Here is a 54,506-nt window from a genome sequence, read left to right on the forward strand (position 1 = left end):
CCTTAGACCGATTTTCCGGCCCCGTCATCCCGCTTATTCGTCCCCGCGTGGTTTGGGCAGCAGCAAGGCCAGCAGGATGGCGCGACATTCGCCGCAAATGACTCCGTCGATCAGTTCCGGCCGGAAACGGCGCTGGAACGCGACCACCGCCGCCTTGGGATCGGCAATATCATAGCCGAACCGTTCGAGCGCCAGCATGAAGCCGCTGTCGGTCCATTGCGGGTCCATCAGATTCTTGGTCGGGCGTGGCAGTGCCAGCCGCAGTCGCGCCAATTGCGCCCAGGGAAACAGTTCGCCCGGATCCTGCTTGCGCGCCGGCGCGATATCGCTGTGGCCCACGATATTGCCGCGGGTGATCTTGTGCCGCTGGACGATGGTGTGGACCAACGGGATCAGCGATCCCATCTGCGTCTCCGGGAACGGGCGATAACCCCATTCATGGCCGGGATTGACGATCTCTATGCCGATGCTGGCAGAATTGATGTCATCGACGCCGCGCCAGTGCGATCGGCCCGCATGCCAGGCGCGCTTGGCCTCATCGACCATGCGGATGACCTGCCCGTCCTCCGTCACGACATAATGGGCCGACACCTTCGATTCCGGGTTCGCCAGCCAGTTGATGGCGCTCGCCGCGTCGGGCATGCCGGTATAGTGCAGCACCAGCATCGTGATCGGCAGGCTGCGGTCGTCATAATTGGGCGACGGCGTATCGATCATGGGCATGTCGGTCATCGGAAAAGGCCAGTCACTTGCAGCGGCTCGGTCATCGCACCCTTCCGGCCCGCCCCTCTGGCGGCCTGTGCAGGACCATGGCCGAGACGCGCGCAGCAATCAAGCAGGGTTAATGCTGAAGAAGGCGCTTCATCCGGCCCGCCGTATCGACCCACCGGCATGATGGGGCGCCAGTGCCAGCGCCTTGGGCGCATAGCCGCCACGAAAATCGGGATGGGGCAGGAAATCGTCGCCCTGCCCGATCACCGTCTCACCCGCGCCCAGCAGCAGCACCGATCCGGCATGGCTGTGCCGGGCCAGCAGTCGCAGCACCTCTCCACGCCGCGCGGGCGTGAAATAGAGCAGCACGTTGCGGCATAGCAGCAGATCATATGCACCCGATGGCGCGCGCGGATCGAACAGATTGTCGCGGCGGAAATCGATCATCCGGCGCAATTCGGGATTCGCGCGCCAATCCTCGCCATGCGGCTCGAACCATTTGATGAGGTCGCCCACGCCCAGACCGCGCTGCACATCCATTTGCGAAAATATGCCCGAACGCGCCTGCTCGATCGCGGCGGTGGAAATGTCGCTCGCCAATATCTCGATGCGCCATCCCTGCCAGCGTTCGGCATCGTTGCGCAGGCGGATCGCCAGCGAATAGGCCTCCTGCCCAGTCGAGCAGCCCGCGCTCCAGATGCGCAGCGTGCGATCCTGCCGCTCCTCCCGGATGCGCGGCAGGATCTGGCGATGGATCATGTCGAAAATTTGGAGATCGCGAAAGAAGCTGCTTTCATTGTTGAGCAGCGCGTTGACGACATCCTCGTCCAGTCGCGGATCATGTTTTCGCAGCAACCGCGCGGCCAGATCGTCGATTGTCTGTAACCCGTGCGTGCGCAGCACGGGGCGCAACGCGGTTTCCATCCGCCAGGCGCGGCCTTCCGACAGCACCTGTCCGGTGCGCGCTTCCAGCAATCCGGACAGGATCCGTGCGGCACCCTGAAAAGCGGTGGTTTCGGCGGGCGGCAGCGGCATCAGGCGGAAACCTTTCCACGACGCGCGACGAAATTCATGATCGCCAGCGGCTCCATCACGGCGCAGGTCAGTCCCGCGCCGGCGACCGATCCCGGCATGCCCCACACAACGCTGCTCGCCTCGTCCTGCGCCACGATCCAGCCCCCCGCCGCTACGATCTCGCGCGCGCCCAGCGTGCCGTCGCGGCCCATGCCGGTCAGGACGATACCGGCCGCACCCGCCCCATAGACGTCCGCCATGCTGGCAAACATCGGGTCCACGCCGGGCAGGTTACCCGCCGGCGTCCGTTCGGGATTGAGCAGGATCACCACCCGGCCATGCAGGCTGCGGCGCAACTGGATATTCGCGTCGCCCGGCGCGACATAGACGGTATCGGGCGCCAGCACGTCGCCGGTTTCCGCGACCTTCACCTTCAGGCTGGTCATGCGCGACAATTGCTGCGCGAAATAGACGGTGAAGCTGGCCGGCAGATGCTGGGTCAGCAACACCGGCACGCCCAATGGCGCCGCCAGCCCTTCAAACAGCTGGCCCAGTGCATGGATGCCACCGGTCGACGCGCCGATGCCGACACAGGCAAGCTGCGCGCCGGTTTCGTTCATCGGCACGGGTTGGGGCACGCGTGGCAGCGACGGCGCCTCCGGCCAGTCGCCGAACAGGCGGTTCAGGCGCCCGATCAACGCTTCGGGGAATTGCTCGCCAAAACTGCCGCTGCCCGGTTTGGACACGATATCGCTGGCGCCCAGGGCCAGCGCCTCGATAGCCGCGGCGCTGCCCTCTTCGCACTTGCCAGACAGGATCGCGACTTTGACCTGCGGATTGGCGCGCAGAATCTGGGGCAATGCCGCCAGACCGCTTTGCCCCGGCAGTTCGATGTCCAGCAGCACCAGATCGACGACATGGTCGACCAGATAGTTCAGCGCATGTTCGGCGCTGTTCGTCTTGTGGACGACGCTATAGCCCGAATCGGCGTTGAGGATGCGTTCGATCACCGTCCGCACGACGACCGAATCGTCGACGACCAGCACGCGCACGACAGGTCGTGCGTCACCATGACTGGTCATTATCGGCATCATCGCGGTCATTTCGGGGCTTTCTGCGCGGAAGGATCAACGGAAAATCGGCGGCACTCCTGGATCGGCGGACAAGACGACCGCTAGATCACCCCGACGATCGCCAGCTTGCTTTCCAACGTTTCCCGGTCGAACGGCTTCATCACATATTCGTCGGCGCCGGCCTCGACCGCTGCCTTGATATGGCTGATCCCATTTTCGGTGGTGCAGAAGATGATCTTGGGCCGCGCCGCCATCTTGGCGGTCGACAGCGCCTGCAGAAATTCCATCCCGCTCATCACCGGCATGTTCCAGTCGAGCAGCACGACGTCGGGGGGCGATGCCTCACACTGGGTCAGTGCGTCCTGCCCGTCCACGGCCTCGCTGACGGTCAGGTCGAGCGATTCGAGGATATGGCGGGCAACCTTGCGGATGACCTTCGAGTCGTCGACGACCAAACAATTCTTCATGAAGCGTCCCTTAGATTTTTGCGTCCCGTTTCGTCGGGCTTAACCAGCAAAGGCGAGGATTTGGTAAACAAGCGTGCGTGAATCAGGCGGCCTGCGCGAGCGCCCCGCCCTCGATGAAGGCGGCGAGCGATACGAGCAGCCAAGGATGGCCTTCATGCTCGACCAGCGCGCGGGCATAGGGCGCCCACGCCGCATCGAGCTGCCCCCGCAAGGGCAAAGCCCCTTCCGGCACGCGGCAGATATCCGATACGCCATCGACCATCAGGCCGTAGCTATGGCCGCTGATATTCGCGATGATCGCCAGACTGCGCTGTTCGACCGGCGTCGCCTGCCCGCGAATCAGGGCCGCGACGTCGATGATCGTCAGCACCCGGCTGCGCAGGGCCGACAGGCCGGCGATATGCGCGCCCATGCCGGGCACGGGCGACACGTCGGTCAGGCGGACGACCGCCTCCACCTCACCGGTTTCGACGGCGATCCGCGTGCCTGCCAGCGTGGCGAGAAGATAAAGCTGATCCATAAACCCCGTCCTTATCCCCGCCGACCGGCAATCGCCGCCATCAACGCATCCTGATCATAGCGATAGATGCTGCCATCCTGCGGCCCCGTGGGCCTGGGCGACGCGCGCAGATGGACGACGCGGCATCCCATGATCTCCGCCGCCTGCGCCGCGTCCGCTTCGGTACACAGCACCACATCGTCGGGATCGACCAGCGCGTCGCCGGGCAGGCCCAGCAACACTTCATGCCCCGCCTGCCGCAGCAGTGGCGCCAATATCTCGCGCGTCCAGCCGTCATTGCTGTCGGCCAGCAGGCAGCGGCCGCGCACCCGTTCGACCATCGCCTCTTCGGGCAGAGCGGCGAACAGGGCGAAGGGGTTGATGACCTCCAGATGCTCGCCCTCGATCACGGCGACACCGCTCAGCATGCCGTGCATCGCCACCATGTCCGGCACGGCGGGCATCTGGACGATGTCCAGCACCGCCGCCACCGGATAGCAGGCCTCCCGCCGATCATCGCGCAGGCGCAACGCCGAAACCTTGTCCCGATCGAATTGCGACAAGCCATTGGCGACCGGCACCAGCCGCCCGTCCAGCCGGACGAAGGCGCGGCCGCCCGATCGGCCGAACAGGTTCGCGTCGATATCCTCGACCCGCTCGATCAGCGACAATTTCAGCAGGCGCCGCTCGCCCGACAATTCCTCGAACCGCAGCGCAGCGACCATTTCGACGCCGGTTTGCGCGTCCGCCTGCTCTTCCTGCTGCCGCGCCGCCCGATCGTCGATGATGTTGGGCAGGCGCGCCGCATTGGCCAGGCCCGCCGCGTCCAGCAGCAGCATCGGCTTGCCGTTGTCGGGCAAGGTCATGCCGGCATAGACGCCCGTGGCCATCACCAGCGGCGAAGCGGGACGGATCACCAGTTCCTCATGATTGTCGACCGCCGACACGCCCATGGCAAAGGGTACGCCGGTCGCAGAGCGCACCACCATGATGGCGCGCGGCCCCTGCTGCACCGGCTTGGCCATGCCCAGCACATCCTCCAGATCGACCATCGAATGGCGGACCGCGCGGATCGTCGCGATCTTTGCGCCGCCCACTTCGCTGACATGCAGCGTTTCATTGTTATCGTGCAGGATTTCGACCACCGCCGCGCGGGGAATCGCGAAATGCTGCCCACCGGCGCGCACGATCAGGCCGGGGATGATGGTCAGCGTCAGCGGCACGCGCAACGTGATGCACAGCCCCTGCCCCGGCTGATTGTCGAGCGCGATGACGCCGCCGATCCGCTCCACATTGGCCCGGACCACGTCCATGCCGACGCCCCGGCCGGAAATCGCCGTCACCTTGGCGGCGGTCGACAGGCCGGCGTGGAATATCAGGTCCAGCCTGTCCTGTTCGGACATGCGCGCGGCCGCATCGGGCGTCAGCCGCCCGTCAGCGATCGCCTTGTCCACCAGCCGCGCCGTGTCGATACCCGCGCCGTCGTCGGCGATGGCGATGACGATCTGGTTGCCCGACTGGCGCGCCTCCAGCCGCAGCCGGCCCGTTTCCGGCTTGCCCGCGGCGCGGCGTTTTTCCGGCGTTTCGATGCCATGGTCGATGCTGTTCCGCACGATATGGGTGAGCGGGTCGACGACCATCTCCACCATCTCGCGGTCCATCTCGACATCGCCGCCTTCCAGGCTGAGGTCGATACGCTTGCCCAGTTCCCGGCCCAGGTCGCGCACCATGCGCGGAATCGCGGCGAACAGGCGATCGACACGCTGCATCCGCGTCTTGGAAATTACGTCGCGCATATCGGCAACGCAGGTCGACAACCGCTCGAACACATTGTCCAGTTCGGGGTCGGCCGATCGCTCGCGCAGCTTGCGCGACAATTCGTTGCGGGCCAGCACCATGTCCGACACGCCGTTCATCAACTGGTCGATCAGGCTGAGCGGCAGGCGAATGGTCCGCGGCACCGACTGCGCGGCGGCGGGCCGGCCCATGCCAACGGGCGCCGCCTGAACCGCGGCCGGCTCGGCCTCGCTGCCCTGTGCGCTCAGTGCGCTGATCAGGAAATCGTCATTCTCGCTGGGCAAGGCGGCGCCGATCGCCACGGCCTCGGTCAGTTCGCCGATCCGGTCCATGATGCCCAGCACTGCGCTGACGGTCGCGGGATCGGGACGGCGATTGCCGGCGCGGATTTCCGACAGCACATCCTCGGCCGCGTGGCTCAGCCGCTCGAAGCGCGGCAGGTTGAGGAAGCCGCAGCTGCCCTTCACCGTGTGGAAGAAGCGGAAGATGGCGTCCAGCCGATCCCGGTCCGACGGATCAGCCTCCCAGGCGACGACCTCGCCGGCCAGAGCCTCCAGCGTCTCCTGAGTCTCGGATATGAATTCCTGTAGTAGTTCGTCCATGCCTCAAGGCCCCAAGATGCGCGCGGTGGCACCATTGCGGCGACGTAGTTAAGGGGCCGTTAAAGCTGCGGCCGACGATCGCTCGCGCGAAAGAAAAAGGGCGCCGCGGATATCCGCAGCGCCCTTCATGCACCTGACCGATGGCCAGTTGCTTACTTATGCTTCTCGACAGCATCCGCCGCCTTTTCGCCCGCTTCGCGGGTGGCGTCGGCCTTGTTTTCCAGCGCGTCGGCGGCATTTTCAGCCGCATTTTCCGCATTGCCCGACAGGTTGTCGGCCGCCGCTTCCATATTGTCGGCCTGGTTGTCGAGCGCGTCCGCCTGATTCTCGTAAGCGTTCTCGACCTTGTTTTCCTTGGCGGAATCGCACGCGGAAAGTGCGACAAGGCTGGCAAGGCCCAGAACTGCGACGAAAGTTTTCACGGCGTTTTCTCCTGTTGCGCCCCCTCAGGGCATACATCATTCGGCACCGGGTCGTGGCGGCATATGCCACCCCAAACCCTGACGCCGATCAACCGGCCGTACGCCTGATGGTTCCCGTCGCAGGCTCGTTTCGTCGCATAAACGATTATTTTTTGAGCGAATCCCGGATTTCGCGCAGCAGCACGATGTCTTCGGGCGTCGGTGCAGGTGCGGCCGGCGCAGGTTCCGGCTTGGCGGTCAGCTTGTTCATCGCCTTGACCAGCAGGAAGATGATGAAGGCCAGGATGATGAAGTTGACGAGCACCGTCAGGAACTGGCCCCATCCGAACATGGCGACGCCCGCCGCCTTCAGATCGGTATAGCTGGCGGGATTGCCCTTGAAGTCCGCAGGCAGATCGCCCAGCCGCACGAAATAGCCCGAAAAGTCCGCGCCGCCGAAGATGAAGCCGACGACCGGCATGATCAGGTCGTCGGTCAGCGACTTGGTGATGGTGGCAAAAGCGCCGCCGATGATCACACCGACGGCCAGGTCCATCACGTTGCCGCGATTGATGAAAGTCTTGAATTCCGAAATCAGCCCCATGGTGTAAGCCCCTTATACCATCTGCAATAATCACTGCATGGCCCGTTGCGCCGCCAGGGGCAACGTCCTATTTCAACAGCGAAACAAAGCCGAGGATGTTCCATGTCGCTGATGCGTCGTTTTTCCACCGTGCTTCTGCCGATCGTCGGCGCGCTCGCCCTGTCCGCCTGCGGCATCAACAGCGTGCCCACCGCGCAGGAAGAGGCGAAGGCCAAATGGGCCGACGTCCAGGCGCAATATCAGCGCCGGTCCAACCTGGTCGGCAACCTCGTCGCCACGGTGAAGGCGGCGGGCAAGCAGGAACAGGATACGCTGGTCAAGGTGACCGAGGCCCGCGCCAAGGCGACCTCGGTTCAGGTCAATGCGGAGGATCTGTCCGATCCCGCCAAGGTCGCCCAGTTCCAGGCGGCGCAGGCGCAGTTGAGCCAGGGGCTCGGCCGCCTGCTCGCGTCGGTCGAGGCCTATCCGGACCTCAAGACCAACGAAAATTACCTGAACCTGCAATCTCAGCTGGAAGGCACGGAAAACCGCATCGCCGTCGCCATCCGCGACTATAATGGCGCGGTGCAGGCCTATAATACCCGCATCCGCACCTTCCCCGACGCGATCGGCGCGAAGATCATCCATGGTGCCAAGCCCATGACCCCGTTCCAGGCCACCACGCCCGGCGCGGAAGAAGCGCCGAAGGTCGATTTCGGCAACTGATCGACAAGCCGGTGACGGTCCGTTCCGCCATTTTGATGGGTCTAATGCTGCTTGGCGGCTGCGGCGCCGATGCACAAGCACCGAAGGCCGCGATGGAACTGACCGGACGGGTGGTCGATCAAGCCAATTTGATCGACGATGGACTGGAGAGCCAACTGACCGCCCGCCTCCTGCGGTTGGAAAGGGAAACGGGCGTGCAGATGGTCATTGCAACCACGCCTTCTCTGGGAGGACGGACGATCAAAGCCTATGGTCTGGATTTGGCCAATGCTTGGGGCGTCGGCAGCAAGGCACGCAACGATGGCCTTGTCCTGCTGGTCGCGCCGGTCGAACGCAAAGTTCGAATTGAAGTCGGCTACGGCCTAGAGGCCGGGATGACCAACGCGCTTTGCGATGAGATTATCCAGCGCTCTATAGTGCCACATTTTCGTACAGGCGACATGCCGGGCGGAATCCTGACAGGAACCGATGCCATCATTTCAGCGATAGCCAAACAGCGCCCAGCGCAGCGGAAAGCCGCATGAAATTAATGCGCGCCCTGCTCCTGATGCTCGCGCTGCTGGCCTGCGCGCCGTCGGCCTGGGCGCAGAGCTTCCCCACATTCGACGACAAGGGCGTGGTCGATGCCGCGAACCTGCTCGACCCCGCGCAGGAACAGGCGCTCAGCGCCAAGCTGATCGCGCAGAAGCAGGCGAGCGGCCGGTCGCTGGTCGTGGCGACCATCCCCGACCTTCAGGGCTATGACATATCCGATTATGGCTATCGGTTGGGGCGAGATTGGAAGATCGGCGACAAGGACAGCAATGGCGCGCTGCTGATCATCGCCCCTGCCGAACGCAAGATCCGGATAGAGGTCGGCTATGGGCTGGAAGGCGTGCTGACCGACGCCGTCACATCCCAGATCATCCGCAACGCCATCAGCCCGCGGTTCAAGGCGGGGGACATGGTTGGTGGCATCAATGCCGGCGTGGACGAAATCACCACGCTGCTCGCCCTGCCCCCCGACCAGGCCAAGGCGCGCGTGGCGGCGGCAGAGGCGGCCACCCGCAAGCAGGATGATGGCGGCGGCGGCATCATCGCCTTCTGGATCATATTGTTCATCGTCTTCTTCGTGGCCCTCCCGCTCCTGTCGCGCGCCAAGGGCGGCACACGCTATCGCCGTGGCGGCGGCAGCGGGCCGATCATCATCTGGGGACCGGGCGCGGGTTCCGACTGGGGTGGTTCTTCCGGTTGGGGTTCTGGCGGCGGCGGTTCCAGCTGGGGCGGCGGCGATAGCGGTGGCGGCTTTTCGGGCGGCGGCAGCTTCGGCGGCGGCGGCGCATCGGGGGATTGGTGATGCAGCTTCATCTGTCGAAAGCCGACCATGACCTCGTCTCAAGCGCCGTTGGAGAGGCAGAAGCCCATACCTCCGGCGAGATCGTCACCATCGTCGCGCGGCGGTCCGACAATTATCATGATGTCGGTCTCAGCTGGGCGGCGGCGGTCGTGTTCATCGCCCTTGCCCTGATGGCCGCCTTCCCGGCGCATCTGCGCGCCTTCCTGTCCATGCTGCTGCTCGACTGGGAGCATGAACTGGCCGACTGGAAATTGCTGATGGGGCTGCTGGGCCTCCTCATCCTCAAATTCCTCCTCGTGCGCTATCTGCTGGCGATCATGCCGCTGCGCATGCTGATGACGCCGCGTGCGACCAAGGCGCGCCGGGTCCGGCGCCGCGCCATATTGCTGTTCCGCACCGCTGCCGAAGCGCGCACGCGCGGGCGCACCGGCGTCCTCATCTATCTCTCGCTCGACGAACATCGCGCCGAAATCGTCGCCGACCGCGCCATCAACGAAAAGGTCGCGGCGGAGGCATGGGGCGATGCGATGGCCGCGCTGATCGACGCCATCCGCGACGGTCGCGCGGGCGAAGGGCTTGCGGCGGCCGTGCGGCAGGTCGGCCTGGTGCTGGCCGCGCATTTCCCCCGCGCCGACGATGACATCAACGAACTTCCCGACAGGCTGATCGAATTATGACCGACCCGGACCGGACTGCCCCCGAAGAAGTGATGTGGGCCGGCCGCTTCATCACCGCCAAGCGGCGTGGCAAATGGGAATATGTCGGCCGGGCGCGCGGCATTCACGCCGCCGTCATCCTGGCGATCGACGAGGCGGAGGATGGTCGCCACGTCCTGCTGGTCGATCAATATCGCGTACCGCTCGGCCGGCGCTGCATCGAACTGCCCGCCGGGCTGGTCGGCGATGAGGAAGAGGGCGAAGACGCCAGCATCGCCGCCGCGCGCGAACTGGAGGAGGAAACCGGCTTCCTGCCCGGCCGTCTCGAATCGCTCGGTCAATATTTCAGCTCGCCCGGCATGGTGTCGGAAAGCTTCACCCTCTTCCGCGCCCATGATCTGGTGAAGACCGGCAAAGGCGGCGGCGTGGAGGGCGAGGATATAGTGGTCCATCGCGTCCCCCTCGCAACGCTGCACGAACAGATCGCCGACTGGCGCGCGCAGGGCTATGCGATGGACGTGAAGCTGCTCCTGCTGCTGGGCGCCGGCATGCTGGCCTGATCAGGCCACCCGATACCAGGTCGCCACCCGATCCAGCGCCAGCGTCAGCACCAGCTTTCCCGCCCGGCTTGGCCAACCCAAAGCCTTTTCCGCCGCGACCAGCCCTTCGCCCGCGCAGGCCACCCGCCACAATATGTCGGCCAGCCCCGGCCCGGCCGCTTTGATCGCCCCGTCGAACCGATCCCGCGCCGCCAGTTGCGCCAATGTCGGATCGCTTGGCTGCCCCGCCATACGCCCGCCGCGCGGCGCTCCGTCCCAGCGCATCGTGACCCGCGCGCGCAGCCCAGCCTTCTCCCAATCCCGGCGCAGCAGATCGCCCGCCACATAATGCCGTTCGCTCAAATGCCCGCGCGCATGCAGCCAGGCGATCGGCGATTCGCCGATATGCACCATGACCGACTGCGTCCGCCCATCGGGATCTTCGATCATTTGTTCGACATGGGTGGCGGCCATAAGCGTCTCTCCGCTGACTATATGCAGCGCAGACACTTGCCATGTGGGATAATCTGTAGGAAAGAGAAAACCAAATAGGTTCTTATTTCAGGACATGGCATGATCACGCGCATCCGCGAAGTTCGCAAGGCGAAGGGGCTGACGCTGGAGCAGGTCGGCGCACTGTGCGATCCGCCTACCACGGCGCAGACGATCGGGCGACTGGAAACCGGCACCCGTACCGTATCGGTCAAATGGCTCAATCGCATCGCGCTGGCGCTGGGCGTGACGACCGCCGAACTGGTCGCTTTGCCGGGGCAGGCCGCCGTGCCGGTCGCCGCCCTGCTCGGCCCCGACGGCGCGCGCGCGCCCACCCGCCCGCTCGCCTTCCCCCCGCCCGTCGCATCGGACGGCATGGTCGGCGTCCATGTCAACGCCAGCATCGGCGACTATCGCAGCGGCGACGCCATCTGGTGCAAGCGGATCGCGCCAGAGGAATTTGCCGGCGCGCTCAACCGCGATCTGCTCGTCCCCCGCCCCGCCGGCCGCTTCCTGTTCGGGCGGCTCATCGGCCGGGAAGGCGACCGGTTGCAACTCCTCCCCTTCGGCGCCGGTGCCCGCCAAACGGTCATCACCGACCCGCCATGGGCCGCTGTGGCGGTGCAACTCGTCCGACGCCTCTAGCCAAGTCGGCGCGGGGCTGCTTAACCATCTTCTAAAGACTATGTTGCGAAGAGAGAGGCCATGGCGCTCAACATTCTCATGCTATCGACCCTCTTTCCCGACATCAGCCGGCCCAATTTCGGCGTGTTTGTGGAACGGCAGGCGCGCGAACTGGCCAGCCGGCCCGAAGCAGACGTTACCGTACTCGCGCCGGTCGGGCTGCCGCCATGGCCGCTATCGCTGGCCAGCCGCTACGCCCCGCTGCGCGCGCTACCGCGCAAGGAACGCTGGCGCGAGCTCACAGTCTACCGCCCGACTTTCCCGATCATCCCCAAATTCGGCGGCGCCACCAATGTCGGCGCCATGACTCGCGCCATCCTGCCACTGGTCCGCCGGCTGCACGCGGAAAAGCCGTTCGACGTGATCGACGCCAGCTTCTTCTTCCCCGACGGCCCCGTGGCCCAGCGCCTGTCGAAAGCGCTCGGCATCCCCTATTCGGTCAAGGCGCGCGGCGCCGACATCCATTATTGGGGTACGCAGCGCAGCACGCGCAAGCTGGTGCTGCAAGCGGCCGAGGGGGCTTCCGGCCTGCTCGCCGTATCCGAAGCCATGCGCCGATCGATGGGCCGCATGGGCATCGATATGGACAAGATCCGGGTCCATTATACCGGCGTCGATCTCGACACGTTCGAAGGGGGCGATCGCGACGCAGCCAAGGCCGCACTGGATTTCAGCGGCCCGGTCATGCTCTGCGTCGGGGCGCTGATCCCGCGCAAGGGGCAGGATCTGCTGGTCCGCGCGCTGCCGCAATTGCCTGATGTGACGTTGCTGCTGGCGGGGCAAGGCGCCTTCCGCCGCACGCTGGAAAATCTGGCGCAGGAACTGGGCGTCGAACGGCGCGTCGGCTTCCTGGGATCGGTACCGCATCATAAATTGCCGCGCATCTATACCGCCGCCGATGTGATGGCGCTCCCTTCCGAATCGGAAGGGCTGGCCAATGCCTGGGTGGAATCGCTCGCCTGCGGTACGCCGATCGTCATCACCGATGTCGGCGGCGCGCGCGAGCTGCTCGACCGGCCGGACGCCGGCCGGATCGTGGAGCGCGATCCCGATGCGATCGCGCAGGCCGTCCGTGCGATACTGGACAATCCGCCCGCCCGATCCGCCGTGCGGGAATCCGCGCTGCGCTTCACCTGGACCGCCAATGGCGACACGCTGCTCGCCCATCTTGAGGCGATCGCCGGCCAGAATTAATCCCAGAAGCGGACCAGCCGCGCCTTGCCATCGTCCGTGGGGAACCGCCCTTCATCGAACGGCAGCTCACCCCATCGCCAGGGCGTCAATTCCTGATAGGCGGGATTGGACACCGGGGCATGGCGGCGCAGGGTGAATACGCGCCGCCCATCATCATGATAGGCGGACAGCCGGGCATGTTCGCGATAGATTTCCGCCGGCCGCTCATAATGGAAGGCCTCATGCCATCCCATGGCGCGCGCGATCTGCGTGACGATCCACCAGCCCGGCCGCGCTTCCCCCGGCAGCGGGAAGACAGGGCGCTGCCGACCTATCAACCGGTCCGCGCTGGTCAGCGTCCCGTCCCGCTCCAGCATCGCCGCCATGGGCAGGGCGATATCGATCCGATCGGCCATTGACGGGTCCAGCCTGTCACCGACGAACAGGGTGAAGGGCCGGCCGGCGGGCGACGCATCGAACCAGACGGGCGGCACGCCCCCCAACATGATCAGCGCCTTGATCCGCCCGTCCCGGATCGCATCAAGCAGCGCCGCGCCCGAAAGGCCCGGCGCCGTCACCAGTTTCGGCGCGGCCCAGAAACGTGCAACCGATCCATGCCCATCCGCCCCGAAATCATGGTGCGCGGCCAATGTCGTGGCGCCGCATCCGGCCTCCCGCGCGCCCATGGCATTGGGCGCGCGGGGCAGGGCGAACGGCCCGACACCCGGTCGTCCGATCCGCCCCGTCGCCAGATGCAGCGCAAGGATGGCAGCGGCGGTACGATCAGCCCCCTCCCCCCCATCGGGATCAAAGATCGTCACCATCCGCCCGGCGCCGGCGATCATGTCCTTCAGCTCACGGATCCGCGCAGCCGGCAAACCGGTCGCGCGCGTCACCGACCAAAGATCATGCCCCGGCCGAAGATCGTCCCAATAGCCATGCGGCAGCGCCACTTTCTCGCTCAGGAACGGCAGGTCGATAAGGTTTGCGTCATGGCAATGGAGCAATAACCCGCCCAGCAGCCTGTCCACCGTCCCCGGCGCCGGCGTCAGGTGAAGGTCGGCATCCCCATCGGCCGACGCCGGATCGGGATCTATCACAACCAGCAAGGCGCCCTGCTCCTCACGCGCCAGCCTCACTCGCTCGTTGAGCAGCGGATGCCGTTGGAGCGTCTGCGCGCCGATCACCAGGATGAGTTCTGCCTGCTCGATATCCTCCACGCTGGTGGGCATGACATCTTCGCCGAAGGCCGCCCGATGCGCCTGCGCGCCGGCCTCCGCCCATGGCACGTCGATATTGGCCGAGCCGATAAAGCCCTTCATCAGCTTGTTGGCGACGAAATAATCCTCGGTCGTCAGGTCGCCCGCCACATGCAGCGCGACGCTGCCGGGGCCATGGCGCGCGACGATGTCGGTCAGGCGCCTGGCCGCCTGCGCGATCGCCCGATCGCGCGAAACGCGCCGCGCGCCCAGCCGAGCGTGCAGCAGACGCCCTTCCAGCCCCGCTTCGAACACCAGCGCTTCACCCGCCGGGCAAAGCCAACCCATATTGGCGGGATGAATCCGATCGCCTTCCAGAAAGACGCGCCGATCGTCTCCATCCTGTGGATCGGCCATGGCGCGTACGCCGCACCCCATGGCACATCGGCCGCATAACGTCTTGGTCGCGATCATCGCCGATCCTCTAGCCGATCGGGATCGCGGGAAAAAGGTCGCGCCGGCCGTTCCCGGTTGAGTTGCCCGGCAATGCAGCGCAAAAAGGCCGGATGAAGCCCCCTTTCCTTCGCGCCTTTTGCGCATTGCTCCTTTTGCTGTCGGCCAATCCGTCCAGCGCCGCGAACGATCGCGGCCCGGTGATACTTGCGGCCGCCAGCCTGCAGGATGTGCTGGCCGTCGCCGCCGTCGAATGGGCGCGGCAGGGCCATGCCCAACCCGTCCTCTCCTTCGCCGGCTCGTCCGCGCTGGCGCGACAGATCCGCGCGGGGGCACCGGCCGACCTGTTCATTTCGGCCGATGAAGACTGGATGGACGTCGTCGAGAAAGGCGGCCTGATCCAGCCCCGGACCCGCGCGGACATCGCCGGCAACCAGCTGGTATTGGTCACGCCGATCCGTCAGCCGGTGCAGGTGAAGATGGGGCGCGGCATGCCGATCGCCCGTGCGCTCGGCTCGTCCCGGCTGGCCATGGCCGATCCCGACAGCGTGCCCGCCGGCAAATATGGCAAGGCCGCGCTGACCAAATTGGGCGTGTGGACCGCGGTATCGCCCAAGGTGGTGCGCGCGGAAAATGTCCGCGCCGCACTCGCCCTCGTCGAACGGGGCGAAGCGCGGCTCGGCATCGTCTATGCGACCGATGCCCGTGCGTCCCGCAAGGTCCGGATTGCGGGCATCTTCCCGGCCTGGACGCACCCGCCGATCCGCTATCCCGTCGCCCGTCTGCGGACCAGTCGCCATGCCGATGCGGACGCGTTCCGGACCTTCCTGCTCTCGCCCAAGGGACGCGCCGTGCTGGCACGCTATGGTTTCAGCGCGCCTTGAGCAGCGACATCTGCGCCGCCCTGTCTCCTGAAGAATGGAGCATATTGGCCCTCTCGCTGAAGGTCAGCCTGGTCGCGGTCGCCGCGATCCTGCCGGTCTGCTTCTGCATCGCCTGGATGCTGGCCCGCTGGCGCTTTCCCGGCAAATTGCTGGTCGATGCGCTGGTCCATCTGCCGCTGGTGCTGCCACCGGTCGTGACCGGATGGCTGCTGCTGCTGCTGTTCGGCATGAACGGGCCGATCGGCCGATGGCTGTCGGACGTTTTCGGCATCACCCTGCTGTTCCGCTGGACGGGTGCAGCGCTGGCCGCCGCCATCATGGCCGTTCCGCTCATGGTCCGGGCCATCCGCCTGTCTATCGAGGCGATCGACACAAGGCTGGAAAGCGCCGCCGCCACGCTGGGTGCATCGCGGCTACGGATATTCTTCACCATTTCGCTGCCACTCGCCCTGCCCGGCGTCCTGGCCGCCATCATCCTTGGCTTCGCCCGCTCGCTGGGTGAATTCGGCGCGACCATCACCTTCGTATCGGACGTGCCGGGCGAAACCCGCACGCTGCCGATCGCCATCTACGCCGCGATGCAGATGCCGGACGGGGAAGCGATGGTCACTCGCTTCGCCATCCTTTCGACGATGCTGTCGCTCGGCGCGCTGATGCTGTCGGAAATCATGGTGCGCCGGATTGCGCATGGGGGTCGCCATGTCGTTTGACATCGACGTCAGCCGGACAGTCGGCGGGCGCAGGATCGCGCTCACCGTCCGTACCGATCGCCCGCTGGTCGCGCTGGTTGGCCCATCGGGCGTCGGCAAGACCAGCATCCTCGACATGGTGGCCGGCATCATAAGGCCGGACCGCGGCCATATCGCCGTGGACGGCCAGACCCTGTTCGATAGCGACGCAAAAATCGACATGCCTGCCGCAGGGCGACATGCCGGCTATGTCTTCCAGGATCGCCGCCTCTTCCCGCATATGCGGGTGCAGGCCAACCTGCTCTACGGTCGGCGCACCGGCATATCGGTCGACATGGACGATGTGCTGGACTTTCTGGGGATCGGCCATCTGCTCCACCGCTGGCCACGCAATCTTTCCGGCGGCGAGGCGCAGCGCGTGGCGATCGGCCGGGCGCTCCTGTCCGGCCCCCGCTTCCTGCTGCTCGACGAACCGCTCTCCTCGCTCGATCGCCACCGCAAGAGCGACATTCTCGATGCGATCGACCAGATCCGCATGCGCGCCCCCATCCCCATCCTCTACGTCACCCACGATATCGGCGAAGCGGAACGGCTGTCGGCCATGATCGTGACCATGGCCGGGGATGATTAGAGCATTTTGAAGTCAGCTGGCACAGCTGACGGCTCGCAAAATGCGGAAAACAAAAGACTCTTGTCGCATGATTCGATCCAATCCAATCGGATCATGCTCCAGGCCCTAGCTGCCGACCAATCTGGGGCGCCGCTCCGTCAGCATGTCCGGCGCTTTCGATCGCCGATGGGCCAGCAGGCGCGCGACGGAATTGCCGACCAGCATGTGCAGGCCTTCATCGCTTAGCAGGCCACCCCGCACCAGGCAGCGCTCGATCAGCACGCGCCGAAACGCGGCGTAAAGCTGCAAATCCGGTGCCTTGGGGCGTTGCCAGAAATCGTCCAGGCTGCCCGTATAGGCGACGCCCGGCACCTTGTAGACCGCATGGCCCAACACCATCACCGGCTTGCCGACATTGAGGGCCAGCGTGCCGACCGTGCTGTTGACCGTGACGACGCCGAGCGACTTGCCCACCACATCGGCAATGTCCCAGTCGGCCAGATAGATGACCCGATCCGCAACGCCATAATGATGGGCGAGCCGGCGCGTGAGCCTGTCCCATCCGACCAGCCCTGCATCCAGCGGGTGCCGCTTGACGACCAGCGATACATGGTCCGGCGCATGCTGGGCGAAACTCTTGATGACGAACCGCAACGCCGCCCGCATATTGCCGAACGGCGAGTGGATGCGGATCTGATAGTCGGAATTCAGCTGAAGCGGCAGCGTGAAATAGGGCTGATCCTTGATCTTCTCCCATTCCGCCCGCGACCGCCGCTCATGGCTTTTGCGCATGATCAGCTTCCAGCACCAGGCAGCGGATTCCATCAGGAAGCTGTGCGGCCTGTGCGTGTTGTAAAAGGGGAAGATGGGCCGCATCAACGCGGCGGCCAGGCCGTTGCGCATCGTGTTGCGCGCACGCGCGCGGAAGGTCGACGGAATCTGCGGCAGGACTTCCTCCTGCGCCGGAAGGGCGCTGGCCTCCTCTAGATACCATTTGGGGTCGAGCGGCAGGGTGGAATTGCCGTTCACCCCGTCATCCTGCAACGTCATGAAGTCCGGCCGGATATAGCCTTCCTCGACCACATGGACGCGCAGATCGCGCAGGCGCGCCATGCCATGCGCGGACGTATGATAGGGGCGGCAATCGCCGTAGAGAATAAGATCCGTGACGCCATGATTGACGATGAAATCGTCGAAGAAGAGCGGCCAGTTGCGAAATGTACCGCGATAGTCTGTGGCTTCGCCCGGCCAGTCGACCTTGTCGCCGCCATTGATGTTGATCCGCAAAGCCCGATGCCCGCGCTCGCGCAACGCGTCTGCAAGCATCGAAAAATAGGGGCCATGTGGCCCTTGCAGGAACAGGAATGTCTTTGCGGACGCTTCAGCCATGCAACAACTCGGCGAACAAAGTCATAAAACGACGCAACTTCCCCTGTAGCACCCGCAGCCGAATAAGCCATGTCATCGGCGGCGTCGATCCATTTGCCATGCGGTCCACCATCACTTCCGGGCCGCACGGCAACCGCGTAACCGGATCAATATAGCGAGGATAGAGAATGAGGGCGGCCGCCACAAGCTGATCCACGCCGAGTTGACGGCCGCGGCGACCAGTTGATTTGGCCAGATCGCGAGTCAGGCCCCAGCCGGCGTAAAAGGGCATGCCATGGACCGTGACGGACCGGCCGCGCATCAGCGCCTCGAACCCGGTCAGCGACGACAGGACATGCACCTCGTCCACCGTCTGCACCAGCTCCATCAGCGGCGCGCCGGTATCGATGGCGTCGGCATGCGCCAGCACGGTCGCATCGGGCAGATGCCCCTTGCGATGGCCGGCCTGCACGTCGGGATGGGGTCGGTAGACGATCCAGGCGTCCGGTTCGGCCCGGCGGACCCGCGCCAGGAAATCCAGATTGCCCGCGACACCCGCACCGCCATACCGGACGGACAGGTCATCCTCCACCTGCCCGACCGCCAGCACCGTGCGCCGTCCGGGTGGCAGGCCGATCATCTGCCCCGCTTCCGGCCCATATTTGGTGACGCCCGCCGAACATATGCGTTCGCGCAATCGCCCTGCCCGCTCGACCAGAGCCGAGGGGAAATCATGGGTCGCCAGCAGGGTTTCCAGATCATTGGCCCTGCGCCCATCATAATAGATACCGCTGCGATCCACCACGACCGACCCGGGCGGATGCAGCGCGGCACCCAGCCCGCGCGAGCGCAGGAAACCGTCCTCGACCTGCGCGATCGAAACACCCATGGCGGCGGCGGCCTGCGACGTGCCCGGCGGCACGCGCGAAGGCCATACCGCCAATGCTCCGCCCTCCCGCTGCGCCCGGCGCAAGCCGCGCTCTGCCGACAGGAAAGGCGGCGCGCGCAGTCCATCCCACAGGAAATGGCCGATCGCCTCCCGCTTCCAGAAGGCCATGCCGCTGGCCGCCGCGATCCCGCGATTGCCATCCAGATGGCGCCGCCAGTCGGCCAACTGCGTGATGACGGTCACGATATCCACGGCCGCCTCGGTAAAACAGTCGCGATAGCTGGCCGCCGCCAACCTTGTCCGCAACATGCTGCGCAGCATGGCCGGATCGACCCGCAGACCGTCGGGACCGATCACCGGCACCTCCAGCAAGCCTGCGACCAGAGCCAGCTCGTCATCCGCTGCCGCATGGACGGAACCCGCCTGCGCCACCAGCGCCCACGGATCGCACCCGTCGGGCAGGCGCCGGCCCGCTACCGCACTCGATGCGCGCGCCGGCCCCGGCACGATCCCGATCTGCTCCGGCAACAGCCCTTCCAGATGCGATCCATCGACCGGCACCCCATCGCGCACGACCAGGCGCAGCCCTTGCGGCCGATGCCCCCAATAATCGCCCCCCACACGGGCCTGCGCCAGCAGTACCAGCATGTCGTCCGATATCGACGCGCCATCGCCTTCGCCGACCGCCGGCGCGCTGACGGCCGCCGTCGCGGCGGCAATGCCGGCAAAGGGCGGCGATCGCAGGAACGCAATGGTCGTCATCAAGAAAGGATGTGCTTGCGCATGATCCACGCGGCGCGCGACGATGCGCTTTTTGCGTCCTTTGATGATGCCCCGATGCGGGCCATGCCCCTGTCCTTCATTAGCTCGTCCGACCATGCGATTGCCGTCCGGCAAGGTCAAGGAACAGAGGCTGTTACTTCTTCGATCAGGTCGGTGATGATGTCGAAATAATCGCGCCAGGTCGGCGCACGCCAATCGACCAGCCGCGCGATCTGCGCCGCGCGCTCCGGCGCGTCCGGCTGGCTATAGGCCTCGATCGCGCGCATCCAGCCTAACCCGTCCAGCGGATCGAGATAATCGGGCCCATCTCCGCCGACCTCGCGATGGGCGACGATATCGCTGCATATCACCGGGACGCCGGCCGCCAGCGCCTCCACCACCGGCATGCCGAATCCTTCCGCGAAGGACGGCATCAACATCGCACGGGCATGGGCGACCAGCGCATGCATGCGATTGTCGGACACCTCGCCCGCCTCGATCACATGGCCGCGCAGCGCTTCGGCCCGCTCCAATATGTCGATCACATTCTCATTTTCCCAGCCGCGTCGGCCGATCAGCACCAGCACCGGCGCCGCATCGCCCAGCCGTTCGACCAGCCGCCGCCAGATATTGAGCAGCAGCAGATGATTCTTGCGCGGCTCGATCGTCGAAATATAGACGAAATAGGGCCGATCCGGCACATCCTCGTCCTTGGCACCGAAAATATCGGGCGCATCGGCACCAAAATGCGCGACCCGCACCGCGCGCCCATCCAGACCATGCTGCATATGCGGTTCCAGCGCGTCGATCGTCGCCTGGCTGTTGCCGATGATGCCGCTGGCGAAACTGTCGATCGTGCGCACCCGGCGCAGATGCTCCTCCGCCCCTTGCGGCCGGGCAAATTCGGGATGGCTGAGCGGGATCACGTCATGGACCAAGGTGATGAACTTCGCACCCTCCGCCCGCAATATCGCGCCGACCTGCGCATGATCGTCCAGATGGTGCGGCGACACCTGAAGGTAGACGCGCGGCGCGCGCGCGCGCGGTACGGGCCGCGGTCGCGTGGCGAACATGTGGCGGATGACCGCCGCCTTGCCCTCGCCAGCCGGCACCACACCGGCATTGCGCCATTTGGCCGTGGTGAAGGCGAGGAACTGACGCACCGCCGCCTTGTCCAGCCGCCCATAATAGCCGCCTGCCGGATGGACCGCCGCAAAGGACAGCCGGTCGGGCATCCGCTCCAGCAATTCGCGCGCATAGACATATTCGACGCGATCGATGCCGGTGGGCGACGGGTGGAAGGAACGCGACAAGAGCCGCGAAATGTCGAGGATCACCTCGCTTTCGCCACGCATTCCCTGAAATAGCTGGCTGGCGCGCTTGGACCGCAGCGCCAGGCGCGCACCGGGCGCGTTGAAGGGGCGCAACGTCATCAGCGTGCGCCTCGCGGGCATGAAAGCCGACCGGCAGGAGGGATGGACATCAGAGTTGCGCGCGAATCTCGTCGGCCAACGCCTGCAATTGCGCCGGATCTGCCTCCCCGCCGGCACCATGGGCGGCAAAGCCCTTCGGATCGCCCTCCCAGCGCGGCAGGATATGGACATGCAGGTGGAAGATCGTCTGACCCGCCGGCGCGCCGTTAAACTGCGCGATCTGGATACCGTCGGGGTTCAACGCCTTGCGAATGGCGGCGGCGACCTTTTTCGTGGTCGCCATCACCTGGGCCAGCGCATCCTCCTCGATCTCCAGCAGGTTGCGCGCCTTGGACCATTTGGAAATGACCAGGGCATGCCCCTTCGTCTGCGGCATGATGTCGAGGAAGGCGAAGGTCGTGTCGTCCTCATAGAGCTTCGTCGACGGAATCTTGCCCTGAAGAATCAGAGCGAAGATGTTTGCGTCGTCATACGTGCCGTCGAGGCTCATGGATTGCCCTTAACTGATATAATGGGCGGTCGTCTTAGCAGCGACTTCATCCGCCGTCACGCCCGGCGCCAGTTCAACCAGCTTGAACGGGCTATCATGGTCAGGACGTTGGAAAACGCACAAATCCGTCACGATCATGTCGACGACATTCTTGCCGGTCAGCGGCAGCGTGCATTCCGGGATGAACTTCGCGTCGCCATTTTTCGACGTATGTTCCATCACCACGATGATCTTCTTGACGCCTGCGACCAGATCCATCGCGCCGCCCATGCCCTTGATCATCTTGCCGGGGATCATCCAGTTGGCGATGTCGCCATTTTCCGCGACCTCCATCGCGCCCAGCACGGTGAGGTCGATATGCCCGCCGCGGATCATCGCAAAACTGTCGGCAGAACTGAAATAGGCCGATTGCGGCAATTCGCTGATCGTCTGCTTGCCCGCATTGATCAGGTCCGCATCCTCCTCCCCCTCATAGGGAAAAGGCCCGATGCCCAGCATGCCGTTTTCCGACTGGAGCGTCACTTCCACGCCGGCGGGGATATGGTTCGCCACCAGCGTCGGGATACCGATGCCCAGATTGACGTAGAAACCGTCCTGCAATTCCTTCGCCGCGCGCGCGGCCATCTCGTCACGAGTCCAGGGCATCTTATTGCTCTCCACCGGCGGGCGGCGCCCACCTCTTGTCCATCGGAAACACGTCGTCGAACCCGCCCTTCAGGCCGCTGCCATAAACGGGATTGGGCATCACGAACCAGCCGCCGCCCCACAGGCCTGCGATCGGCAGACGCATGGTCGCGGCGCGGCGATCGGCCACAGACTGGCCGGCGTTGAACAGGTCGGAAAAATCGCCCAGCTGGTCCCCGCCCAAAGCGATGACGCAATAGCTGTCGGAAATGCGCCAGCGCCGCGCATCCTTCATGCCGCCTGTATTGTCGTCGCCCTGAAGGAACAGCGTCTTGCCATGCACCGCCTCGCCCAAGCCCGCCGCCTTGATCGCGCGCGCGGTCGCATCGGCATTGGCGGCCGACCGGTTGGTGTTGAAGATCACCGTCACGCCCAGATTGCGCAGCGCCGCCAGCACATGATCGGCGCCCGGCACCGGCCCGACCGCGCCTTCGCCGGTCTTTTCCCACTTGTCCCAGCTGGCTGCGTCGAACCCCTGCCCGACCTTGGCGCCATGATATTCATAGCCGGTGTTCAGCATCACCGTCTCGTCCACGTCGAACACGGCGGCGAAGGGCTTGTCCCCGCACGGTGCGAACTTCGGCGCATCCAGCGTCGCCCCCTCCGCCAGCACCACGCTGTCGGCCGGCCGTGCCTTCACCTTGCCTGCCACATAGCCCAGCAGCGCATGCCAGGCCTGCACCGAAATCGCAGCCCCCTCGCCCGATCCGTAAAGATATTGCATCCCGGCAGGCGGATTGGAGGACGGTGCCGGCACGGATGCCGTCTGCGTGGTGGCACAGGCCGCAAGCGGCGCCAGCAACAGCGAAGCGACCGCACGCATCTTCATGGACATCACGCCGCTTCCCGCGTCCGCACGGTCCGGAATTCGATCTTCTTGTCGTAGGGCGCGCCGACGATCATCCGCTTCACATAGATGCCGGGCAGGTGGATCGCGTCGGGATCAAGCGTACCGGTCGGCACCACTTCCTCGACTTCCGCGATGCAGATCTTCGCGGCGGTCGCCATCGGTGCATTGAAATTGCGCGCGGTCTTGCGGAAGATCAGGTTGCCGCTCTCGTCCGCCTTCCATCCCTTGACGATCGCGATGTCGGCGAAGATGCCGCGTTCCAGGATATAATCCTGCCCGTCGAAAGTCTTCACTTCCTTGCCCTCGGCCACCTGCGTGCCGACGCCGGTCTTGGTATAGAAGCCGGGGATGCCAGCCCCACCGGCACGGCAGCGCTCGGCCAGCGTGCCCTGCGGACAAAATTCCACTTCCAGTTCGCCAGCCAGAAACTGCCGCTCGAACTCCTTATTCTCACCGACATAGGAGGAGATCATCTTCTTCACCTGCCGCGTGCGCAGCAGCTTGCCCAGGCCCTCGCCATCGATGCCGGCATTGTTGCTGGCGATGGTCAAATCCTTCACGCCCGAATCGCGGATCGCATCGATCAGCCGCTCGGGAATACCGCACAGGCCAAAGCCGCCCGCACAAATCTGCATCCCGTCGAAGAGAAGTCCCTCCAGCGCAGCCGCCGCATCGGGATAGAGCTTCTTGACCATCGACACCCGTCCTTTTTCGCAATTTCGCTGCAACTCTAGGCAGCGCAACCAATCAATACCAATGATTTGTTTTTTCCGATAAGCATAATCAATGCCTATCAATCGCATCGCCTTCTACCATCTCGAAACCCTGCTCTGGATCGCGCGCCTTGGCACCTTCGCGGCAGCGGCGACGCGGCTGAACACGACCCAGCCGGCCATATCGGCACGCGTGCGCGAACTGGAAAGCCATCTGGGCACCGCCCTGTTCCGGCGGGAGGGACGCGCCATGGCATTGACCCCCGCCGGCCGCGAACTGGTGCGCGAAAGCGAACCGCTCTGGGCGCGATTCCAGGGCGTATTGATGGGATGCAGCGACATATCCGGCGCGACCGGCATCGTGCGCATCGGCGCGGGGGAAATTGCGGCGGCCAGTTGCCTGCCCGGCTTCGTCGCGCAATTGGGCCGCGACCTGCCGCAGGTCAGCTTGGAGGTCGATATCGCGCTGACGGTCGATCTGATCCAGCAGTTGGCGTCCGGCCATGCCGACATCGCCTTTGCCGCCGGGCGGATCGCCCATCCGATGCTGCGCACCGCCCCGATCGGCAGCATCGACCTGCTCTGGCTGGCGCGCCCATCGACGGTTGCCACGATGGACGCGACCCAGACACCGATCTGGTCGCTGTCCAACCTCTCGCCGCTCTACCGCATCATGAAGGAAGCGATCGCCGCCTCGGCGCTGGCCGACTGCCCGCTCAACCTCTGCAACAATGTCCGCACGATGATCGACATCGTGCTGGAGGGCGGCGGTATCGGCATCTTCCCCGAACCGATGGTCCGGCATCAGGTGGCCGACGGTCGGCTGATCCCGGTGCCGGGTGCGCCGGCCATGCCGCCGGTGGATTTCCACGCCGCCGTTCGCGCTGCCGAAGCCGATCCCTTGATATTGGCCATTTTCGCGCGAGCGAGCCACCTCAATTTGCGAGGAGACACCGCCGCCTGACCGTTTCGGTCGCACTATCGATCATTGCGCCGCGTCCCCAAAGGCCGGCGCCGCCAGCGCGCGCGCATGGTCGCGAATGCCCGATGGCCAGCCCTCCGACAGCGCGGTGAATGGCGCAGCCTCCTTGGCGAAAAGCGCGCGAATGGCGGCTTCGTAGCCGGGGCGGTCGCCGGCCATGGCGGTCATGAAATGATAGGCCGCGTCCATCGCCGCGCGCGGGTCGGGCATGAGCGCGCTGGCCTTGCGCGCATCCTCTACAAGACGGCGGATGGTGGCCGATGCGCCGCCCGGCTGGGTAGCCAGCCATTCCCAATGGCGCGGCAGCAACGTCACCTCGCGCGGCTGGACGCCCAGCTTCGGCCGTCCCCTACCGCGCGCTTCTTCGACCGCCGGGCCGCGCAGGTCGATATCCACCTGCCGCCCGGTCGCGTCGTCGAACAGCAGGATATTCTGGGCGTCGTCGCCCATGGCCCGCAACGCCGCGCGCACTTCGCCTTCGTCGCCGGTCGCGATCCACAAATCGCCCGCAAAGGCCGTCAATGTCCGATCCATGCCGAATCTCCCTTCGGCACGGATATTATTATCCGGGCATTATTGAGTCAATATGATCCGGGTAATAATTGGACCCGCACTACATCCGTTCGCCCTGAGCCTGTCGAAGGGCGTTGCGCGCACCCTTCGACAGGCTCAGGGCGAACGGGGGTTGGGTGGCCGACCGGCGTTCAGATGCCGCGCAATTCCACCCAGGTCGGCGCGTGGTCGCTGGCCTTTTCCCGGCCGCGAAAGGCCTTGTCGACCTGCGCGTCGATCAGGCGATCGGCGGCGGCGGGGCTGAGCAGCAGATGGTCGATGCGGAAGCCCGCGTCGCGCGGCCAGCTGTTCGCTTGATAATCCCAGAAGGTCCACACCCCGCCATTGGGATGCCGGCTGAGGATCGCGTCGGTCCAACCATCATTCAGCAGGCGGCGATAGGCCTCCCGGCTTTCGGGCTGCATCAGCGCGTCGTCCTGCATCGCCTTGACCGAGAAGGTGTCGATGTCGCGCGGGATGACATTATAGTCGCCCGCCAGGATCGCGGGCACTTCCTCCGCCCAGATTTCTGCGGCGCGGTCCCGCAGGCGCTTCATCCAGCGGAGCTTATAATCGAATTTCGGGCCGGGCTGCGGATTGCCGTTGGGCAAATAGATGCTGGCGACGCGCACGCCCTTCACATCCGCCTCCAGATAGCGGCTATGCTCGTCCTCCGGCTCGCCTTCCAGGCCCCGACGTATCTCGACGGGGCTTTCGCCGCGCGCGAGGATGGCGACGCCGTTGAATCCCTTCTGCCCGTGCCAGATCACGCCATAGCCGGCGTCTTCGATATCCTTGACCGGGAAGGTTTCGTCGCTGGTCTTGATTTCCTGAAGGCAGGCGATGTCGGGCCGCGTTTCGTCCAGCCATTCCAGCAGGCGCGGCAGGCGCGCCTTGATGCCGTTGATGTTGAAGGTGGCGATGCGCATGGGCTGACCCAATCCCTTTAGGTTCGTTGATTCCGGCCACCCGCATAAAGGGGAATGTGCTCCTGCGAAAGCAGGAGCCTAGAGTCGACCGGGGTACCCTGCATTCTGAGCTCCTGCTTCCGCAGGAACACGGCCTCTGGTCAGACCGAGAAGCTGGTCCCGCAGCCGCAGCCGGCCGTCGCGTTGGGGTTCGTTACCTTGAACGCCTGCCCGCCCAGGTCGGACACGAAATCGACCGCGGAGCCGCGAACCAGGTCGATGCTGACATCGTCCACCACGAGCGTCACGCCGTCGCGCTCCACCGTCAGATCTTCCGCCTCGACCACGTCTGCCAGGCCGAAGCGATATTGGAAGCCCGAACAGCCGCCCCCTTCCACCGACAGGCGGAGGATGGCGGGCTTGCCCTGCTTGGCGGCGATGGCGGCGACGCGGGCAGCAGCGGACGGGGTGAGATCAATGTCGGACATGGTGCCTAGATAGGATCAAGCAAAAGGCCCGGCAACCCCATCGGGTGCCGGGCCTTTTGCGAATATCGTTATAAACCGCGATCAGTCGGCGGCTTTTTCTTCCGCCTTGGTCGGGCCGCCCATGGCGAGCGGCGGCTTGGTGTTCATCGCGACCAGATAGTCGGGGCCGGCGACGAAGGGCAGCGGGTTGATGGCGGCGCCATCGACGCGGACTTCATAATGAAGGTGGCTGCCGGTGGAACGGCCGGTCGAGCCCATCAGGCCGATCACCTGGCCGCGCTTCACATAGCTGTTTTCGGCGACCAGCAGCTTGGACATATGGCCGTAGCGCGTTTCCATGCCGCTGCCGTGCGAGATCTGGACGAGGTTGCCATAGCCGCTGGCCCAGCCGGCGCGGCTGATGATGCCGTCTGCGGTGGCGTGGATCGGGGTGCCGATGGGACCGGGAATGTCGATACCCTTGTGCATGCGGGCGGAGCGGTTGAACGGATCGGAACGGACGCCGAAGTTGGAGGTCAGCGAGAGCTTTTCGACCGGGCGGCCCGACGGGATATAGGCTGCGGTCTTGGCATTGCCGTCCAGCCGCTGAAGGCTGGAGAAGAGGTTGGAGAAGCCGACGTCGGAAGGCCCAAGTGCGCTGGTGTTGATTTCGGACGCATCGCCATAGGGATCGTCGGTTTCGGTGGCATGGGCCGGGGCGGTTGCGCACAGCGCGCCGACGATCCCGATACTTGCTAAAACCGTCTTAACCTTGTTCGCCTGGAACCAAAGCGACTGGCGAACATTAACCGAATGAAGAACCGACATGCAGACCCCGACTATGTCACCGGAGGCTTGATGCCCCTCGGCGCTTCCCGTGTTAAATTTTTTGGCGACCTGGATCGCCCCCGCTGAGCGCAGACTGCAAATTGCTGATCATGTTGCAAGCGCGGCGTAGAATTCTTCCGTCAAACCGGCCTGTCGACGCGCCGAGTCGTTGAACGGTGGCTTAACGCTGCCACGAAAATGCCTTTTCACAAGCATTTGGTAATATTTGGGGGATTCGATACCCATGCGTTTCGTCGCCCAGACGAACCAGTTCGTCCCCGCCGCAACATGGCGAATCTCATCGTCCACAATGCGCCGCAGCATCTTGCCCGATGCCATGTCCCCGGCCCCCTCGAACCGGTCCACCGTGGCCGGCGTGATGTCGAGCGCGCGGGCCTCCAGCACCATGGGCACGATGGCCAGCCGCGCGAGCGCATCGCCCGCCGTCTCCTCCGCCGCCTGCCACAATCCGTCATGCGCGGGCAGCGCGCCATAATGGCTGCCCAACTGCCGCAACCGCCGGTCGAGCAGCGCGAAATGCATCGCCTCGTCCGCGCCGACCTTCATCCATTCGCTGGTGAAGTCGGGCGGGAACTGGTCGCCGAAACGACCGATCAGGTCGAACGCCAGGTCGATCGCGACGAATTCGATATGGGCCAACGCATGGAGCATGGCGATGCGCGCCCGCTCCGATCCGATCTTGCCCCGCCTTGGCATATGTGCCGGCGACAGCAGAATCGGCGTGTCCGGTCGTGCCGGCCGGTCGGGCATGGTCGCATCGAAACGATGCGCCAGCCGCCCCAGTCGCCACGCGCGCGCCACCGCCCGCGCGGCCATCAGCTTGGCCTGCGGATCGGCGGTCAGCATTACATGCGCGCAGGCCGCGCCCACGCTCGTCACGGAAGGCGGCAGGCTCAAAGCGCGGTCACGGCCCCCAGCACTTCCTCCGCATGGCCCTTCACCTTCACCTTGGGCCAGACGCGCAGGATCTTGCCGTCCGCGCCGACCAGGAAGGTCGCCCGCTCGATCCCCATATATTTGCGGCCATAGAGCGACTTTTCGACCCATGTGCCAAAGGCTTCGCAGACCGTGCCCGGCTCGTCGGAGGCCAGGATGACGGTCAGGCCGTATTTCTCGGCGAACTTTTTCAGCTTGGCCGGCTTGTCCTTGGAAATGCCGATCACCGGCACGCCGGCGGCGGCATATTCGTCAGCCAGCGCAGTGAAATCCTTGGCTTCGTTGGTGCAGCCGGGCGTATCCGCCTTGGGATAGAAATAGACGACCAGCGGCTTGCCCTGATAGCCGTGCAGCGTGAAATCGACGCCTTCGGCGTCCTTGAGCGTCACGTCGGGGATCGCGTCACCCTGTTCGAGCATGTTCATTCCTCCTGATAGGGCGCGGCCAGCGCAGCCCAGGCTTCGCTGACGCATATCCGCGCCTTGGCATAGCTGGCAAGCAAGCCGTCCCAATCTTCCGCGCCGCACGCCCGCGCGACCAGCGGCCGGGTCGCCTCCGCCGGCTCGGTCGATTTGGGCGAGACGAGGCGGGACACGACCAGATAGCGGGTAATGAGGTCATGCGCGGCGATCAGGTCGGCGGGCAGATGGCCGGCCGCCACCAGCGCGCCCAGCGCCTTGCCCAGATCGGGGTCGAAGGCGATGCGATAATGGAACTGGTTGACATGGATCAGGAATTCCAGATCGACGAGGCCACCCGGCACCAGCTTCACGTCCAGATCGCCGACCGGCGGCTTATGCCTGGCGATATCGCCGCGCATCTTCACCGCCTGCCGCGCCAGATCGTCGAAATCGCGCGGCCGCTGGAGCGTTTCGGACAATATCGCGTCGAGCGCGGCGCGCGCCTGTGGCGAACCGAACACCGGCCGCGCGCGGGTGAGCGCCAGATGCTCCCAGGTCCAGGCTTCCTCCCGCTGATAGCGCGCGAAGCTGTCCAGGCTGACCGCCAGCAAGCCCTGCGCGCCGGACGGGCGCAGCCGGGTGTCGACCTCATAAAGCGGGCCGGACGCGGTATGGACCGACAGAGCGTTGGTGATACGCTGCGCCAGACGGTTGAAATATTGGGTCGCGCCCAATGGCTTGGCGCCGTCGGATTCTGTCGAGAAGGTACCGGTGAAGAGATAGACGAGGTCGAGATCCGACGCATGGGTCAGTACGCCGCCGCCCATGCGTCCCAGCGCCAGGATCAGCAATTCGCCGCCCGGCACCTTGCCATGTGCGCTCTCGAACTCGGCGACGGTGGCGGTGGCCAGCGCCTCGATCGCGGCCTCCGCCACACGCCCATAGCCTCGACCGGCCTCCAGCGGATCACCGCCCCGGATGATCTGCGCGCCCAGCGCAAAGCGGCGATCGCCCACGCGCTGGCGCACCCGATCGAGCAGCGTCTGATAATCCTCGCCCGGTTCCAGCCGCCCCAGTTGCGCCGCCAATATTGCGACCGACGGCGCGGGATCGAAAGCGGACGCGTCGATCAGCCCGTCGATCAGCTCCGCCCGGCGGCCGAGCGCATCGGCCAGCGTCGGGGCATGGCTCAATATCTCCGCCAGCAATTCGACCAGCGCGGGGCGCGCGGCCAACAGCTTGAAGAAGTTGATGGCGCTGGGCAGCCGACCGATCATGTCGTCCAGCCGATTGAGCGCGCGCGACGGATCGGGCGCCTTGGCCAGCGTGCGCATCAGGCCGGGCAGCAACGCCTCCAGCGCCTCGCGCGAGGGCGCACTGCGCAGCGCGCGGACGGTGCCGCCGCGCCAGCGGGCGATGCGGGCCAGCGGCGTTTCGGGATCGGCAAAGCCCAGATCGACCAGCTGTTCCTTCAACCGATCCTCGTCATGCGACAGGGACGCGTCCGGCTTTTCCGGGCTCAGCCGGTCATAATTGCGCCCGACCCATTCGACATGGGGCCGCAACAGGTCGAGCAGCGCTGCGCTGTCGGCCAGGCCATGCAGGCGCGCGACATTGTCCAGGCTGTCGGGCGATTTGGGCAGCTCGTGGGTCTGGCGATCCTCCACCATCTGCAACCGATGCTCGATGGTACGGAACAGGATATAGGCTTCGTCCAGCCGCGCCGCGACATCGGCCTCGATCACATTGGCGGCGGCCAGCGCGCGCAGCGCCTCGCGCGTATTGCCAGACCGCAGCGACGGATCGCGCCCGCCGTGGATCAGCTGATGCACCTGCGCGAAAAATTCGACCTCGCGAATGCCGCCGCGTCCGCGCTTCAGGTCATAGCCCGGCCCGAACGCCTGCCCCTGCGCATAATGGTCGCGGATGCGGCGCGATATGTCGACGATCGCGTCGATCGCGCCGAAATCCAGGCTCCGCCGCCACACGAAGGGACGGATCTGGCGCAGGAAATAGTCGCCCAGGCCCAAGTCGCCCGCCGCCGGACGCGCGCGGATGAACGCCGCCTGTTCCCAGCCGAGCGCCGTCGATTCATAATAGCCGATCGCCGCCTCCACCGGCAGCGCGATCGGCGTGGCTTCGGGCGAAGGGCGCAGGCGCAGGTCGACGCGGAAGACATAGCCGTCGCCATCGCGGGCATTCAGCAATTCGCTGACCCGCCGGCCGATGCGCACGGCGGCGTCGGCCACATCCTCCCGCTCGTTATGCGGCATGGTGGTGGGATCGTAGAGCAGGATCGGGTCGATATCCGACGAGTAATTCAGTTCCCGGCTGCCATGCTTGCCCAGCGCCAGCACGACGAAGCCCCGATGCTCGGCATCGGGATAGCGTTCCTGCATCGCGGCGGCGAGCGCTTCCTCCAACGCCTGATCGGCAAAGTCCGACAAAGTGCGCGTGACGCGGTCCATATCCCATGCGCCCGCCAGATCGGCCGCCGCCACCGCCAGCGCGATCGCCGCGCGCCGCCGCCGCAGCGATCGGGCGACACCATCTTCCGGCACCCCTGCGGCCTGCGCCGCGGCAAAGGCGCCATCGAAGTCGCCGGCGGCCAATCGCTCGGTCACGGCCGGATAACGGTCCAGCGCGCGCGACAGAAAAGGCGAATGGCCCCTGATCCGCTTTTCGGTGTCCAGCCAGTCGGTCACATCGTCTCTCTCTTGTCGGCTCTCTCTTATTCGTCGGCGCTATCGCTTGGCCGTGCGACGAACGCCAGAAACTTTTGAGCAAGATGGTGGTTCTCTACATATGGATTTTCAGCGCAAAGCCACCGGCCGATCGGCCACAGGACGCGACGGCGGCGGTGGCCGCGTCGTTACTGTAGCTTTGCCAAAGCCTTACGAGGGCGTCGGCAATGCGCTCCGCGCCACCTTCCTCCCCGGCGATGACGGGACGCCATCCGACATGATGGCATTGCTGGCGAAGCTGGATCGACACTGACCGGCCCCGGATCGGGTGTTGGCAGGGCTTTATTTACCCATTTCGGCTAGAAAATTTCATCTTCAGTCAGAAATAAAGTCGCATGCGCCCATGATGTATCGCAATTTCGCCCTCGCCACGCTGCTGGCCGCGCCGCTGATCGTGATGGCGGTCCAAAGCGTGGCGCCCAAGCCCCCGGAACAGGCCGCGTCCGCCGCTCAGCCCGAAACGCCGCCACCGCCCGTCCCGGTGCCGGTCGCGCCGCCGCCCGCGCCCTCCATCGCTCCAGCTGACGTCGCGCCGCCTTCATCCTTCGATCAGCCCATGTCGGATGCCGGGCAACCCGCGCTTTCGCCGGGCGCCGGCCTGCCGGACGCACCGGCTGCCGGCCCCAGCACTGCGTTCGGCGCGCCCCCCGGCTCGCCCAACGCGGAACCCTGAAAAAAAAGCGGTCAGATCGCGCCTTTGAACGTATCGCACTGGGCCGGATCACCGGTATCCAGCCCCTTGCGCAACCACTGCATCCGCTGCGCGCTGCTGCCATGGGTGAAGCTGTCGGGCACGGGACGCCGCCCCGCTTCCCGCTGCAACGTATCGTCGCCGATCGCCTCGGCCGCACGCATCCCTTCCTCCAGGTCGCCCGGCTCCATCAAATTGGTGTCGCGCGCGGCCCAGACGCCGGCATAGCAATCCGCCTGCAACTCCATCTTCACCTGCAGGGCGTTGCCCTCGGCTTCGCTGGCGTTGCGCTGCGCCTTGCGGATCTTGTCGGCCTCGCCGGTGATGGTCTGGATATGGTGGCCGACCTCATGCGCGATGATATAGCCGATCGGGAAATCGCCCGGCGCGTTGAAGCGCGTCTCCATTTCCTTGAAGAAATCCGTGTCGAGATAGATGCGCTGGTCGGCCGGGCAATAGAAAGGCCCCATCGCCGATTGCGCCGCGCCGCAACCCGACTGGCCATTCTGGCTGTAGAAGACCAAAGTGGGCGCCGGATATTGCTGCCCCTGCGCCTTGAAAATATCCGCCCAGCGCCGCTCGGTCGATCCCAGGACCTTCAAGGACACGCGCTGCACGTCGGTCAGCTGGCCGCTGGCGGGCTTTTGGGTCTGCACCTGCTGCCCGCCGCCACCGCCGCCGATCAGGCTCAGCGGATTGACCCCCATCACCACCATGATGATCAGGACGACGGCGATCCCGCCGCAACCGAAGCGACTGCCGATCAGCGGCAATAGCATGCCAAGGCCTCCGCCAAGCCCCCCGCCGCCTAGTCCGCCGCCACCGCGCCCGTCCTGCACTTCATAATGGCTGCTTTCCTGTTCGTCGTCGAGCCGCATCGCGCCCTCCCTTTCTTACGACATGGCCTATCCGATTCATGTCCGGCGGGGAACCGTCCGCGCAAGCGAAGGTTGCGCACAAGGATGATTTGTTACGAGACATTAAGTTGGAAGTGGCCCGGCAAAGCCTATATTGCACTGCGACATGGCTGATATTGAATCCACCCGCCAGGATGCGAAGCCGCCTCGTCGCGCGCGCACGCCCCTCCCCCTCCCTCGCGAAGTCGCATTGCTGTTGCAGGGCGGCGGCGCGCTCGGCTCCTTCCAGTCGGGCGTCTATGAACGGCTGGACGAACTGGGCGTGGATGTCAGCTGGGTCGCGGGCATTTCCATCGGCGCGGTCAATGCGGCGATCATCGCCGGCAACCTGCCGCACCGCCGCCTCAGCCGGCTGAAGAAATTCTGGTACACATTGTCGGGCGGCATGCCCAACATGATCCTGCCCGAAATCGACCATATCCGCGAAGCCGCCCATCTGGGCGCGGCCGCCACCGTCGCCACATTCGGCGTGCCCGGCATGTTCCGCCCGCGCCTCTGGCCCGCGACACTGATGCCGGAGGGTACGCCCGGCGCGATCAGCTTCTATGATACCGCCCCGCTCAAGGACACGCTGGACGCCTGCGTCGATTGGGATCTGCTGAACGACGGGCCGGTGCGCCTCTCGGTCGGCGCGGTCGATGTGGAAACGGGCAATTTCGCCTATTGGGATACGCGCGGCCCCGGCGGCAATACGCGGATCGACGCGCGGCACATCATGGCGTCGGGCGCGCTGCCCCCCGGCCTGCCCCCGGTGGAAATCGATGGCCGCTGGTATTGGGATGGCGGCCTCGTCTCCAACACGCCGCTGTCCCACGTCCTCAATCACCAGACCGAAGATATGCTGGTGTTCCAGGTCGATCTCTTCCCCGCCGAAGGGCCGATGCCCCGCCAGATGACCGATGTCTATTCGCGCATGAAAGACGTGCAATATAGCAGCCGCACGCGTCAGGTGACGGACCAATATCTGCGCCTGCGCCGCGAACATGGCGCGATCCAGGCGCTGCTCGACAAGCTGCCGCCTGACTTGCAGGACAGTGCGGAGGCGCAGGAATTGCGCCAGTGCCTGGATCAGGGATCGGTCAACATCGTCCACCTGATCTACCGATCGCGCGCCTGGGAAAGCGGCGCCAAGGATTTCGAATTTTCCCGCGCCACCATGCTGGACCATTGGAGCCAGGGCCGAGAGGCGGTGGAGGAAGTGATGCACAAGGGCGACCTCATCGCCCGCAACATCCTGGACGGGAAGAGCGCGACCTTCGACCTCGACGAACCCGATCATCTCAAGGAGAAAAAGGCATGAGCAAATCTCTGGCCGGCAAGACCGCCCTGATCACCGGCTCCACCTCCGGCATTGGCCTCGCTTATGCCAAGGCGCTGGCCGGCGAAGGCGCGAACATCGTCATCAACGGGTTCGGCGACGCTGACGCGATCGAAAAGGAACGGGTCGGGCTGGAAGCGCTGAGTGGCGCGAAGGCGCTCTATTCGGGCCATGACCTGACCAAGGTGGACCAGATCGAGGCGATGATGAAGGAAGCGGCCGACAATTTCGGCGGCGTCGACATCCTCATCAACAATGCAGGCATGCAGCATGTCGCGCCGGTGGAGGAATTCCCGCTCGACAAATGGGATCTGATCATCGCGCTGAATCTGAATGCCGCCTTCCACACCACCCGCCTCGCCATTCCGCACATGAAGGAACAGAAGTGGGGCCGGATCATCCAGACCGCCTCGGCCCATTCGCTGGTCGCTTCGCCCTTCAAGAGCGCCTATGTGACGGCCAAACATGGCCTTAATGGCTTTACCAAGACGGTCGCGCTGGAAGTCGCGACCTTCGGCATCACCGCCAACTGCATCTCGCCCGGCTATGTCTGGACCCCGCTGGTCGAAAACCAGATTCCCGACACGATGAAGGCACGCGGCCTGACGCGCGAGCAGGTGATGAACGACGTGCTGCTCGCCGGCCAGCCGACCAAGCAGTTCGTGACCGCCGAACAGGTCGCCGCGACCGCCCTCTATCTGTGCAGCGACGCGGCGGCGCAGGTGACGGGCGCCAACCTGTCGATCGACGGGGGCTGGACGGCGCAATAAGGAGCGTTGCCAACATCGCCCGCCATTCCCTTCTTCAGGAAAGGGAAATGGCGCGCTTCGACCGGAAATGGACGCTTCACTTGCCCTCTCCCGTTTTCACGGGAGAGGCTACGGAGACTTGGCAGCTCGCTGCCTAGTCGGCGTCGGTGAGGGTCTTTCTGCTTTCTGGACAAGCATGTCCTGCCAGAAAGAAGCAAGGCCCTCACCCAACCCTCTCCCGTGAAAACGGGAGAGGGTTAAAGATAAGCTGAACGTCGCATATCCACCCATCCCAGCCCTGCGACCCAAAGCATCTTTCCTAATAGGATTATCCCTGATCGATCCTTGGGGATGATACCGCCTCCTCCCCGAAGCCCTCGCATGCCGGCCGCGTTCCGGTCGCCACGATGGCGCGCGACTGTCGCGTCGAAGGCGCGCGACTGTCGCGTCGAAGGCGCGCGACTGTCGCGTCGAAGGCGCGCGGTCGTGGCGCAGGCGTGGCCCGGATGACGCACCTATGGCGCATCGCAGGCGCTTCGCGAGCGCCTTGGGAACGCTTCGGGCCGAAAAACCCCTGCAACGGTGTGAACTTCGCTCGTCGCGTCGCTATCGCCCGGCGATGCACACCCTCTTTTCACGGCGCTGCCTGTCCGCTAGCCAGACGAGCGTAAAACAAGGGGACTATCCATGCGCTTCACCACCAGCCTCGCCGCACTGGCGCTGACCCTGTCCGCAACCGCCGCCATGGCCCAGGACGACGGCAAGAAGAAGGACGACGCCACCGAAAACCCCGTCCCCGCACCCAATGTGTCGGTCACAAAGCATAAGGGCGTGTTCGGCGGCAAGGCGATCGGCTACACCGCGACGACCGGCGAAACCTATCTCAAGGACAAGGACGGCAAGCCGCTCGCGGCCATCTATGCCACTTCCTATGTCAAGGATGGCGGTGACAAGAAGCGCCCCATCACCTTCCTCTATAATGGCGGCCCCGGCTCGGGATCGCTCTGGCTGCACATGGGCGCCTTCGGTCCCAAGCGGGTGGTGCTGCCCGATGCGCAGGATGACGGCGCGCCGCCCTATCCAGTGGTGGACAATGCCGAATCGCTGCTGGACGTCACCGACCTCGTCTTCATCGATCCGGTCGGCACCGGCTTTTCCCATGCGATCGGCAAGAAGGATCCCAAGGATTATTGGGGCGTGTCCGCCGATGCCAAATCGATCGCCGAATTTATCCGCCTGTGGCTGAACGATAATGGCCGCTGGTCGTCGCCCAAATATATCGGCGGCGAAAGCTATGGCACGACCCGGTCGGTGGCGCTGATCAACGAACTGGAGGGCAGCTATAATGATGTCGCGGTCAACGGCATCATCCTGATCTCGACCATCCTCGACTTCGGCGCCACGGCCGAGGTGCAGGGCAATGAAATGCCCTATATCATCAACCTGCCGTCGATGGCGACGACCGCCTGGTATCACAAGCGCATGGGCAATCCGCCCGCGACCGTGACGGAAGCCGCGCAGCAGGCCCGCGCCTTCGCCATCGGCCCCTATGCCGCAGCGCTGCTCAAGGGCAACCAGCTCTCTGCCGAGGAACGCGCGAGCGTGCGGGCGGAACTGGCACGGCTGACCGGCCTGTCCGAAGCGTTCGTGGATCATGCCGAACTGCGCATTTCGCCCGGCCGCTTCTACAAGGAATTGCTGCGCGACCGGGGCATGAGCATCGGCCGCCTCGATACCCGCTATACCGGCAAGGATTATGACGCGGCGGGCGAGGAGCCGGATAATGATCCCAGTTTCTACGCCATCGACGGCGCCTATACCGCCGCGATGAACAGCTATGCCCGCGACGATCTGGGCTACAGGACCGACCGCTCCTATGTGACGATCGGCGGGGTCAGCGGATGGGACTGGAAGCTGGACGGCAAAAGCGGCCGGGCCAGCGAAGTCTATGGCAGCGTCGCCCCCTATCTGGGCAAGGCATTGCGCGAAAATAGCGGCCTGAAAGTCTTCGTGGGCCAGGGCTGGTATGATTTCGCCACGCCCTTCTTCGGCGCGGAATATGCGATGAGCCGTACCGGCTTCGACTCCTCGCGCATCCAATATCATTATTATGACGCCGGCCACATGATGTACGTCCGCCCCGACGACCTTCGCAAACTGAGCGCAGATATCCGGGCGTTCATCACGGCGCGTTGATAATAGTTGATAACCGCCCTATGATCGGCGCTGGGAGAATAGAGATATGATCAGCGCCGATCTGGGCAGGCAATTGGAAGCCTTCGTAACGGACCTGGTCGAAACCGGCCGTTACAACAGCAAAAGCGAAGTCCTGCGCGAAGGTGTGCGCCTGATCCAGGAGCGCGAAACGCGGCTGGCGGCGCTGGATGCATCGATCATGCGCGGCGTGGCGGACAGCGACGCCGGCCGCACGAAGGACGCCGGGCCTGTCTTTGATCGGTTGGAAGCCAAATATCGCGCACTTCCAAACGGGCCTTAATGAAAGTCGCGCTGACCGCCGAAGCCGAGCGCGACCTGGAGGCGATCGCCGATCATATCGCGATCGACAATCCGGACCGCGCGCTTGGCTTCATCATCGAACTGCGTGCCAAATGCCTGGGCCTTGCCGACTATCCAAGGGCCTTCCCCGTCGTCGAACGCTACGCCCATCTGGACATAAGACGGCGAGTGCACGGCCGATATCTGATCTTCTACCGGGTCGAAGCGCGTCGCATCGTCGTGCTGCATATCCTGCATGGCGCCAGCGACTATCTGGACCGCCTCGACGTCGATTGAGCAATGCCAAAGCCGCAACAATTCCCCTTCCCCGTTCATAAAATCCCCTTATGCTTCGGGGCAACAAGGGAGATTATCAACATGCGCCATGCGCTTACGGCCGTTCTGGCCGCCGTCAGCTTCTCGTCCATCGCCATCGCCCAGACGCCCGCCGCTTCGGTGCCAGCGACGCCCGCCCCCACCACCGCCCCGCCCGCACAGAGCGAGATCGGCGCGGCCGTGGCGAAGGATATGGACGGGCTGATGACGCTGTATCGCGACCTGCACGCCAATCCCGAATTGTCGCTTCAGGAAGTGAATACCGCCGCCAAGCTCGCCAAGCGGCTGAAGGCGCTGAAGTATGACGTGACCGAAAAGGTCGGCGGCACGGGCGTCGTCGCGGTGATGAAGAACGGGTCCGGCCCGGTGCTGCTGATCCGGGCCGACATGGACGGGCTGCCCGTGGTCGAGCAGACCGGCCTGGAATTTGCGTCCAAGGTGCGGACCAAGACGGCGGCGGGCGTGGAAACGGGCGTGATGCACGCCTGCGGCCACGACACGCACATGACGGCCTTCATCGAAACCGCCAAGCTGCTGGCCGGCGCGAAGGATAAGTGGAAGGGCACGCTGGTCATGATCCTCCAGCCTGCCGAGGAAGTGGGCAAGGGCGCGCGCGACATGCTGGAGGACGGGCTCTATACCCGCTTCCCCAAGCCGACCCATGCCATCGCCTTCCACGACGCGGCCAATATCGCGGCCGGTCAGATCGGCTATACGCCCGGCTATGCGCTGGCCAATGTCGACAGCGTCGACATATTGGTGAAGGGTCTGGGCGGCCATGGTGCCTATCCGCAGACCACGCGCGACCCGATCGTGCTCGGCTCGCGCATCGTCACCTCGCTCCAGACGCTCATCAGCCGGGAACAGGATCCGCAGGATCCCGCCGTCGTCACCGTCGGCAGTTTCCAGGCCGGCGCCAAGCACAACATCATCCCGGACGAAGCGAAGCTGCTGCTGACCGTCCGCAGCTATTCGGACGAAACCCGCGCCAAGCTGATCGAAGGGATCAAGCGGATCAGCCGGGGCGAAGCGATCGCGGCCGGTGTGCCCGACGACCGGATGCCGGTGGTCAGCGTGCAGGATGAATTCACCCCCTCAACCTACAACCCGCCCGAATTTGCCGAGCAGATGGCCGGCGTGCTGAAGGGCCATTTCCCCGACGGTCGCGTCATCAAGACGGCGGCGGTGATGGGTGGCGAGGATTTCAGCCGCTATTACCGCGCTGACAAGAGTATCAACAGCTTCATCTTCTGGGTCGGCGGCGTGCCGGCGGACAAGATGGCGGCGGCAGCCGCAGGTCAGGCCAGCCTGCCCTCGCTTCACAGCCCCTTCTGGGCGCCCGAGGCGGACAAGGTGATCGCGACCGCGAGCGAGGCGATGACCGTATTGGCGCTCGACATATTGAAGAAGGACTGAAAAACATGCGGGGCGACGTGACCTTAGTGCGCGCGCCCCCGCGATTTTGGAAATCCAGAACAGCATTTGTCATGAGTGGAGCGCCAATTTTTCTGTCATGATTCGGTAAAGGCGTTTGCCGTGTTAACTTGATTTGGGTTATGTTCGCTGTGTTGCCACAAGGTGTCTTATGATCGCATGCGAACTGGACGATCCTGACGGAATCATTTTTGTCCACGCGACGGGCCTATGGTCGATCGCCGATGTCGATCGCCATTATACGCATCTGGGCCTCATCATCGCGGACAGACGGCGCAATGACCTGCCCATTCGTATCCTGTCCGATGTGACGGAGGCCCAGCGCCAAGCACGCGAGACGGAAGCGCGCATATTGGAGCATATGGAGCGCACCTATCAGCCGACGGACCGCGTCGCCATATTGGTCGCAGACGTCGCGGACAAAATGTATGTCCGCGCGCGCCTGGGCAAGGCGATCGTCGGCGTGTTCTCCTCGCAATTGCCGGCGGAAATGTGGCTGATGTCCGACGACCTTCAGCCGCCGGGCATCGCCGCCTGACCATCACCGTCCGGCGGACGCCGTTTACGCCCCGAAGCCGCCGTCGATCGTGTGCATCGCCCCGGTGATGATGCTGGCTTCCGGTCCGGCCAGATAGGCGGTCAGGCCGGCAATTTCTTCGCTGGTGGCATGACGGCGAATGGCCATGAAATCATGCATCATCCCGGCCATGGGCCCATCCGACGGGTTCAGATCGGTATCGGTCGGCCCGGGCTGCACGATGTTGACGGTAATGCCGCGCGGGCCGAAATCACGCGCCAGACCACGGGCCAGCCCCTGCAGGGCGGATTTGGTCAACGCATAGGCCGCGCCGCCGGCAAAGGGCATGCGGTCGCCATTGACCGATCCGATCACGATGATCCGGCCGCCTTCGGGCATCTGCCGCGCCGCTTCGACCGCCGCATGATAGGGCGCACGAACATTGATGTCGATCATCCGATCGATCGCGTCGGCATCCAGTTCCAGCGCGTTGCCGAGAATGCCGATACCGGCGTTGACGACCAATATGTCAAGCGGCCCCTGCTCGGCGACCGTCTGCACGGTGGCATCCCTGTCCGACGCGTCCGACCGCACGGCGGCCGATCCGGTTTCGGTGGCGAGTGCCTGCGCCGCGTCATGCGATCCAGCATAGGTGAAGGTGACGTTCGCACCATCCTTGGCAAAGCGGCGAACGATCGCGGCACCGATGCCGCGGCTGCCGCCGATGACGAGCGCTTTCTTTCCGGTGAAGTCTGTCATGATCCAGTTCCTTGAGAAATGATTAGTGATCGCTATATAAATTAGCAAAAGGTCGCTTCAAGGATTTTTGTAGTGAGTGATAAAATAAAAACCAGAGGCCGTGGACGCCCCCGTGCTTTCGATCGGGAAACCGCACTCGATCAGGCGCAGACACTGTTCCACGCACATGGGTATGAAGGAGTCGGCGTGGCCGCGCTAGCCGACATGATGGGCATCAACCCGCCCAGTCTCTATGCTGCATTTGGCAGCAAGGCGGCCCTTTATGCTGAGGTGCTGGACCGCTATTCGCGCACGTCGCCGCTGACCGAACCGCTTGCAGTGCCCGCCACCGCTCCCGCCGAGGCGTTGGCCGATCTGTTGCACAGGGCGGCCCGCATCTATTCGGCCGATCCGGCAGCGACGGGATGCCTGGTGCTGGAGGGGGAACGCAGCACGGACGCCGACGCGGCCTGCCGCGCACGCACTTGCAAGGCGGCCAGCGTGCAGCAACTGCGCGCCGTCATCGCGCGCACCCATCCCGACCGCGCGGATGCGCTGGCGGATTATGTGGCGGCTGTCATGTCCGGCATGTCCGCCGATGCCCGCGCTGGCCATTCGACCGAGCGCCTGATCGCCGTCGCCGATATCGCGGCACTGGCAATCGCCGCGATGCTGCGTGCCGACTAGTTCGCGATATCGCTGGCAACCAGCGTCGTCTGCTTGCGATCGACCGACCAGATACGGCCCGCCACTTTCGGATCCCAATCGATCGCCTGCCCCGGCGAAGCGATGCCAATGGTGCGTTTCCATTCCAGCACGGACCCGGCGTCCGGCAAGGCCAGCTCGTACATTTCGGGCCGGTCATGGCCGGTCACATAGAGGCGACCATCCTGGCTCCAGCTGGCGCCCGAACAGCTGAACGGCGCGAAACGGGCCAGCACCTGTTGCGGGAAGGTCCAGGCCGCCTCCTGCCGGAACGCATCGTCCATCCGAACCAGCAAAGTGTAGCGATAATCCCGGTTCGGCTCACCACCCTTGCCGGCATAATTGGCGTAGACGGCCCACCATTTGCCGGCATGACGATCCAGTACGGTGAGCGAACCGGGACCAAAGCCCAGGCTGACGGTGCGCACATGGCGCAGCGTCTTGGTATCGAAAATCTCGATCGCGCTGGTTTGCGGCACGGCGGGATAGTTGGACGCGGCGCAGACAAGTTCGCGGCCCGCCACGGTGCAGCTGTTCATGTGCGGGAACAGGCGCCGTTCACCCTGCCATTGGGCGATGCGCTGCCCGGTGGCGATGACATATTTGCCGATCCGGTCATTGTCGATCGCGTAGACATGGACACCGTCCGACGCGACGCCCTGATGCGCTTCGGGCGCAGGCAGGCGCAACGAGACGGGCGATGGAGCGGGCGACGGCGCGTCGGCATCCTGCGCCTGCGCCATGCCGGCGATCCCGCCAATCATCAGCGCCATCATCTTCATTCCATACCGCATTGCGTTATCCCCGTGTCGCAAGCCCATGCCGATAGGCAGGCAATGCTACAGAAAAAGGACGGCCCGGATATCGGCCGATTACCAGCGCAAGGCAGCGCTGAGCATCAAGGCCCGCGCCTGGTCGACGGCACGGGCCGGGCCGGACAAGGGCTGGTCCGCCAGCCGGCCAGTCATCAGCCGATCGGGATCGCTCAAATGCAGGCCGATGCGCGGCGCGCGCGGATCGACGGGCATATAGTCGATACCGCCTTCTACTCGTAGCCGTTCCGCGCCCTGCCCCCAGGCCGAACCGCTGGTGCGCGCGGCCTGCATGGCGCAGCGCCACGGGCCATGACGCCATTCACCCTGTACCGCCAGCCGCTCTTCGGTCAGTCTCCCGCCCTGATCCGGGTCGATCCGCGCCCGGTCATAGCGCAATCCCCAATGCAGTGTCGGCGTAACGCTATGCCGCGCCTCCAGCGCCATGCCGGTCAATTGCGCAGACCCCAGATTTGCCGGCAGATAACCCCGTTCGACAAAGGCAAGCCTGTCCCGCACTTGCCCCCCATAGGCGGCAACATCCAACCGCACTGCCGGCGTGGCTGCCCAGCGCAGGCCGATGCGGGTGCGGCTGTCTCGCTCCGGCCGCAGCGCGTTACGCAACGCACGATAGGAAGGCTGGTCCAGCCCCAAAGCACCGATCGTGCCGATATCGGCATAAGCGCGCACCGTTTCGCGATAATCGGCAGTCAACGCCAGACGCGGCGTAGCAGCGAAGGCCAGATGCGCGGACGGTACGAAATCGTCGCGCACGCGCAGATCGTCTCGGCTATAGGACGATGTCGCATTGGCCGCCTTGTTGCTGAACTTGGCCGCCTGCCACCCGATGGTCGCGGACAATCTGTCGTCGACTTGCGGCATATCCATCTGCACGTCGATCATCCGGACACTGCTGCGTGGTTGATAATCGGTGCGCCCGGCAATCAGCGCGGCAACGCGCTGACGACGGCGTTGCAATGTCAGATGCAGGTCGGCCGGCTGGGCGGGCAGCGGCGTCCACTCGATCGCATAGATACGCGCGGGCCGCTGAGCAAAAGGCAATTGCGGCGCGGGACGGACCGAGAAATTGATGCGCGGACGCAGCGCGAAACCGGCATGATCCGGCCAGAAGGATTCCGCCATGGCCGACCCCGGCAACAAGGCCGTCGTGAGCAGGGCGGGCAGAAGACGGCGCATCAGCGCCCTCCCGCATCGGCAAAACGCACTGGCCGGGCCTGGGGCGTCGCATAGCCGATCGCATAGCCGATCGCATAGCCGACATGATCGGACAGGCGCTGGTTGGCCGGGCCGCCGAACGCTATCTGTGCGGCCGCCACCGTCATCGGCGCGCCATCTTCGGCGCGGGCGAAGGTCCAGTCCTTGGACCGCAGCACCGTTTCGTCCAGATCTCGCCGGTCCGCCGGATCGGCCAGCAGCGCCTGCGCCTGCGCCTGACGGCTGCCGCCGAGCGAGGTTGCGACGAAGTTCAGGCCGGCGCGGTTCCAGTGTGCGAAGAAGGCGCGGATGCGGTGCGCGTCCCCGCCGATATTGAGGTCACCGCCCAGCAAAAGGGTTCGGTCGCGCGGCACATGGCGCGCGACAAAGCCGGCGAGCAGCCCCGCCTGCCGATCGAAGGCCCTGAGCGAACGGGCGATCGACACGCCCGCTGCCTTGCGCGCGTTAAGGTGCGTGTTCACCACCGCGACCGGTCGGTCGATCCCCGGTACGCGCAGATGGGCGATCATCGCGCCCTTGTTGGCCAGGCAGTCGAACCCGGCGCAGGCGAAAGCGGGATAGGCGATCCGATCGACCGCGACGATCGGGTAATCGGACAGGATGATGAGGCCGCTGTTCAACTGCTTGTTCAGCGTTTCGCCCCGGTCCCAGCGTGCTGCGCGCAGATAGGCTTGATCGTTGGCAGTGGCCGGGAACGCGCTGCGCATCATACTGTCCGGCCCGGCCGCCACATGGGCATAGCCGGCGCGCTGCGCGAACTGCGCCGCATCGGCAACGAAACCTTCCTGGATCAGGACGATATGGGGCTGATGCCCCTCGGCACGCAGGCCCGCCAGCCGATCGGCGATCTGCCCCAATGCCTCGTCCCGGCCGAAAGCGACCGGCCATGGCAGGCCCATGACATTATAGGTCATGATGGAAAGCGGCAGGTCGGCCGATGCAGCGGGTAGCGACGCCCTGCGCAGATCGCCGGGCGCACTGGCACTGGGCAAACTGGCACTGGGCGAGCTGGCGGCCAGCAAGGCCGTCAGGCTCGCAAACAATAAAGCGCGCGCTGGTTTGAACATGATGAATACCCCTGAACGGGGCCTAGCCCGCCCATGGGTCATGCCCATGTCCGCGCGATGGCAGCGCGGTTAAAGTTGCAAGTCAGATCCCGTCATCGCGCCGACGCACGGCTGTCATTATTGCGGGCGGTGCCCCTTGCGCCATTTGGTCCACAGGTGGCGCATCAGCATGGCCGGCGGTATCCGCAACCAATGCGAACGGATATAGAAAGCGAAGACCAGCAACTTCCGGCTCTCCTGTCCCCAGCCGTTGCGCGCCAGCAGCCGCGCCCGGACCAGCCGGTCCCACAGCGTCAGTCGCGCGCCATCGCCATACAGCGCGCCCGCCAGCCGTCGCGCCTGCCCCACATGGCGGGCCAGACCATGGCGTGCGGCCCGCGCCTCCAGTGCGGCGGGATCGGCATCGGGCAGCAGGCAGTGGATATCCCACAGGTTGCGCAAGCCCCCCTGCATATCGCCGTCGGCCAGCATATGGGCGACCGAATGGACGATCCGGTCCTCGGCCGACAAGATATATAATCCATTGGCTATGGGTATGGCATCCGCGATCATCGCGATGGCATCGGGCGTCTGGCGCGCAGTCAGCGGCAGGACGGTGTGATGCACGTCGATCATCCGGTCACGCTCGACATGGATCATCGGCGGCAGTTCGTGCATCCACTGCCGATAATAGGCGTCGTCATAGGGGTCTTCCTTGACCCATTCCCACCCGGCCGCGATCAGCGCCCGCTCCACCGCCGGCATGGCGTCGCGCGGCACGAGGATGTCGAGATCGCCGATGAAGCGCCCCTGCCCCGCGCGCAGATCGGCCGCGACATAGGCCGTGCCCTTGAGCAATATGGGCTTCACATCCAGTCCGCGCATCGCATCGGCCGCGCGGTCCGCTTCCCACAGCGCCTGCTGCCCTTCCCGCGCGGTGTCGCGCTTCGCATCCGTCAGGACCAGCCGCGCCGCGTCGGGCACGGCGACATCGTCCAGCCGATAGGCGAGCGTCCCGATCAGCCGCTCGGCCCGCGCGGCGGCGAGCAGGCGGTTCCACCCCTCCGCGTCCAGCCGCCCGGCCTGCGCCGGATCGCGCAGCACCTGCACCAGCAGGGCCGCGCTCATGCCAGTTCCTCCCACAGTCGATCGACCATGGCGAAGGCTTCCTCGCCCGACGCGAAGTCGATCGCCCGTGCCGGCACCTGTCGCACGAAACGGGTGAGGCCGGTGAAGGCCGGTTCGCCCATCGCGACATAATTGGTAGAGGCTTGCGTCAGGCGCATGAAAATCTCACCCTGCCCCAAAGTCCGCACATCGGCGGCGTGCCCAAAGCGCGGGAAGAGCAGCAGGGCCGGCATACCCCCTTCATCCATCCTTGCGACGGCGTCGGCACGCGGTACCATATGGCGGATATCTCCCTTGGCCGTGGCGGTCAGCAGCGGCCCCATCCGCGCCTCCCCCACCGCGCCGGTCACGACGTCGATCGCGCGGTTCTTCAGGCTGACGAGGCGTGGAAAGGGCAGGATCGCGCCAGTGTCGCAATCGAGCAGCGCGAACTCGTCGCCCATGAAACGCCAGCCGCGCTCGCCCAGCAGCGCCGACAGGGTCGACTTGCCCGACCCGGACTCGCCGGTCATCACCAGTACGCGGCCGTCTTTCTCTACGCTGGAAGCATGAAGCAAAAGGTGCCGGCGCCAGCCCAGCGCCATCTGCAGGTTCATCCCCATCTCGGCGGCCAGCAACCCATGGGCCAGGCTCATCGGCGCGGCATCGGCCAGGCCATGGTCGCCGGTGATGAAAATGGACGGGCGCACGAAGCGACGCAACAGGCTGGTCGGTTGAAGACGGACGGTGAAGTCGGCAATCGCGCCCTGCACATCGGGATAGGCGGCGTAGAGCCGTGCCAGATCGGCGATCGGCCCTCGCCAGGCGGACCCGATGCGGAAGGTCGCCGGGCCGATGCGCAGGGTGATATGATGCCTCATGCCGGGCGCACCAGCCCCAGCACGACCAGCGCATCCAGATGCGCCGCGATTTCCGCTATCGCCTCCTCCTGCGGTCCCAGGTCGAAATCGCGCGCCAGCCGGTCATGCATCGCCTGCGCCGTCACCGGCGCTCCATCGTCCATGCGCTCCATGATTTCGGGCACGGGGCTGATGACCATATGAGTCTGGCCGGAACGATGATGATAAAAAAGCGTGAGATCGTTCAGGATGCAGGTCGCCACCGCATCCGCTGCATCCCGGCGATAGGCTGTCGTCGCGTTCAAATCCGGCACCCCAAACCACTGTCCAACTCGCTGTAGCGCGAAAGACGTAGCCAAGAGCCTAACGCATAAGGCCCCTAATGCATCAGGAAAGCGCTGGCGACGGGATCGGTTGGCGAACGCGGCTGCCGGCCAGTCCTTCGAAGGCGCGCAGATAGCGATCAAGCGCCCGGTCGACACTATGATCGCGGATCGCCACGGCCCGCATCGCAGCCGGAGCAGGACGCGTCATGCTACGTTCTATGGCGCGGGCAAAGGCACCCGCATCGCCCACCGGTGTCACCGGATGCTGGCCACCCGCCGCCAGCAACGGGCGGATATTGGGCGTGCTGTCGGTCGCCACGACATCGGCGCCGCAGGCCATCGCCTCGATCAGCGTGGCGCACAACCCCTCCCAACGGGACGGCTGGAGCAGCAGGTCCGTTTGCCCCATCAGCGCCGCAAGACGATCGGGGTCGCACACGAAACCGGCGAAATCGACCCGATCGGCGATGCCCAGTGCGACGCATTGGCGCTCCAGATCGGCGCGCAAAGGCCCCTGACCTGCAATGGTAAGGCGCCAGTCATGGTGGCGCAATTGCCCCAGCGCCGTCAGCGCCATCGCCTGATCCTTCTGCCCGGCCAGCCGCCCCACCATCAGCAGCCGCCATGGATCGCCGGGCCGGCGCGGCGCGCGCCCGGAACAGGCCTGCTCCATGGCTCGGGTCACGGTGGGGCGCGGCAACAACCGCGCATCGCCGCTCTGGGCCAGCAGGGCGCGGTCATGCTCGCCCATCACGATGGTCAGGTCGCTAAGCCAGGCAATGGCGCGAAAGCGCTTCAGCCGCATCCAGGCACTTGGTCCATGCTGGCCGGGACGGACGATCGGGTTGGAAATGCGGCTGACCGCCTGGGTCGCGGTGCCCAACGTCGCCAGCGCCACCAGCATATTGCTCTGGTTGCCGGCGGAATAGAGAATGTCCGGGCGATGGCGCCGCACCATGGTGGCCAGCGCCGGAAATTGCGCGATCATCGACAGGCGGCGCGTCCCGCCCACGGTCGGCACGTGCCGGATGGTCAGCGCCGGATCGATCAGATGCGCGCAGGCACCGTCCGTGCGGGTCATCCACAATTCGACTGGCACACCCCGGCGCAGCAGATGATTGGCAAGCAGGATAGCGACGCGGTCCAGCCCGCCATCGCCCGGCTGGTACAGATAGACCGCCACCGAAAAATTGCGCGCCGAAGGGCGGCGGGACTGAAACATCGATATGCCCTAGACGAAAAATCGAACCGTTGAAGGTTCGACGTCGTCAACGCGGGCAAACCGTATTCGTTCAGCTCAGCTCGAGGCGATCCGGCAACGGATCAGCGCGGCATCTGCAGCGAGGCGTAGCAGGTAAAGCCGCTCGTCCCCCGCTGAAGCCGGCGGATATAGTTCAGATAGGCCTGATTCTGCTCATAGCCGGTGCCGGGCAGTCGGCCGCCGCGCAGCGCCTGCTTCACCTGCTCGCCGGTAAAGCTGCGGCCGGTTCCCGGATAAGCGCCGGGGGTGCCGGCCGGGACCAGCTGGCCATTGGGCGCGACGAAATTGCCGGCGCGACCCTGATCGGGCACCGGGATGGTGCAGTTCAGCACCGAAGCTGCGGTGTTGGCGAGCGCCGGGCGAATCGACACGATGGCGGAGGCGGCCACCGCGCCGCCCATCAGCAATTGACGGCGGGTCGGCACGGCCAGCGATTCCGGCAAGGATTGCGCATCGGACGCAACCGCTGCATCAGGCGCTTGCGTTTCATCCTGTTCGGGCTTCGGGTCGCTCATTGCGTCAAGATCCGTTCGTCCCGCTTGTCAAAGCGTAAAGATTGCAGACTAATGCTATAGCCATCGCAGCAATTGCGCGACAAATCCAGCGCGGTAACCATGAATCGACTGACAATATCCCAGATTACGGCCTCCCTCGCCATGCTGTTGCTTGGCACCGGAGGCGCCCTGTTGCTGGGCGCTTCGCCCGTTACCATAGCGCTGCCCATATTGGCGGGCTTGATCGTCCTGCTCATCTGCGCCGAGGGGATTGTCGCACGCGCCGCCCCGGACCGTGCCGCGCTGGATGCGCCCGACCTGATCGGCCATCGCGACTTCGCCAGCCTGCTGGAGGGGATTTCCGATCCGCTGATGCTGGTGGAGCGCGGCCGGATCGTCCGGACGAATCGCGCGGCGCAGCGCTTGCTGGGTAACCATATCGAGGGGGAGGATGCGCGCATCGCCATCCGTCATCCCGCCGCTGCCGAACGGCTGGCCAGCAGCGCGCCGATGGCCGAGCCGGTGATGGTCGAACTGGTGGGGCTGGGCAGCCGCGACCAGCGCTGGCAGATGCGCGTCGCGCCGATCGGCCAGGTCGCCGACATGCGGCGGCTGGTCCATCTGGTCGATCATAGCGGCACCCATGCGGCCGAGCGGATGCGCGTCGATTTCGTCGCCAATGCCAGTCACGAACTGCGCACGCCGCTGGCGGGCATATTGGGCTTTATCGAGACATTGGCCGACCCGGAAATGGGCAAGGATGTCGAGACGCGCCAGCGCTTCCTGAAGATCATGGATGGCGAGGCGCGGCGGATGCAGCGGCTGATCGACGATCTCATTTCGCTCAGCCGTATCGAGGCGGAGAAATATCGGGCGCCCGACGCGCTGGTCGACATGTCCGAACTGGCGGCCGAGGTGGTCGGCGTCTTCCGATCCAGCCATGGTGATCGCGGGCGCGAGGTCGAAATGGACATCGCGCCGCAACTGCCGACCGTGCAGGGCGACCGGGCGCAACTATCCCAGCTGCTCCATAATCTGATCGGCAACTCCATCAAATATGGCCGTCCCGGCACGCCGATTCGCGTGACGCTGAACGAAGGGCCAAGCGGCATGACCCGCCTGACCGTCGCTGACGAGGGCGAAGGCATCGGGCCGGACCATCTGCCCCGCCTGACCGAGCGCTTCTATCGCGTCGATTCGGGCCGCAGCAGGGCGATGGGCGGCACGGGCCTGGGCCTGGCCATCGTCAAACATATCGTCGAGCGGCATCGTGGCCGGTTCGACATTGCCAGCACACTGGGCAAAGGCACGGCCATCACCGTGCTGCTGCCCCCGCCGGTCGAAGAAGCACCGAATAAAAATGACGAAAAAAGGCGCCCATCCGCCCTTTCAGGGAACATGTCATAAAAACGCAACCTGACTGTCACAAAGGCGCGATGGTCCGCGACTAGGCGCTTCCACAAGGGGGCAGCGACAAGCGAATCGCGGCCTTGATTATGGAGGTTTCCGTGAAGAAATTCGCACTGCTCGCCGCGACGACCGTCAGCGTTCTCAGCCTCGCCGCTTGCGGCGACCAGTCCGGCGGCGGTGCCGGCGCCACGCGCGACCAGATTCGCGCGGTCGGCTCTTCCACCGTCTATCCCTTCGCCACGGCGGTCGCCGAACTCTTCGTGCAGGGCAATGCCGGCATGAAGTCGCCGATCATCGAATCCACCGGCACCGGCGGCGGCATGAAGCTGTTCTGCGCCGGCGTCGGCGCCCAGCATCCCGACATCGCCGACGCATCGCGCCGGATGAAGAAGGCGGAGTTCGAGCAGTGCGCCGCCAACGGCGTGAAGGACATCATCGAAATCCAGATCGGCGTCGATGGCCTCGCCTTTGCCGAATCGAAGCAGGGTCCGGGCCTGAAGCTGACGCCCAAGATCGTCTATGAGGCGCTGGCCGCCAATCCCTATGGCAAGGGGCCGAACAAGGCGCAGACCTGGAAAGATGTGGACCCCAGCCTGCCCGCCATCGCCATTTCCGTTTTCGGCCCGCCGTCCACCAGCGGCACGCGCGACTCGCTCGCCGAACTGATCCTGGAAAAGGGTTGCCAGTCGGACGAAGCGATGAAGGCGCTCAAGGAAAAGAACGAAGACGAGTATAAAGCGACCTGCACCCGCGTTCGCGAAGACGGCAAATATGTCGACTCCGGCGAGAACGACAATCTGATCGTGCAGAAGCTGGGCGCGAACCCCAATGCGGTCGGCGTGTTCGGCTACAGCTTCCTTGAGGAAAACAAGGATACGCTTAAGGACGTGCCGATCAACGGCGTCGAAGCGACCTATGAAACCGTGTCGACCGGCCAGTATCCGGGCGCCCGTCCGCTCTACATATACGTGAAGAAAGCGCATATGACGGCCATCCCCGGCCTTCAGGGCTTCCTCAACACCTTCGCCGCCAACTGGAACCCCGACGGCGCGCTGACGAAGCGCGGCATGGTCGCGGCGCCGGAAGATGTGCGCAAGAAGAGCGCCGAAACGGTCAAGGCGCTGACCGTTCTTGACGGTTCGCAGCTGAAGTAAGGGCGACATGACCGGTCCTGCAATCCTCCTGCTGCTGGCGGGCCTGGGCGCGATCGCCTGGGTCAGCGCCCGCGCCCGCGCGCTGCGGCTGCAAACCGCCGCACGCGCCACCGGGCGCCGTGACGCCGTCCATTCGCTGCCCGGCTATCATGGCTGGTATGTCGCGCTGTGGACGTTGGTCCCCGCCGCGATCTTCCTGGCGATCTGGGCCAATGTCGCGCCCGGCCTCGTCACGCAGAGCGTGCTGGCCGATCCGGCGGCGCAGAGCCTGCCCGTCGATGCCTTCTCCCGCTCCGCCATCCTCGGCGAAGCACGGGCGATCGCCAATGGCAGCCAGGCGGGGGCGTTCAATCCCCTGTCGCAGGGCCTGGTCGAACCCTATGCGCAAGCGCTCAACAAATATGGCATCGCCGGCGCCGTCCTGGCGCTGGTGCTGGCCTTTGCCGGCGGCGCCTTCGCCTTCACCCGCGTCCGCCCCGACTTCCGGGCGCGCACGCGGGTCGAGCGGCTGGTCATGGCGTCGCTGCTGATCGCATCGCTGATCGCGATCATCACCACGCTGGGCATCGTCGCGTCGCTGCTGTGGGAAAGCTTCCGCTTCTTCTCCATGGTCAATCCCATCGACTTCCTGTTCGGCACCAAATGGTCGCCGCAGTCAGCCGCCATGGGTTATGGCAATGACGACGCGTTCGGCGCCGTGCCGCTCTTCTGGGGCACCATCTTCATCGGTGCGATCATCGCCATGATCGTTGCGATCCCGCTGGGCCTGATGAGCGCCATTTACCTGACGCAATATGCCAGCCCGACGGTGCGCAAGTGGATGAAGCCGACGCTGGAGATGCTCGCGGGCGTGCCCACGGTCGTCTACGGCTATTTCGCCGCGCTCACCATCGCTCCTGCCCTGCGCGATTTCGCCGTCATGATCGGCATCCATGGCGCGTCGTCTGAAAGCGCACTGGCCGCCGGCCTCGTCATGGGCGTGATGATCATCCCGTTCGTCTCCTCCATGGCCGACGACAGCATCGCCGCCGTGCCGCAGTCGATGCGCGACGGCAGCCTGGCGATGGGCGCCACGACCAGCGAGACGATCACCCGCGTGCTGATTCCCGCCGCCCTCCCCGGCGTCGTGGGCGGTGTGCTGCTGGCCGTCAGCCGCGCCATCGGTGAAACGATGATCGTGGTGATGGCGGCCGGCCTTGCTGCAAACCTCACCGCCAATCCCTTTGCCAGCGTGACCACGGTGACGACCCAGATCGTCCAGTTGCTGACCGGCGACCAGGAGTTCGACAGCGCCAAGACGCTCGCCGCCTTCGCGCTGGGCCTGGTGCTGTTCATCGTCACCCTGCTGCTCAACATCGTGGCCCTGCGGGTCGTGAAGAAATATCGCGAGGCTTACGACTAATGAGCACACGCAACCCCACCGACTGGAAGTCGGAGGCCATGCGCAAGCGGATTGCGGGGCGTTACGCCGCCGAACGCCGCTTCAAGTTCGCGGGCCTGTTCGCCGTCGTTCTGTCCGCATCCTTCCTGGCCTTCCTGCTCGTCACCATGATGGGCAACGGCCTGCGCGGCTTTACCCGGACCGAAATCGCGCTGAAGGTCGATTTCCCGGCCTCGCCGCTGCTGCTCGATCCCAAGGCGATCACGGACGAGGCGTTGGCTAACGCCAATCTGCCGATGGTGACTGGCACGGTCGCCAAGACCGCGCTGGGCGACAAGGCCGACGCGCTTCTGTCACCGACTGCCTGGATCAGCATCCGTGACGCGATCAAGGCCGATCCGACGATCCTGAGCCGTACCGCGACGATCAGCGTTCCCGCCTCCACCGGGCTGGACCTGGCCGCCAAGAGCAAGGGATCGCCCGAGATGGAGGCGGAGGTCGCACAGCTGAAACAGCAGGGCGTCTTGTCGACCGGCTTCAACTTCAGCTTCCTGACCGCCAGCGACGGTACCGATCCGACGCAGGTCGGCATCTGGGGCGCGTTCAAGGGATCGCTGCTGACGATGCTCGTCACGCTGATCCTCAGCTTCCCGGTCGGCGTGGCTACGGCCCTCTATCTGGAGGAATATGCCCGCAAAAATTGGTGGACCGACATTATCGAAGTGTCGATCAACAATCTGGCGGCCGTGCCCTCCATCATCTTCGGCCTGCTCGGCCTGTCGATCTTCCTCAATCTGGCCCATCTGCCCCGATCGGCGGCGCTGGTCGGCGGCATGACGCTGGCGCTGATGACGATGCCCGTCATCGTCATCGCGGGCCGCAACGCCATCAAATCGGTCCCGCCCAGCATCCGCGACGCGGCACTGGGCATCGGGGCCAGCCCGGTGCAGGTCGTGTTCCAGCATGTGCTGCCGCTCGCCTTGCCCGGCATCCTGACCGGCACCATCATCGGCATGGCCCGCGCGCTGGGTGAAACCGCGCCGTTGCTGATGATCGGCATGCGCGCCTTCATCGCGACCCCGCCGGGCGGCGTCACCGACCCTGCGACCGTACTGCCGGTGCAGATCTTCCTGTGGTCGGATGAAGTCTCCAAGGGCTTCGTCGAAAAGACCTCTGCCGCCATCATCGTCCTGCTGGCCTTCCTGCTCGCGATGAACGGCCTCGCCATCTACCTGCGCAACAAGTTTGAAACACGGTGGTAATCACACCCATGACAGAAGAACAAACCAACCTGACCATCGACAATCCCAAGATGTCGGCCCGCGACGTCAAGGTTTTCTATGGCGAGAAGCAGGCGATCAAGGGCGTGTCGATCGATGTCGGCATGGACCATGTCACCGCCTTCATCGGCCCGTCGGGCTGCGGCAAGTCGACTTTCCTGCGGACACTCAATCGCATGAACGACACGGTCGCATCTGCGCGGGTCGAGGGTGAAATCACGCTGGACGGCGAGAATATCTACGCCCCGTCGATGGACGTGGTGCAGCTGCGCGCGCGGGTTGGCATGGTGTTCCAGAAGCCCAATCCCTTCCCCAAGTCGATCTACGAAAATATCGCCTATGGGCCGCGCATCCACGGCCTGGCCGCGGGCAAGGCGGACATGGACGTGATCGTCGAAAAGTCGCTGCGCCGCGCGGGCCTGTGGGACGAGGTCAAGGATCGGCTGCATGACAGCGGCACCGCCCTGTCGGGTGGTCAGCAGCAGCGTCTGTGCATCGGCCGCGCCATCGCGGTTGAACCCGAAGTCATCCTGATGGACGAGCCTTGTTCGGCGCTGGACCCGATCGCGACGGCGAAGATCGAGGAGCTGATCCACGAACTGCGCGGCCGCTATGCGATCGT

60 protein-coding genes (1 of these 60 cut by a window edge) are annotated in these 54,506 nt (G+C 65.0%); 26 read left to right on the plus strand and 34 right to left on the minus strand.

Annotated elements, in window-relative coordinates; translation table 11 throughout:
• Positions 1–33: 33 nt before the first annotated feature.
• From F4U95_RS04315 to mscL, 8 genes are all read right to left on the minus strand, one after another.
• Positions 34–732, minus strand: a complete 699-nt coding sequence (locus tag F4U95_RS04315) for an N-acetylmuramoyl-L-alanine amidase (RefSeq protein WP_150424693.1) — start codon at positions 730–732, stop codon at positions 34–36.
• A 129-nt stretch (positions 733–861) separates the two neighbouring features.
• On the minus strand, positions 862–1,746 hold the full coding sequence (locus tag F4U95_RS04320; RefSeq protein ID WP_150424694.1) for a CheR family methyltransferase: 885 nt from the start codon (positions 1,744–1,746) through the stop codon (positions 862–864).
• A complete protein-coding gene (locus tag F4U95_RS04325; RefSeq protein ID WP_150424695.1) occupies positions 1,746–2,828 on the minus strand; it encodes a chemotaxis protein CheB in 1,083 nt (360 codons plus the stop codon). Before F4U95_RS04325 ends, F4U95_RS04320 begins: the two co-directional genes overlap by 1 nt.
• Positions 2,829–2,899: 71 nt before the next feature.
• A complete protein-coding gene (locus tag F4U95_RS04330) occupies positions 2,900–3,265 on the minus strand; it encodes a response regulator (protein WP_120249421.1) in 366 nt (121 codons plus the stop codon).
• An 82-nt stretch (positions 3,266–3,347) separates the two neighbouring features.
• On the minus strand, positions 3,348–3,785 hold the full coding sequence (locus F4U95_RS04335) for a chemotaxis protein CheW (RefSeq protein ID WP_120249420.1): 438 nt from the start codon (positions 3,783–3,785) through the stop codon (positions 3,348–3,350).
• An 11-nt stretch (positions 3,786–3,796) separates the two neighbouring features.
• A complete protein-coding gene (locus F4U95_RS04340; protein WP_150424696.1) occupies positions 3,797–6,163 on the minus strand; it encodes a chemotaxis protein CheA in 2,367 nt (788 codons plus the stop codon).
• A gap of 152 nt (positions 6,164–6,315) precedes the next feature.
• The gene (locus tag F4U95_RS04345; protein WP_120249418.1) at positions 6,316–6,585 is read right to left on the minus strand and encodes a hypothetical protein; all 270 of its coding nucleotides are present in this window, start codon (positions 6,583–6,585) and stop codon (positions 6,316–6,318) included.
• 145 nt (positions 6,586–6,730) lie between these two features.
• Positions 6,731–7,168 (minus strand): large conductance mechanosensitive channel protein MscL, encoded by a 438-nt coding sequence (gene mscL, locus F4U95_RS04350; RefSeq protein WP_150424697.1) that lies wholly within the window; start codon positions 7,166–7,168, stop codon positions 6,731–6,733.
• Between the two features lie 102 nt (positions 7,169–7,270).
• Between mscL and F4U95_RS04355 the strand changes: the two genes are divergently transcribed.
• From F4U95_RS04355 to F4U95_RS04375, 5 genes are read left to right on the plus strand one after another with little or no spacing between them, the layout of a single operon-like run.
• Positions 7,271–7,873, plus strand: coding sequence for a LemA family protein (locus F4U95_RS04355; RefSeq protein ID WP_120249416.1), 603 nt, complete (start codon positions 7,271–7,273; stop codon positions 7,871–7,873).
• Positions 7,874–7,908: 35 nt separating this feature from the next.
• Positions 7,909–8,397 carry a TPM domain-containing protein gene (locus F4U95_RS04360; RefSeq protein WP_150443116.1) on the plus strand — a complete coding sequence of 163 codons (489 nt, stop codon included), beginning with the start codon at positions 7,909–7,911 and terminating at the stop codon, positions 8,395–8,397.
• Positions 8,394–9,209 (plus strand): TPM domain-containing protein, encoded by an 816-nt coding sequence (locus F4U95_RS04365; RefSeq protein WP_150424699.1) that lies wholly within the window; start codon positions 8,394–8,396, stop codon positions 9,207–9,209. The genes F4U95_RS04360 and F4U95_RS04365 overlap by 4 nt, the downstream gene beginning before the upstream one ends.
• On the plus strand, positions 9,209–9,886 hold the full coding sequence (locus F4U95_RS04370; protein WP_150424700.1) for a TPM domain-containing protein: 678 nt from the start codon (positions 9,209–9,211) through the stop codon (positions 9,884–9,886). Before F4U95_RS04365 ends, F4U95_RS04370 begins: the two co-directional genes overlap by 1 nt.
• A complete protein-coding gene (locus F4U95_RS04375) occupies positions 9,883–10,425 on the plus strand; it encodes an NUDIX hydrolase (RefSeq protein ID WP_150424701.1) in 543 nt (180 codons plus the stop codon). Before F4U95_RS04370 ends, F4U95_RS04375 begins: the two co-directional genes overlap by 4 nt.
• Here F4U95_RS04375 and F4U95_RS04380 read toward each other — a convergent pair whose 3' ends face one another.
• Positions 10,426–10,878, minus strand: a complete 453-nt coding sequence (locus tag F4U95_RS04380) for a DUF6456 domain-containing protein (protein ID WP_150424702.1) — start codon at positions 10,876–10,878, stop codon at positions 10,426–10,428.
• Between the two features lie 99 nt (positions 10,879–10,977).
• On the opposite strand from F4U95_RS04380, the gene F4U95_RS04385 reads away from it, so the two are divergent.
• Both F4U95_RS04385 and F4U95_RS04390 read left to right on the plus strand, forming a co-directional pair.
• The gene (locus F4U95_RS04385) at positions 10,978–11,541 is read left to right on the plus strand and encodes a helix-turn-helix domain-containing protein (protein ID WP_120249412.1); all 564 of its coding nucleotides are present in this window, start codon (positions 10,978–10,980) and stop codon (positions 11,539–11,541) included.
• A gap of 60 nt (positions 11,542–11,601) precedes the next feature.
• On the plus strand, positions 11,602–12,774 hold the full coding sequence (locus tag F4U95_RS04390) for a glycosyltransferase (RefSeq protein WP_150424703.1): 1,173 nt from the start codon (positions 11,602–11,604) through the stop codon (positions 12,772–12,774).
• Here F4U95_RS04390 and F4U95_RS04395 read toward each other — a convergent pair.
• On the minus strand, positions 12,771–14,426 hold the full coding sequence (locus F4U95_RS04395) for a molybdopterin oxidoreductase family protein (protein ID WP_150424704.1): 1,656 nt from the start codon (positions 14,424–14,426) through the stop codon (positions 12,771–12,773). The two genes, F4U95_RS04390 and F4U95_RS04395, sit on opposite strands and share 4 nt — an antisense overlap.
• Before the next feature lie 92 nt (positions 14,427–14,518).
• On the opposite strand from F4U95_RS04395, the gene modA reads away from it, so the two are divergent.
• Genes modA through F4U95_RS04410 form a run of 3 tightly spaced genes read left to right on the plus strand, consistent with a single transcriptional unit; the run spans position 14,519 to position 16,609 of the window.
• Entirely contained in the window at positions 14,519–15,289 is a 771-nt protein-coding gene (gene modA, locus F4U95_RS04400; RefSeq protein WP_150424705.1) for a molybdate ABC transporter substrate-binding protein, read from the plus strand.
• Positions 15,286–15,999: a molybdate ABC transporter permease subunit gene (gene modB / locus F4U95_RS04405; RefSeq protein WP_246171486.1), complete on the plus strand. Its 714-nt coding sequence runs from the start codon at positions 15,286–15,288 to the stop codon at positions 15,997–15,999. The genes modA and modB overlap by 4 nt, the downstream gene beginning before the upstream one ends.
• Positions 15,989–16,609 carry an ATP-binding cassette domain-containing protein gene (locus F4U95_RS04410; protein WP_150424706.1) on the plus strand — a complete coding sequence of 207 codons (621 nt, stop codon included), beginning with the start codon at positions 15,989–15,991 and terminating at the stop codon, positions 16,607–16,609. Before modB ends, F4U95_RS04410 begins: the two co-directional genes overlap by 11 nt.
• Before the next feature lie 105 nt (positions 16,610–16,714).
• Here F4U95_RS04410 and F4U95_RS04415 read toward each other — a convergent pair whose 3' ends face one another.
• The 7 genes from F4U95_RS04415 to F4U95_RS04445 form a co-directional block, all read right to left on the minus strand.
• Positions 16,715–17,977, minus strand: coding sequence for a capsule biosynthesis protein (locus F4U95_RS04415; protein WP_150424707.1), 1,263 nt, complete (start codon positions 17,975–17,977; stop codon positions 16,715–16,717).
• The gene (locus tag F4U95_RS04420) at positions 17,970–19,607 is read right to left on the minus strand and encodes a capsular polysaccharide export protein, LipB/KpsS family (protein ID WP_150424708.1); all 1,638 of its coding nucleotides are present in this window, start codon (positions 19,605–19,607) and stop codon (positions 17,970–17,972) included. The genes F4U95_RS04415 and F4U95_RS04420 overlap by 8 nt, the downstream gene beginning before the upstream one ends.
• A gap of 137 nt (positions 19,608–19,744) precedes the next feature.
• Positions 19,745–21,040, minus strand: a complete 1,296-nt coding sequence (locus F4U95_RS04425) for a glycosyltransferase family 4 protein (RefSeq protein ID WP_150424709.1) — start codon at positions 21,038–21,040, stop codon at positions 19,745–19,747.
• 49 nt (positions 21,041–21,089) lie between these two features.
• Positions 21,090–21,530, minus strand: coding sequence for an HIT family protein (locus F4U95_RS04430; protein ID WP_150424710.1), 441 nt, complete (start codon positions 21,528–21,530; stop codon positions 21,090–21,092).
• Positions 21,531–21,539: 9 nt separating this feature from the next.
• Positions 21,540–22,175 (minus strand): CoA transferase subunit B, encoded by a 636-nt coding sequence (locus tag F4U95_RS04435; protein ID WP_150424711.1) that lies wholly within the window; start codon positions 22,173–22,175, stop codon positions 21,540–21,542.
• 1 nt (position 22,176) lies between these two features.
• The gene (locus F4U95_RS04440) at positions 22,177–23,049 is read right to left on the minus strand and encodes an HAD family acid phosphatase (RefSeq protein ID WP_150424712.1); all 873 of its coding nucleotides are present in this window, start codon (positions 23,047–23,049) and stop codon (positions 22,177–22,179) included.
• Entirely contained in the window at positions 23,049–23,759 is a 711-nt protein-coding gene (locus F4U95_RS04445; RefSeq protein WP_150424713.1) for a CoA transferase subunit A, read from the minus strand. The genes F4U95_RS04440 and F4U95_RS04445 overlap by 1 nt, the downstream gene beginning before the upstream one ends.
• A gap of 91 nt (positions 23,760–23,850) precedes the next feature.
• Between F4U95_RS04445 and F4U95_RS04450 the strand changes: the two genes are divergently transcribed.
• Entirely contained in the window at positions 23,851–24,741 is an 891-nt protein-coding gene (locus F4U95_RS04450; RefSeq protein ID WP_120249403.1) for a LysR family transcriptional regulator, read from the plus strand.
• Positions 24,742–24,762: 21 nt separating this feature from the next.
• On the opposite strand, the gene F4U95_RS04455 is transcribed toward F4U95_RS04450, so the two are convergent.
• The 7 genes from F4U95_RS04455 to F4U95_RS04485 all read right to left on the minus strand — a co-directional run bounded on the left by F4U95_RS04455 (position 24,763) and on the right by F4U95_RS04485 (position 31,577).
• Positions 24,763–25,293, minus strand: coding sequence for a DUF2239 family protein (locus F4U95_RS04455; protein WP_150424714.1), 531 nt, complete (start codon positions 25,291–25,293; stop codon positions 24,763–24,765).
• A gap of 170 nt (positions 25,294–25,463) precedes the next feature.
• Positions 25,464–26,240, minus strand: a complete 777-nt coding sequence (gene xth, locus F4U95_RS04460; RefSeq protein WP_150424715.1) for an exodeoxyribonuclease III — start codon at positions 26,238–26,240, stop codon at positions 25,464–25,466.
• Positions 26,241–26,380: 140 nt separating this feature from the next.
• Positions 26,381–26,707, minus strand: coding sequence for a HesB/IscA family protein (locus tag F4U95_RS04465; RefSeq protein WP_120249400.1), 327 nt, complete (start codon positions 26,705–26,707; stop codon positions 26,381–26,383).
• Positions 26,708–26,788: 81 nt separating this feature from the next.
• Complete coding sequence (locus F4U95_RS04470) at positions 26,789–27,514, minus strand: M23 family metallopeptidase (RefSeq protein WP_172598745.1); 726 nt, start codon at positions 27,512–27,514, stop codon at positions 26,789–26,791.
• Between the two features lie 108 nt (positions 27,515–27,622).
• Complete coding sequence (locus tag F4U95_RS04475; RefSeq protein ID WP_425505032.1) at positions 27,623–28,381, minus strand: ferritin-like domain-containing protein; 759 nt, start codon at positions 28,379–28,381, stop codon at positions 27,623–27,625.
• 47 nt (positions 28,382–28,428) lie between these two features.
• On the minus strand, positions 28,429–28,890 hold the full coding sequence (gene bcp / locus F4U95_RS04480; protein WP_150424717.1) for a thioredoxin-dependent thiol peroxidase: 462 nt from the start codon (positions 28,888–28,890) through the stop codon (positions 28,429–28,431).
• Between the two features lie 2 nt (positions 28,891–28,892).
• Positions 28,893–31,577, minus strand: coding sequence for a bifunctional [glutamine synthetase] adenylyltransferase/[glutamine synthetase]-adenylyl-L-tyrosine phosphorylase (locus F4U95_RS04485; protein ID WP_150424718.1), 2,685 nt, complete (start codon positions 31,575–31,577; stop codon positions 28,893–28,895).
• A 100-nt stretch (positions 31,578–31,677) separates the two neighbouring features.
• On the opposite strand from F4U95_RS04485, the gene F4U95_RS04490 reads away from it, so the two are divergent.
• Both F4U95_RS04490 and F4U95_RS04495 read left to right on the plus strand, forming a co-directional pair.
• Positions 31,678–31,869, plus strand: a complete 192-nt coding sequence (locus F4U95_RS04490; protein WP_120249397.1) for a hypothetical protein — start codon at positions 31,678–31,680, stop codon at positions 31,867–31,869.
• 90 nt (positions 31,870–31,959) lie between these two features.
• Positions 31,960–32,289, plus strand: a complete 330-nt coding sequence (locus F4U95_RS04495) for a hypothetical protein (RefSeq protein WP_120249396.1) — start codon at positions 31,960–31,962, stop codon at positions 32,287–32,289.
• An 11-nt stretch (positions 32,290–32,300) separates the two neighbouring features.
• Here F4U95_RS04495 and ypfJ read toward each other — a convergent pair whose 3' ends face one another.
• Complete coding sequence (gene ypfJ, locus F4U95_RS04500; protein ID WP_150424719.1) at positions 32,301–33,185, minus strand: KPN_02809 family neutral zinc metallopeptidase; 885 nt, start codon at positions 33,183–33,185, stop codon at positions 32,301–32,303.
• A 145-nt stretch (positions 33,186–33,330) separates the two neighbouring features.
• Between ypfJ and F4U95_RS04505 the strand changes: the two genes are divergently transcribed.
• The 7 genes from F4U95_RS04505 (at position 33,331) to F4U95_RS04535 (ending at position 40,095) form a co-directional block, all read left to right on the plus strand.
• Positions 33,331–34,524: a patatin-like phospholipase family protein gene (locus F4U95_RS04505; RefSeq protein ID WP_150424720.1), complete on the plus strand. Its 1,194-nt coding sequence runs from the start codon at positions 33,331–33,333 to the stop codon at positions 34,522–34,524.
• Positions 34,521–35,312, plus strand: a complete 792-nt coding sequence (locus tag F4U95_RS04510) for a 3-hydroxybutyrate dehydrogenase (protein WP_120249394.1) — start codon at positions 34,521–34,523, stop codon at positions 35,310–35,312. The genes F4U95_RS04505 and F4U95_RS04510 overlap by 4 nt, the downstream gene beginning before the upstream one ends.
• A gap of 666 nt (positions 35,313–35,978) precedes the next feature.
• Positions 35,979–37,487: a S10 family peptidase gene (locus F4U95_RS04515; RefSeq protein WP_150424721.1), complete on the plus strand. Its 1,509-nt coding sequence runs from the start codon at positions 35,979–35,981 to the stop codon at positions 37,485–37,487.
• Positions 37,488–37,533: 46 nt separating this feature from the next.
• On the plus strand, positions 37,534–37,788 hold the full coding sequence (locus F4U95_RS04520; RefSeq protein ID WP_150424722.1) for a type II toxin-antitoxin system ParD family antitoxin: 255 nt from the start codon (positions 37,534–37,536) through the stop codon (positions 37,786–37,788).
• Positions 37,788–38,084, plus strand: a complete 297-nt coding sequence (locus F4U95_RS04525) for a type II toxin-antitoxin system RelE/ParE family toxin (protein WP_150424723.1) — start codon at positions 37,788–37,790, stop codon at positions 38,082–38,084. Before F4U95_RS04520 ends, F4U95_RS04525 begins: the two co-directional genes overlap by 1 nt.
• 81 nt (positions 38,085–38,165) lie before the next feature.
• On the plus strand, positions 38,166–39,539 hold the full coding sequence (locus tag F4U95_RS04530; RefSeq protein ID WP_150424724.1) for an amidohydrolase: 1,374 nt from the start codon (positions 38,166–38,168) through the stop codon (positions 39,537–39,539).
• A 169-nt stretch (positions 39,540–39,708) separates the two neighbouring features.
• A complete protein-coding gene (locus F4U95_RS04535; protein ID WP_150424725.1) occupies positions 39,709–40,095 on the plus strand; it encodes a hypothetical protein in 387 nt (128 codons plus the stop codon).
• Positions 40,096–40,119: 24 nt separating this feature from the next.
• Here F4U95_RS04535 and bdcA read toward each other — a convergent pair whose 3' ends face one another.
• Entirely contained in the window at positions 40,120–40,833 is a 714-nt protein-coding gene (bdcA, locus tag F4U95_RS04540) for an SDR family oxidoreductase (RefSeq protein WP_150424726.1), read from the minus strand.
• A gap of 72 nt (positions 40,834–40,905) precedes the next feature.
• Between bdcA and F4U95_RS04545 the strand changes: the two genes are divergently transcribed.
• A complete protein-coding gene (locus F4U95_RS04545) occupies positions 40,906–41,499 on the plus strand; it encodes a TetR/AcrR family transcriptional regulator (protein ID WP_150424727.1) in 594 nt (197 codons plus the stop codon).
• Here F4U95_RS04545 and F4U95_RS04550 read toward each other — a convergent pair.
• The 8 genes from F4U95_RS04550 to F4U95_RS04585 all read right to left on the minus strand — a co-directional run bounded on the left by F4U95_RS04550 (position 41,496) and on the right by F4U95_RS04585 (position 48,680).
• A complete protein-coding gene (locus F4U95_RS04550; RefSeq protein ID WP_170267470.1) occupies positions 41,496–42,293 on the minus strand; it encodes a YncE family protein in 798 nt (265 codons plus the stop codon). The genes F4U95_RS04545 and F4U95_RS04550 overlap by 4 nt on opposite strands.
• Positions 42,294–42,389: 96 nt before the next feature.
• On the minus strand, positions 42,390–43,526 hold the full coding sequence (locus F4U95_RS04555) for a TonB-dependent receptor domain-containing protein (protein WP_150424728.1): 1,137 nt from the start codon (positions 43,524–43,526) through the stop codon (positions 42,390–42,392).
• A complete protein-coding gene (locus tag F4U95_RS04560) occupies positions 43,526–44,632 on the minus strand; it encodes an endonuclease/exonuclease/phosphatase family protein (protein ID WP_150424729.1) in 1,107 nt (368 codons plus the stop codon). Before F4U95_RS04560 ends, F4U95_RS04555 begins: the two co-directional genes overlap by 1 nt.
• A 117-nt stretch (positions 44,633–44,749) precedes the next feature.
• Positions 44,750–45,739 carry a nucleotidyltransferase domain-containing protein gene (locus F4U95_RS04565; protein WP_150424730.1) on the minus strand — a complete coding sequence of 330 codons (990 nt, stop codon included), beginning with the start codon at positions 45,737–45,739 and terminating at the stop codon, positions 44,750–44,752.
• A complete protein-coding gene (locus tag F4U95_RS04570) occupies positions 45,736–46,599 on the minus strand; it encodes an HprK-related kinase A (RefSeq protein WP_150424731.1) in 864 nt (287 codons plus the stop codon). Before F4U95_RS04570 ends, F4U95_RS04565 begins: the two co-directional genes overlap by 4 nt.
• Entirely contained in the window at positions 46,596–46,883 is a 288-nt protein-coding gene (locus F4U95_RS04575) for an HPr-rel-A system PqqD family peptide chaperone (protein ID WP_150424732.1), read from the minus strand. The genes F4U95_RS04570 and F4U95_RS04575 overlap by 4 nt, the downstream gene beginning before the upstream one ends.
• Positions 46,884–46,965: 82 nt before the next feature.
• Complete coding sequence (locus F4U95_RS04580) at positions 46,966–48,126, minus strand: glycosyltransferase (RefSeq protein ID WP_150424733.1); 1,161 nt, start codon at positions 48,124–48,126, stop codon at positions 46,966–46,968.
• 101 nt (positions 48,127–48,227) lie between these two features.
• A complete protein-coding gene (locus F4U95_RS04585; protein ID WP_150424734.1) occupies positions 48,228–48,680 on the minus strand; it encodes a hypothetical protein in 453 nt (150 codons plus the stop codon).
• Positions 48,681–48,779: 99 nt separating this feature from the next.
• On the opposite strand from F4U95_RS04585, the gene F4U95_RS04590 reads away from it, so the two are divergent.
• The 5 genes from F4U95_RS04590 to pstB form a co-directional block, all read left to right on the plus strand.
• Entirely contained in the window at positions 48,780–50,066 is a 1,287-nt protein-coding gene (locus F4U95_RS04590) for an ATP-binding protein (protein ID WP_150424735.1), read from the plus strand.
• Between the two features lie 89 nt (positions 50,067–50,155).
• Complete coding sequence (locus F4U95_RS04595) at positions 50,156–51,223, plus strand: substrate-binding domain-containing protein (RefSeq protein WP_172598744.1); 1,068 nt, start codon at positions 50,156–50,158, stop codon at positions 51,221–51,223.
• Positions 51,224–51,230: 7 nt separating this feature from the next.
• On the plus strand, positions 51,231–52,625 hold the full coding sequence (gene pstC / locus F4U95_RS04600; RefSeq protein ID WP_120249379.1) for a phosphate ABC transporter permease subunit PstC: 1,395 nt from the start codon (positions 51,231–51,233) through the stop codon (positions 52,623–52,625).
• Positions 52,625–53,866 carry a phosphate ABC transporter permease PstA gene (gene pstA / locus F4U95_RS04605; RefSeq protein ID WP_150424736.1) on the plus strand — a complete coding sequence of 414 codons (1,242 nt, stop codon included), beginning with the start codon at positions 52,625–52,627 and terminating at the stop codon, positions 53,864–53,866. The genes pstC and pstA overlap by 1 nt, the downstream gene beginning before the upstream one ends.
• An 8-nt stretch (positions 53,867–53,874) precedes the next feature.
• On the plus strand, positions 53,875–54,506 hold the 5' portion of the coding sequence (gene pstB, locus F4U95_RS04610; protein ID WP_150424737.1) for a phosphate ABC transporter ATP-binding protein PstB. Its footprint extends 157 nt past the window's final position; only the first 632 of its 789 coding nucleotides appear in the window; it begins with the start codon at positions 53,875–53,877; its stop codon lies off the right edge, out of view.

Source organism: Sphingobium limneticum (assembly GCF_008710165.1).
In the GTDB taxonomy this organism is placed as follows: Bacteria; Pseudomonadota; Alphaproteobacteria; order Sphingomonadales; family Sphingomonadaceae; genus Sphingobium; species Sphingobium limneticum.

Bases quoted from the DNA above. Each gene is read 5' to 3' on its own strand.
- xth (WP_150424715.1), bottom strand. From the start codon at position 26,240: ATGCGCATCGCCACCTTCAACATCAACGGCATCAAGGCGCGCCTGCCG.
- F4U95_RS04375 (WP_150424701.1), top strand. From the start codon at position 9,883: ATGACCGACCCGGACCGGACTGCCCCCGAAGAAGTGATGTGGGCCGGC.
- F4U95_RS04365 (WP_150424699.1), top strand. From the start codon at position 8,394: ATGAAATTAATGCGCGCCCTGCTCCTGATGCTCGCGCTGCTGGCCTGC.
- F4U95_RS04525 (WP_150424723.1), top strand. From the start codon at position 37,788: ATGAAAGTCGCGCTGACCGCCGAAGCCGAGCGCGACCTGGAGGCGATC.
- F4U95_RS04510 (WP_120249394.1), top strand. From the start codon at position 34,521: ATGAGCAAATCTCTGGCCGGCAAGACCGCCCTGATCACCGGCTCCACC.
- F4U95_RS04530 (WP_150424724.1), top strand. From the start codon at position 38,166: ATGCGCCATGCGCTTACGGCCGTTCTGGCCGCCGTCAGCTTCTCGTCC.
- F4U95_RS04475 (WP_425505032.1), bottom strand. From the start codon at position 28,381: ATGCTGACCGCCGATCCGCAGGCCAAGCTGATGGCCGCGCGGGCGGTG.
- mscL (WP_150424697.1), bottom strand. From the start codon at position 7,168: ATGGGGCTGATTTCGGAATTCAAGACTTTCATCAATCGCGGCAACGTG.
- F4U95_RS04495 (WP_120249396.1), top strand. From the start codon at position 31,960: ATGATGTATCGCAATTTCGCCCTCGCCACGCTGCTGGCCGCGCCGCTG.
- F4U95_RS04415 (WP_150424707.1), bottom strand. From the start codon at position 17,977: ATGGCTGAAGCGTCCGCAAAGACATTCCTGTTCCTGCAAGGGCCACAT.
- F4U95_RS04595 (WP_172598744.1), top strand. From the start codon at position 50,156: ATGGAGGTTTCCGTGAAGAAATTCGCACTGCTCGCCGCGACGACCGTC.
- F4U95_RS04580 (WP_150424733.1), bottom strand. From the start codon at position 48,126: ATGTTTCAGTCCCGCCGCCCTTCGGCGCGCAATTTTTCGGTGGCGGTC.
- F4U95_RS04395 (WP_150424704.1), bottom strand. From the start codon at position 14,426: ATGATCGCGACCAAGACGTTATGCGGCCGATGTGCCATGGGGTGCGGC.
- F4U95_RS04535 (WP_150424725.1), top strand. From the start codon at position 39,709: ATGATCGCATGCGAACTGGACGATCCTGACGGAATCATTTTTGTCCAC.
- F4U95_RS04385 (WP_120249412.1), top strand. From the start codon at position 10,978: ATGATCACGCGCATCCGCGAAGTTCGCAAGGCGAAGGGGCTGACGCTG.
- F4U95_RS04320 (WP_150424694.1), bottom strand. From the start codon at position 1,746: ATGCCGCTGCCGCCCGCCGAAACCACCGCTTTTCAGGGTGCCGCACGG.
- F4U95_RS04335 (WP_120249420.1), bottom strand. From the start codon at position 3,785: ATGGATCAGCTTTATCTTCTCGCCACGCTGGCAGGCACGCGGATCGCC.
- F4U95_RS04555 (WP_150424728.1), bottom strand. From the start codon at position 43,526: ATGCGCCGTCTTCTGCCCGCCCTGCTCACGACGGCCTTGTTGCCGGGG.
- F4U95_RS04380 (WP_150424702.1), bottom strand. From the start codon at position 10,878: ATGGCCGCCACCCATGTCGAACAAATGATCGAAGATCCCGATGGGCGG.
- F4U95_RS04410 (WP_150424706.1), top strand. From the start codon at position 15,989: ATGTCGTTTGACATCGACGTCAGCCGGACAGTCGGCGGGCGCAGGATC.
- F4U95_RS04355 (WP_120249416.1), top strand. From the start codon at position 7,271: ATGTCGCTGATGCGTCGTTTTTCCACCGTGCTTCTGCCGATCGTCGGC.
- ypfJ (WP_150424719.1), bottom strand. From the start codon at position 33,185: ATGCGGCTCGACGACGAACAGGAAAGCAGCCATTATGAAGTGCAGGAC.
- bcp (WP_150424717.1), bottom strand. From the start codon at position 28,890: ATGCTCGAACAGGGTGACGCGATCCCCGACGTGACGCTCAAGGACGCC.
- F4U95_RS04550 (WP_170267470.1), bottom strand. From the start codon at position 42,293: ATGATGGCGCTGATGATTGGCGGGATCGCCGGCATGGCGCAGGCGCAG.
- F4U95_RS04465 (WP_120249400.1), bottom strand. From the start codon at position 26,707: ATGTCCGACATTGATCTCACCCCGTCCGCTGCTGCCCGCGTCGCCGCC.
- F4U95_RS04490 (WP_120249397.1), top strand. From the start codon at position 31,678: ATGGATTTTCAGCGCAAAGCCACCGGCCGATCGGCCACAGGACGCGAC.
- F4U95_RS04420 (WP_150424708.1), bottom strand. From the start codon at position 19,607: ATGACGACCATTGCGTTCCTGCGATCGCCGCCCTTTGCCGGCATTGCC.
- F4U95_RS04315 (WP_150424693.1), bottom strand. From the start codon at position 732: ATGACCGACATGCCCATGATCGATACGCCGTCGCCCAATTATGACGAC.
- F4U95_RS04340 (WP_150424696.1), bottom strand. From the start codon at position 6,163: ATGGACGAACTACTACAGGAATTCATATCCGAGACTCAGGAGACGCTG.
- modA (WP_150424705.1), top strand. From the start codon at position 14,519: ATGAAGCCCCCTTTCCTTCGCGCCTTTTGCGCATTGCTCCTTTTGCTG.
- F4U95_RS04505 (WP_150424720.1), top strand. From the start codon at position 33,331: ATGGCTGATATTGAATCCACCCGCCAGGATGCGAAGCCGCCTCGTCGC.
- F4U95_RS04585 (WP_150424734.1), bottom strand. From the start codon at position 48,680: ATGAGCGACCCGAAGCCCGAACAGGATGAAACGCAAGCGCCTGATGCA.
- F4U95_RS04570 (WP_150424731.1), bottom strand. From the start codon at position 46,599: ATGAGGCATCATATCACCCTGCGCATCGGCCCGGCGACCTTCCGCATC.
- F4U95_RS04520 (WP_150424722.1), top strand. From the start codon at position 37,534: ATGATCAGCGCCGATCTGGGCAGGCAATTGGAAGCCTTCGTAACGGAC.
- F4U95_RS04590 (WP_150424735.1), top strand. From the start codon at position 48,780: ATGAATCGACTGACAATATCCCAGATTACGGCCTCCCTCGCCATGCTG.
- F4U95_RS04330 (WP_120249421.1), bottom strand. From the start codon at position 3,265: ATGAAGAATTGTTTGGTCGTCGACGACTCGAAGGTCATCCGCAAGGTT.
- F4U95_RS04325 (WP_150424695.1), bottom strand. From the start codon at position 2,828: ATGACCGCGATGATGCCGATAATGACCAGTCATGGTGACGCACGACCT.
- F4U95_RS04435 (WP_150424711.1), bottom strand. From the start codon at position 22,175: ATGCCCTGGACTCGTGACGAGATGGCCGCGCGCGCGGCGAAGGAATTG.
- F4U95_RS04565 (WP_150424730.1), bottom strand. From the start codon at position 45,739: ATGAGCGCGGCCCTGCTGGTGCAGGTGCTGCGCGATCCGGCGCAGGCC.
- F4U95_RS04455 (WP_150424714.1), bottom strand. From the start codon at position 25,293: ATGGATCGGACATTGACGGCCTTTGCGGGCGATTTGTGGATCGCGACC.
- F4U95_RS04370 (WP_150424700.1), top strand. From the start codon at position 9,209: ATGCAGCTTCATCTGTCGAAAGCCGACCATGACCTCGTCTCAAGCGCC.
- F4U95_RS04390 (WP_150424703.1), top strand. From the start codon at position 11,602: ATGGCGCTCAACATTCTCATGCTATCGACCCTCTTTCCCGACATCAGC.
- F4U95_RS04425 (WP_150424709.1), bottom strand. From the start codon at position 21,040: ATGACGTTGCGCCCCTTCAACGCGCCCGGTGCGCGCCTGGCGCTGCGG.
- F4U95_RS04440 (WP_150424712.1), bottom strand. From the start codon at position 23,049: ATGTCCATGAAGATGCGTGCGGTCGCTTCGCTGTTGCTGGCGCCGCTT.
- F4U95_RS04445 (WP_150424713.1), bottom strand. From the start codon at position 23,759: ATGGTCAAGAAGCTCTATCCCGATGCGGCGGCTGCGCTGGAGGGACTT.
- F4U95_RS04470 (WP_172598745.1), bottom strand. From the start codon at position 27,514: ATGTCGGTTCTTCATTCGGTTAATGTTCGCCAGTCGCTTTGGTTCCAG.
- F4U95_RS04515 (WP_150424721.1), top strand. From the start codon at position 35,979: ATGCGCTTCACCACCAGCCTCGCCGCACTGGCGCTGACCCTGTCCGCA.
- F4U95_RS04360 (WP_150443116.1), top strand. From the start codon at position 7,909: ATGGGTCTAATGCTGCTTGGCGGCTGCGGCGCCGATGCACAAGCACCG.
- bdcA (WP_150424726.1), bottom strand. From the start codon at position 40,833: ATGACAGACTTCACCGGAAAGAAAGCGCTCGTCATCGGCGGCAGCCGC.
- pstA (WP_150424736.1), top strand. From the start codon at position 52,625: ATGAGCACACGCAACCCCACCGACTGGAAGTCGGAGGCCATGCGCAAG.
- F4U95_RS04560 (WP_150424729.1), bottom strand. From the start codon at position 44,632: ATGTTCAAACCAGCGCGCGCTTTATTGTTTGCGAGCCTGACGGCCTTG.
- pstC (WP_120249379.1), top strand. From the start codon at position 51,231: ATGACCGGTCCTGCAATCCTCCTGCTGCTGGCGGGCCTGGGCGCGATC.
- F4U95_RS04430 (WP_150424710.1), bottom strand. From the start codon at position 21,530: ATGAGCCTCGACGGCACGTATGACGACGCAAACATCTTCGCTCTGATT.
- F4U95_RS04450 (WP_120249403.1), top strand. From the start codon at position 23,851: ATGCCTATCAATCGCATCGCCTTCTACCATCTCGAAACCCTGCTCTGG.